The organism is Paramixta manurensis (assembly GCF_013285385.1).
GTDB lineage: Bacteria > Pseudomonadota > Gammaproteobacteria > Enterobacterales > Enterobacteriaceae > Paramixta > Paramixta manurensis.
Genome location: NZ_CP054212.1, coordinates 2,924,121 through 2,981,791 on the forward strand (window position 1 = coordinate 2,924,121; position 57,671 = coordinate 2,981,791).

General features: G+C 48.6%; 53 protein-coding genes and 1 other annotated feature (2 of these 54 cut by a window edge). Of the genes, 14 read left to right on the forward strand and 39 right to left on the reverse strand.

All coding sequences use genetic code 11. From position 1 onward, the window contains the following. The 5 genes from PMPD1_RS14200 to PMPD1_RS22770 form a co-directional block, all read right to left on the reverse strand. Positions 1–94: the 5' end (the start) of a DeoR/GlpR family DNA-binding transcription regulator gene (locus tag PMPD1_RS14200; RefSeq protein WP_173634661.1), read on the reverse strand. 665 nt of this gene lie to the left of the window's left edge; 94 of the gene's 759 nt are visible here — the first part of the coding sequence; its start codon is at positions 92–94; its stop codon lies off the left edge, out of view. Positions 95–107: 13 nt separating this feature from the next. Then, a complete protein-coding gene (locus PMPD1_RS14205) occupies positions 108–1,121 on the reverse strand; it encodes a D-threonate 4-phosphate dehydrogenase (protein WP_173634662.1) in 1,014 nt (337 codons plus the stop codon). Then, positions 1,081–2,355: a D-threonate kinase gene (dtnK, locus tag PMPD1_RS14210; protein ID WP_173634663.1), complete on the reverse strand. Its 1,275-nt coding sequence runs from the start codon at positions 2,353–2,355 to the stop codon at positions 1,081–1,083. Before dtnK ends, PMPD1_RS14205 begins: the two co-directional genes overlap by 41 nt. Continuing rightward, a complete protein-coding gene (locus PMPD1_RS14215) occupies positions 2,352–3,308 on the reverse strand; it encodes a 2-keto-3-deoxygluconate permease (protein ID WP_173634664.1) in 957 nt (318 codons plus the stop codon). Before PMPD1_RS14215 ends, dtnK begins: the two co-directional genes overlap by 4 nt. Positions 3,309–3,465: 157 nt before the next feature. Beyond that, on the reverse strand, positions 3,466–3,714 hold the full coding sequence (locus PMPD1_RS22770) for a hypothetical protein (RefSeq protein ID WP_354292636.1): 249 nt from the start codon (positions 3,712–3,714) through the stop codon (positions 3,466–3,468). A gap of 293 nt (positions 3,715–4,007) precedes the next feature. On the opposite strand from PMPD1_RS22770, the gene sbcB reads away from it, so the two are divergent. Continuing rightward, the gene (gene sbcB / locus PMPD1_RS14220) at positions 4,008–5,432 is read left to right on the forward strand and encodes an exodeoxyribonuclease I (RefSeq protein ID WP_173634665.1); all 1,425 of its coding nucleotides are present in this window, start codon (positions 4,008–4,010) and stop codon (positions 5,430–5,432) included. 41 nt (positions 5,433–5,473) lie between these two features. On the opposite strand, the gene PMPD1_RS14225 is transcribed toward sbcB, so the two are convergent. From PMPD1_RS14225 to PMPD1_RS14240, 4 genes are all read right to left on the reverse strand, one after another. Further along, positions 5,474–6,019 carry a YfaZ family outer membrane protein gene (locus PMPD1_RS14225; protein ID WP_173634666.1) on the reverse strand — a complete coding sequence of 182 codons (546 nt, stop codon included), beginning with the start codon at positions 6,017–6,019 and terminating at the stop codon, positions 5,474–5,476. A gap of 142 nt (positions 6,020–6,161) precedes the next feature. Further along, the gene (locus PMPD1_RS14230; RefSeq protein ID WP_173634667.1) at positions 6,162–7,532 is read right to left on the reverse strand and encodes an APC family permease; all 1,371 of its coding nucleotides are present in this window, start codon (positions 7,530–7,532) and stop codon (positions 6,162–6,164) included. Between the two features lie 322 nt (positions 7,533–7,854). Then, positions 7,855–9,153 (reverse strand): 4-aminobutyrate--2-oxoglutarate transaminase, encoded by a 1,299-nt coding sequence (gene gabT, locus PMPD1_RS14235; RefSeq protein WP_173634668.1) that lies wholly within the window; start codon positions 9,151–9,153, stop codon positions 7,855–7,857. A 66-nt stretch (positions 9,154–9,219) separates the two neighbouring features. Beyond that, positions 9,220–10,638 (reverse strand): glutamine synthetase family protein, encoded by a 1,419-nt coding sequence (locus PMPD1_RS14240; RefSeq protein ID WP_173636231.1) that lies wholly within the window; start codon positions 10,636–10,638, stop codon positions 9,220–9,222. A 210-nt stretch (positions 10,639–10,848) separates the two neighbouring features. On the opposite strand from PMPD1_RS14240, the gene puuD reads away from it, so the two are divergent. Genes puuD through PMPD1_RS14255 form a run of 3 tightly spaced genes read left to right on the forward strand, consistent with a single transcriptional unit; the run spans position 10,849 to position 13,470 of the window. After that, a complete protein-coding gene (puuD, locus tag PMPD1_RS14245) occupies positions 10,849–11,613 on the forward strand; it encodes a gamma-glutamyl-gamma-aminobutyrate hydrolase (protein WP_173634669.1) in 765 nt (254 codons plus the stop codon). Then, entirely contained in the window at positions 11,610–12,167 is a 558-nt protein-coding gene (gene puuR, locus PMPD1_RS14250; RefSeq protein ID WP_173634670.1) for an HTH-type transcriptional regulator PuuR, read from the forward strand. Before puuD ends, puuR begins: the two co-directional genes overlap by 4 nt. Before the next feature lie 25 nt (positions 12,168–12,192). Next, positions 12,193–13,470: an NAD(P)/FAD-dependent oxidoreductase gene (locus PMPD1_RS14255; RefSeq protein WP_173634671.1), complete on the forward strand. Its 1,278-nt coding sequence runs from the start codon at positions 12,193–12,195 to the stop codon at positions 13,468–13,470. Between the two features lie 2 nt (positions 13,471–13,472). Here the strand turns inward: PMPD1_RS14255 and PMPD1_RS14260 are convergent, their stop codons facing one another. After that, positions 13,473–14,297 (reverse strand): SDR family oxidoreductase, encoded by an 825-nt coding sequence (locus PMPD1_RS14260; protein ID WP_173634672.1) that lies wholly within the window; start codon positions 14,295–14,297, stop codon positions 13,473–13,475. A gap of 175 nt (positions 14,298–14,472) precedes the next feature. Between PMPD1_RS14260 and hisL the strand changes: the two genes are divergently transcribed. From hisL to hisIE, 9 genes are all read left to right on the forward strand, one after another. Further along, positions 14,473–14,520: a his operon leader peptide gene (gene hisL, locus PMPD1_RS14265; RefSeq protein WP_100396937.1), complete on the forward strand. Its 48-nt coding sequence runs from the start codon at positions 14,473–14,475 to the stop codon at positions 14,518–14,520. Further along, positions 14,496–14,618, forward strand: a sequence feature (His leader region). Its footprint overlaps the gene before it by 25 nt. 78 nt (positions 14,619–14,696) lie before the next feature. Further along, positions 14,697–15,596, forward strand: coding sequence for an ATP phosphoribosyltransferase (gene hisG / locus PMPD1_RS14270; protein ID WP_173634673.1), 900 nt, complete (start codon positions 14,697–14,699; stop codon positions 15,594–15,596). A 3-nt stretch (positions 15,597–15,599) separates the two neighbouring features. Then, on the forward strand, positions 15,600–16,907 hold the full coding sequence (hisD, locus tag PMPD1_RS14275) for a histidinol dehydrogenase (RefSeq protein ID WP_173634674.1): 1,308 nt from the start codon (positions 15,600–15,602) through the stop codon (positions 16,905–16,907). Then, the gene (gene hisC, locus PMPD1_RS14280; protein WP_173634675.1) at positions 16,904–17,995 is read left to right on the forward strand and encodes a histidinol-phosphate transaminase; all 1,092 of its coding nucleotides are present in this window, start codon (positions 16,904–16,906) and stop codon (positions 17,993–17,995) included. The genes hisD and hisC overlap by 4 nt, the downstream gene beginning before the upstream one ends. Next, a complete protein-coding gene (gene hisB, locus PMPD1_RS14285; RefSeq protein WP_173634676.1) occupies positions 17,992–19,056 on the forward strand; it encodes a bifunctional histidinol-phosphatase/imidazoleglycerol-phosphate dehydratase HisB in 1,065 nt (354 codons plus the stop codon). The genes hisC and hisB overlap by 4 nt, the downstream gene beginning before the upstream one ends. Then, entirely contained in the window at positions 19,056–19,646 is a 591-nt protein-coding gene (gene hisH, locus PMPD1_RS14290; RefSeq protein ID WP_173634677.1) for an imidazole glycerol phosphate synthase subunit HisH, read from the forward strand. Before hisB ends, hisH begins: the two co-directional genes overlap by 1 nt. Positions 19,647–19,651: 5 nt before the next feature. Then, on the forward strand, positions 19,652–20,389 hold the full coding sequence (gene hisA, locus PMPD1_RS14295; RefSeq protein WP_173634678.1) for a 1-(5-phosphoribosyl)-5-[(5-phosphoribosylamino)methylideneamino]imidazole-4-carboxamide isomerase: 738 nt from the start codon (positions 19,652–19,654) through the stop codon (positions 20,387–20,389). Beyond that, positions 20,371–21,147: an imidazole glycerol phosphate synthase subunit HisF gene (gene hisF / locus PMPD1_RS14300; RefSeq protein ID WP_173634679.1), complete on the forward strand. Its 777-nt coding sequence runs from the start codon at positions 20,371–20,373 to the stop codon at positions 21,145–21,147. Before hisA ends, hisF begins: the two co-directional genes overlap by 19 nt. Beyond that, positions 21,141–21,755 carry a bifunctional phosphoribosyl-AMP cyclohydrolase/phosphoribosyl-ATP diphosphatase HisIE gene (hisIE, locus tag PMPD1_RS14305; RefSeq protein WP_173634680.1) on the forward strand — a complete coding sequence of 205 codons (615 nt, stop codon included), beginning with the start codon at positions 21,141–21,143 and terminating at the stop codon, positions 21,753–21,755. The genes hisF and hisIE overlap by 7 nt, the downstream gene beginning before the upstream one ends. 51 nt (positions 21,756–21,806) lie before the next feature. Here hisIE and wzzB read toward each other — a convergent pair whose 3' ends face one another. The 29 genes from wzzB to PMPD1_RS14450 all read right to left on the reverse strand — a co-directional run bounded on the left by wzzB (position 21,807) and on the right by PMPD1_RS14450 (position 56,654). Beyond that, positions 21,807–22,826, reverse strand: coding sequence for an LPS O-antigen chain length determinant protein WzzB (gene wzzB / locus PMPD1_RS14310; RefSeq protein ID WP_173634681.1), 1,020 nt, complete (start codon positions 22,824–22,826; stop codon positions 21,807–21,809). A gap of 113 nt (positions 22,827–22,939) precedes the next feature. Next, positions 22,940–24,346 carry an NADP-dependent phosphogluconate dehydrogenase gene (gene gnd / locus PMPD1_RS14315; RefSeq protein WP_173634682.1) on the reverse strand — a complete coding sequence of 469 codons (1,407 nt, stop codon included), beginning with the start codon at positions 24,344–24,346 and terminating at the stop codon, positions 22,940–22,942. Positions 24,347–24,541: 195 nt separating this feature from the next. Beyond that, the gene (locus tag PMPD1_RS14320; protein WP_173634683.1) at positions 24,542–25,348 is read right to left on the reverse strand and encodes a glycosyltransferase; all 807 of its coding nucleotides are present in this window, start codon (positions 25,346–25,348) and stop codon (positions 24,542–24,544) included. Between the two features lie 86 nt (positions 25,349–25,434). Then, a complete protein-coding gene (locus PMPD1_RS14325; protein ID WP_173634684.1) occupies positions 25,435–26,292 on the reverse strand; it encodes a beta-1,6-N-acetylglucosaminyltransferase in 858 nt (285 codons plus the stop codon). After that, positions 26,289–27,563 carry an EpsG family protein gene (locus PMPD1_RS14330; RefSeq protein WP_173634685.1) on the reverse strand — a complete coding sequence of 425 codons (1,275 nt, stop codon included), beginning with the start codon at positions 27,561–27,563 and terminating at the stop codon, positions 26,289–26,291. The genes PMPD1_RS14325 and PMPD1_RS14330 overlap by 4 nt, the downstream gene beginning before the upstream one ends. Before the next feature lie 74 nt (positions 27,564–27,637). Continuing rightward, positions 27,638–28,582, reverse strand: coding sequence for a glycosyltransferase family 52 (locus PMPD1_RS14335; RefSeq protein ID WP_173634686.1), 945 nt, complete (start codon positions 28,580–28,582; stop codon positions 27,638–27,640). Between the two features lie 103 nt (positions 28,583–28,685). Then, positions 28,686–29,936: a lipopolysaccharide biosynthesis protein gene (locus tag PMPD1_RS14340; protein ID WP_173634687.1), complete on the reverse strand. Its 1,251-nt coding sequence runs from the start codon at positions 29,934–29,936 to the stop codon at positions 28,686–28,688. 20 nt (positions 29,937–29,956) lie between these two features. After that, the gene (neuC, locus tag PMPD1_RS14345) at positions 29,957–31,117 is read right to left on the reverse strand and encodes a UDP-N-acetylglucosamine 2-epimerase (protein ID WP_173634688.1); all 1,161 of its coding nucleotides are present in this window, start codon (positions 31,115–31,117) and stop codon (positions 29,957–29,959) included. Beyond that, positions 31,114–32,379, reverse strand: a complete 1,266-nt coding sequence (locus tag PMPD1_RS14350) for a cytidylyltransferase domain-containing protein (RefSeq protein WP_173634689.1) — start codon at positions 32,377–32,379, stop codon at positions 31,114–31,116. Before PMPD1_RS14350 ends, neuC begins: the two co-directional genes overlap by 4 nt. 2 nt (positions 32,380–32,381) lie before the next feature. After that, complete coding sequence (gene neuB, locus PMPD1_RS14355) at positions 32,382–33,422, reverse strand: N-acetylneuraminate synthase (RefSeq protein WP_173634690.1); 1,041 nt, start codon at positions 33,420–33,422, stop codon at positions 32,382–32,384. Further along, positions 33,415–34,047 carry an acetyltransferase gene (locus PMPD1_RS14360; protein ID WP_173634691.1) on the reverse strand — a complete coding sequence of 211 codons (633 nt, stop codon included), beginning with the start codon at positions 34,045–34,047 and terminating at the stop codon, positions 33,415–33,417. Before PMPD1_RS14360 ends, neuB begins: the two co-directional genes overlap by 8 nt. A 76-nt stretch (positions 34,048–34,123) precedes the next feature. Beyond that, on the reverse strand, positions 34,124–35,119 hold the full coding sequence (locus PMPD1_RS14365) for an NAD-dependent epimerase/dehydratase family protein (protein WP_173634692.1): 996 nt from the start codon (positions 35,117–35,119) through the stop codon (positions 34,124–34,126). 57 nt (positions 35,120–35,176) lie between these two features. Next, positions 35,177–36,223 carry a UDP-N-acetylglucosamine--undecaprenyl-phosphate N-acetylglucosaminephosphotransferase gene (gene wecA, locus PMPD1_RS14370; protein WP_173634693.1) on the reverse strand — a complete coding sequence of 349 codons (1,047 nt, stop codon included), beginning with the start codon at positions 36,221–36,223 and terminating at the stop codon, positions 35,177–35,179. A 551-nt stretch (positions 36,224–36,774) separates the two neighbouring features. Next, positions 36,775–37,788 (reverse strand): UDP-glucose 4-epimerase GalE, encoded by a 1,014-nt coding sequence (gene galE / locus PMPD1_RS14375; RefSeq protein WP_173634694.1) that lies wholly within the window; start codon positions 37,786–37,788, stop codon positions 36,775–36,777. 51 nt (positions 37,789–37,839) lie between these two features. Next, positions 37,840–38,736 carry a UTP--glucose-1-phosphate uridylyltransferase GalF gene (galF, locus tag PMPD1_RS14380; protein ID WP_173634695.1) on the reverse strand — a complete coding sequence of 299 codons (897 nt, stop codon included), beginning with the start codon at positions 38,734–38,736 and terminating at the stop codon, positions 37,840–37,842. 201 nt (positions 38,737–38,937) lie between these two features. Beyond that, on the reverse strand, positions 38,938–39,939 hold the full coding sequence (locus PMPD1_RS14385; protein ID WP_173634696.1) for a glycosyltransferase family 2 protein: 1,002 nt from the start codon (positions 39,937–39,939) through the stop codon (positions 38,938–38,940). Beyond that, positions 39,936–40,883, reverse strand: a complete 948-nt coding sequence (locus PMPD1_RS14390; RefSeq protein WP_173634697.1) for a polysaccharide pyruvyl transferase family protein — start codon at positions 40,881–40,883, stop codon at positions 39,936–39,938. The genes PMPD1_RS14385 and PMPD1_RS14390 overlap by 4 nt, the downstream gene beginning before the upstream one ends. Positions 40,884–40,899: 16 nt before the next feature. Beyond that, a complete protein-coding gene (locus PMPD1_RS14395) occupies positions 40,900–42,375 on the reverse strand; it encodes an MOP flippase family protein (protein ID WP_173634698.1) in 1,476 nt (491 codons plus the stop codon). A 113-nt stretch (positions 42,376–42,488) separates the two neighbouring features. Then, positions 42,489–43,751 carry a beta-galactosidase gene (locus PMPD1_RS14400; protein WP_173634699.1) on the reverse strand — a complete coding sequence of 421 codons (1,263 nt, stop codon included), beginning with the start codon at positions 43,749–43,751 and terminating at the stop codon, positions 42,489–42,491. A gap of 52 nt (positions 43,752–43,803) precedes the next feature. Then, positions 43,804–45,198, reverse strand: coding sequence for an undecaprenyl-phosphate glucose phosphotransferase (gene wcaJ / locus PMPD1_RS14405; RefSeq protein WP_173634700.1), 1,395 nt, complete (start codon positions 45,196–45,198; stop codon positions 43,804–43,806). 68 nt (positions 45,199–45,266) lie between these two features. Beyond that, positions 45,267–46,640: a phosphomannomutase CpsG gene (cpsG, locus tag PMPD1_RS14410; protein ID WP_173634701.1), complete on the reverse strand. Its 1,374-nt coding sequence runs from the start codon at positions 46,638–46,640 to the stop codon at positions 45,267–45,269. A gap of 48 nt (positions 46,641–46,688) precedes the next feature. After that, positions 46,689–48,155 (reverse strand): mannose-1-phosphate guanylyltransferase/mannose-6-phosphate isomerase, encoded by a 1,467-nt coding sequence (locus PMPD1_RS14415; RefSeq protein ID WP_173634702.1) that lies wholly within the window; start codon positions 48,153–48,155, stop codon positions 46,689–46,691. Continuing rightward, on the reverse strand, positions 48,148–49,323 hold the full coding sequence (locus PMPD1_RS14420) for a glycosyltransferase family 4 protein (protein WP_173634703.1): 1,176 nt from the start codon (positions 49,321–49,323) through the stop codon (positions 48,148–48,150). The genes PMPD1_RS14415 and PMPD1_RS14420 overlap by 8 nt, the downstream gene beginning before the upstream one ends. A gap of 1 nt (position 49,324) precedes the next feature. Next, on the reverse strand, positions 49,325–50,500 hold the full coding sequence (locus tag PMPD1_RS14425) for a glycosyltransferase (RefSeq protein WP_173634704.1): 1,176 nt from the start codon (positions 50,498–50,500) through the stop codon (positions 49,325–49,327). A gap of 14 nt (positions 50,501–50,514) precedes the next feature. Beyond that, positions 50,515–51,372 carry a glycosyltransferase gene (locus tag PMPD1_RS14430; protein ID WP_173634705.1) on the reverse strand — a complete coding sequence of 286 codons (858 nt, stop codon included), beginning with the start codon at positions 51,370–51,372 and terminating at the stop codon, positions 50,515–50,517. A gap of 114 nt (positions 51,373–51,486) precedes the next feature. Continuing rightward, positions 51,487–52,776 carry an O-antigen ligase family protein gene (locus tag PMPD1_RS14435; RefSeq protein WP_354292638.1) on the reverse strand — a complete coding sequence of 430 codons (1,290 nt, stop codon included), beginning with the start codon at positions 52,774–52,776 and terminating at the stop codon, positions 51,487–51,489. Between the two features lie 116 nt (positions 52,777–52,892). After that, a complete protein-coding gene (locus PMPD1_RS14440; protein ID WP_173634706.1) occupies positions 52,893–55,073 on the reverse strand; it encodes a polysaccharide biosynthesis tyrosine autokinase in 2,181 nt (726 codons plus the stop codon). Positions 55,074–55,086: 13 nt separating this feature from the next. Beyond that, positions 55,087–55,518 (reverse strand): arsenate reductase/protein-tyrosine-phosphatase family protein, encoded by a 432-nt coding sequence (locus PMPD1_RS14445; RefSeq protein WP_173634707.1) that lies wholly within the window; start codon positions 55,516–55,518, stop codon positions 55,087–55,089. A 5-nt stretch (positions 55,519–55,523) separates the two neighbouring features. Next, positions 55,524–56,654 (reverse strand): polysaccharide export protein, encoded by a 1,131-nt coding sequence (locus PMPD1_RS14450; protein ID WP_173634708.1) that lies wholly within the window; start codon positions 56,652–56,654, stop codon positions 55,524–55,526. 1,001 nt (positions 56,655–57,655) lie between these two features. Here PMPD1_RS14450 and PMPD1_RS14455 point away from each other — a divergent pair. After that, positions 57,656–57,671: the start of a TerC family protein gene (locus PMPD1_RS14455; RefSeq protein WP_173634709.1), read on the forward strand. It continues 1,565 nt past the right edge of the window; 16 of the gene's 1,581 nt are visible here — the first part of the coding sequence; the start codon lies at positions 57,656–57,658; its stop codon lies beyond the right edge, outside the window.

Consider the following 57,671-nt stretch of genomic DNA (forward strand, 5'->3'; position numbering starts at 1 on the left):
ACGCATCAAGCGCATTGACCAATTGGTCGACGGTCACCAAATTGTGGCCTTTTAAAAAAGCCACAATCTGTTCTAAACGAGGCTGTCCCTTCATAGCATCCGTTACATTACGCCAGTTCTAAGGCGAGCTTGATCGAGATTTCCATGCTCTCAGACTTTGCCTGACCTGTCCAGGCGATATCAAAGGCGGTGCCGTGGTCTGCCGAGGTGCGGATAAACGGCAAACCGGCGGTGATATTTACACCATCGTAAAAACCCAGTAGCTTCAGCGGAATATGCCCCTGATCGTGATACATCGCCACCACCATGTCATATTTCCCTTCATAGGCTTGCAAATAGACGGTGTCTGGCGGGCAAGGCCCGTAAGCATCGATGCCCTGGCGTTTCATCTCTTCGATTGCCGGGCCGACGATCTTGATCTCTTCATCGCCAAACAAACCATGCTCACCCGCGTGCGGGTTGACGCCTGCCACCGCAATGCGTGGGGCGCTGTAACCAACACGGCGCAAGAAAGTATCCGCCATGCCGATCACCGTCTCCACCCGCTGGCGGTTCAGCGTATCGAGGAATTTACGCAGCGCGATATGGGTCGTAACGTGAATCACTTTCAGCCGATCGGTGTACAACACCATGGCGTAATCACGGCTGTTGGTCAGCTTCGCCAGCAGTTCGGTGTGCCCGGGATAAAGATGCCCGGCCGCATGCAGCGCTTCTTTATTCAGCGGCGCGGTGGCGATTGCCTGTACCTCATTCGCCATCGCCAGTTCGCAAGCGCGTTCAATGCAGCGGTACGCCAAATCACCGGCCATTGGCTGCACTTCACCGGGTTTCAGCGCGGCCGGATCGGCTAACGGCACGTCAATCACATTCACCACGCCCGGCGCAAAAACCGCCTCCGCTACCTGCTTAATCGCCTTAAGCTCTACCGGCGGTGTAATCGACAAGGCCTGAATGCGGCGTAGCGTTGCCAAACAACCAATCACGACCGCACGGCTTCCCGCCAGCTCCCCTTTCCCCAACGCTTTCAAAATAATTTCCGGGCCAATACCGGCCGGATCGCCCATGGTGATGGCAATAGTTTTATTTGTCACTGTACATCTCCTCAATAAAATAAAGCGCATCGCGCAGCGTGCTTTCGTCGCCAAAACCACCGGCTTTGGTAATAACCGGTAAGTCATCAATATCGCTGTTGATAAACGTGCCGCACGGCACGCACGGCGTCACTTCGTGGGTAATGCGATAGCCCTGAGCGCCTAATGCGCGCGCCACCGCGATAGCAATATCGCCGCCGGTCAGAAACAACCCGCCGACACGCGCCCGGCCAAGAATTTGCCGGGTCATTTCGCCGAGCCGATGTCCAATGGTTTCGCCCAGTTCTTGCCGCGTCATGTGGTAACGCTGGCACAGGCTATCGATGCCTAACCGCGCCTGTTCATCGCGGCAGGTACGTAGCACGCAGTGGCGTTGCTGGTTTAACACCTCAACCGCCATGCCAATATCCTGCATCATGGCGGCAATCCCGGCGGGCTGGAGTAACGCGTCAATATCGACATCAATAATGGTTAGCGACTTTTCACGTGCGGCGAAGGCGATTTGTTTACGCGTTGCCTCGCTCATTGAACCGGCCACCGCCAACACCGGCAGTTGCTGTGGCGCAGCGCGATAAAAGTTGACCGGCAACGCGTTAGCCAGACCGGCGGCACCCACCAAGACATAGGGCAGTTCTAAACGCATTACTGCGCGAGCGATGCGTGCTAAATCGCTGTCACTTTCAGCATCCAGCACCACAATGGCGCGCGCCTCTTCGGCACAGGACGCCAGCCGCGCGGTCAGATCGCCGTGGCGTATGTTTTCCAGGTCAAGCTCATACACCGGCAAATCGGTTTGCTGACCCAGTAGCGTTTTAATTCGCGAGGATAAAATTGGGGTTTTCGGATCGGTAGCAAACTCGGTTTCCGCCAATGCAACACCGTGTACCAGACACTCGCCATTAACCGTGGTACGCCCGGCGGAAGGGATCGCCGCCGCCACAATCGCTAACCGTGCGCCACTGAGGTTCAGCGCGGTTTCAACTTCCGCACCGATATTGCCACGCAAGGTTGAATCAATCTTTTTATAAATTTGCAGCGGCGCAGAATCGCTTTTCCCGCAGGCTTCTACGACCTGCGCAACGCGGGCGCGCGCCGCCTCAGACGACAGTGCGCGGCTTTCGGTATTCACTACCAATACATCGGCGCGCGCCGCAGCCGGAACATGCGTGTCCAGTACCACTTCGGTACGCGCGCCTTTTTTTGCCAATTGGACGCCGGTGTCATTGGCGCCGGTAAAATCATCGGCAATGACCAACATTTTCATGCGTTTTTCTCCACCTGAGTGGCTGCCGCCGCATTGCGCTTCGCGACCCAGGCTGTTAACAAGGGGGTCAGTAACGCAGTAGTAATAACCGAGGTCGCAACCAGCGGGGTCGCTGCCGCTGCCACGGAGGCAAAATGCGGATCGGCCTGCGCAATCGCCAGCGGTGTCGCCACCGCATTACCGGCGGTGCTGGAGGCTGCCGCGCCTGCCACGCCAGAGCCGCCGACCAGGCGATCAACCCGAATATTAAAGAATCCGCCAATAAAGGTGGTAAAAATTCCCAGACAGACACCCACTACGCCGCCAGTCAGCAACATGTCCAGATTGATCCCCGCGCCTAACGCAAAGGCGAATAAGGGAATGAATACCGGTGCGCCTCGGGTCAGAAAATCACGCATTTGTGGGTCAAGATTACCGAGGATCATCCCGACCAAAATAGGCACAATCACCGCGACCAACGCCATTAATGGGATGTTGGCTAAGCCGGCGGCGCCGAGCGCAATCATGGTAAACAGTGGGCCATCGCCCAGTGACAAAATTGAAATCGCCCCAACGTCTCGCTCAGTGCCGTACTCGCCAACCAGCGCGGCATACAGCCCGCCGTTGGCGTTACTGAACGCGGCGATGACCGCCAAGCTGCTCAAACCAAATATTCCTGCCGAGCCAAACAGATGTTCAATACCGAAACCGAGCACTACGCCGATCAATACTTTGGTTACGGTGATGGTGGTACCTTGCAGTAATGCGCGAGGCGCGGCTTTAAAACTGATGCCAGCGCCGGTACAGAGTAGGAACGCGCCAATCAGCGGTAACGCGCCGTGCTTGAAAAGTGCGGAGGTGAAACCGCCAATCTCTAATACACCCGGCGCAAAGGTGTTCAGCAGTGCCGCAATAATCAGCGGCACCAGCATCATGCCTCCCGGTAGCTTTTCTATCGTTGCTTTGATCTTCATGTTTGCCCTCACGATATGATTTAATTTAATCACATGTGATTATATTGAGTCAATTAGCAATAAAATGAGATCCGGATCGCCATTTATGACGAATAGTTGATTAAAAAAAATCAATCATGCGTGAATGTGCGCGATGTGGAAACGAAAGGAGTGCCAGTTAGCGGTCTTTTACTTCAACCAGAATCAGCGGGCATTTTTTAACCCGGCAGGCGCTGCTGTAGGCGAGTGAGCAGACGGAACACAGGTCGCGTACTTCGGACTCATATTCATATTCAATGTAGCAACGGAAAGCAGCGCCATAAGAGCTTAAACGAGAGAAGCGCTGGGGCTCAAGGAGCTCGTCCAGTTGCATGAAGGTCAGTGCTGAAGGGTTATGATACCCAACGCGAACGCGATAAATAGTCATAGCGATAGAATGACGAAGACTTAGCGCGGTCGCTAACTGTTCTTAGTTGTTACTGGAATAGGAAAAGGTAATCAGTGGGTGGTGCTGTAAAGCGGTTCTGCTTTCATCTGCTGATGAAAACGTTGTGGACGATGCGCGCTTATTTCCTGCCGCAAACGTAATAGAGCACGCGGGCAATACCTGGGCTTTATCGCAGCATATGCGGTATATTGGGTGGCGAATAAGATACATGACGACATCTAAGCGACGCCCGGCGCGTATTAGGTATGAAATCCCGACAATAATGGCCTTTCATGAGCAACGATAAACCACGCACCTTCCTGTTCCACGACTATGAAACCTTTGGCAAAAGCCCCTCGCTTGACCGGCCCGCGCAGTTCGCCGGGATCCGAACCGATGAGGATTTCACTATCATTGGCGAACCGGAAGTGTTCTATTGCCAGCCTGCTGATGATTATCTTCCGCAGCCTGAAGCGGTGATGATTACCGGCATCACGCCGCAGCAGGCGATAGCGCGCGGCGTTAACGAAGCCGAGTTCGCCCGCCGCATTCATGCCCTGTTTAGCGAGCCAAATACCTGTGTGGTGGGCTATAACAATGTCCGTTTCGATGATGAAGTGACGCGTAATATTTTTTATCGTAACTTCTACGATCCTTACGCCTGGAGCTGGCAACACGGTAATTCGCGCTGGGATCTGCTTGATGTGATGCGCGCGTGCTATGCACTGCGCCCGGAGGGAATTACCTGGCCGGAAAATGAAGCGGGCCTCCCCTCTTTTCGGCTTGAGCATCTGACCAAGGCTAACGGCGTGGAACATGCCAATGCGCATGATGCGATGTCCGATGTGTACGCCACGCTGGCAATGGCGAAGCTGGTTAAAGAAAAGCAGCCGAAACTGTTCTCTTTTCTGTACAGCCACCGCACCAAACAAAAAATCACCACGCTGATTGATATTCCGCAAATGAAACCGTTGGTGCATATTTCCGGTATGTTTGGCGCATTGAATGGCAACACCAGTTGGATAGCGCCGCTTGCCTGGCATCCGGACAACCGTAACGCGCTGATTACCTGTGATTTAGCCGGCGATATTACGCCGCTACTGGAACTGGATGCCACGACGCTTCGCGAGCGGCTTTATACCCGCCGCGACGCGCTGGGCACCCATTCACCGGTGCCGATTAAACTGGTACATATCAATAAATGTCCGGTACTGGCGCCCGCCAATACACTGCGCCCCGAAGACGCCGAACGTCTCGGTATTGATCGCCAACGTTGCCTCGACAATCTGACGCTGCTACGCCAACATCCTGAGGTGCGTGAAAAAGTGGTCACGCTGTTCGCGGAAGCCGAACCCTTTACTCCGTCAGATGACGTTGATGCACAGCTTTATGACGGGTTCTTTAGCGATGCCGATAAATCCGCGATGGCGATTATTCAACAAACTAACCCAACCAATCTGCCCGCGCTGGATTTAACCTTTAACGATAGACGTATTGAAAAGTTGTTATTTCGTTATCGCGCGCGCAACTTTCCCGGCACGCTGGATGATAGTGAGCAGCAACGTTGGCTTCAGCATCGCCGTGAAGCGCTGCATGAGGGGCGGGTGGAAAGTTATTTACTGGAACTTGACGCGCTGTTTGCCCTACACCAAGGCAACGCAGAGAAAGAGGCGCAGCTTAAAGCGCTATTTGAATACGCTCGCCAGCTGGTTTCCTGAAGTGATGGCGGCAGGCCATTGCTCCCTGCCGCCATTAGCCACTAAAAGCGCACTGACGCGCCAATATACGGGCCATCGGACAGCACGTTATCTTTGTGGCCGTCTTTATTATTCAGCGCCATATATTTATAGCCAACCTGGACGTTAAGCAGAGAGATCGGGCTAAAGCTTACGCCAGCAGACCCTTCCTGATAGCTATCCAGGTGATCGGAAAAAGAGTCCGGCGAATAGTAGTACTCGCCATACAGACCAAACATTTTGGTGACCGGCACCTGAACGCCGCCGCCCACCGCAACGGCGAACCCGTCTTTACCATCTTCAGGGCTGGTATATAGCGCTTTCACACCCGGTGATAAAAAGACCGACCCGACTTCAAGGTTGTAACCCAGTTTCACACCGGACGCGCTACCATCATGGTCGCTACGCATCCAGTTGCCGGACAAGCTTAACCCTGGTGTGGTGGTACCCAGACCGAGATTCAGGTTGGTGTAGTGTTTACCCACATCAACGCTGCCCTCGATCGCCTGCGCGGCGCCTGCCGCGAGTAACATTGCCACGCCACTGCTTAACAGCACTTTTTTGTTCATTGCCAAACTCCCTCGTTAATTGGCTTTATCCTGGACGGCGAAGCATAAACGAAGCTAAAACAGATAAACAATCAGAGAGTGATGACTTTACATTACAGAAGTAAAAAAGGGCGCCGTAGCGCCCTGAATAGCATGCGGTTACTTACAGTAAATCCTCACTGCATTGCGGAACCGGGTTACGGAAGCTGCGAGTGACAAACGCCAGATAAGAGAGGCCAATCGCCGCCCAAATCAGGCCGAGCGTCATAGAACTCTCTTCCAGGTTAAGCCACAGCGCTCCAACGGTTAACGCGCCGCACAGCGGCAGGATCAGGAAGTTAATCGTGTCCTTAAATGACTTATTGCGCCCTTCACGGATCCAGAACTGCGAAATGACCGACAGGTTAACAAAGGTAAACGCCACCAGCGCGCCAAAGTTAATCAGTGCCGTTGCGGTCACCAGATCAAAGGTAATTGCGCCCAGCGCAATGACGCCGACCAACAACACGTTTAACGCTGGCGTATGCCATTTCGGATGGATATAGCCAAACACACGTTCCGGGAACACGCCATCGCGCCCCATCACATACATCAGGCGCGACACGCCTGCGTGCGCCGCCATACCGGAGGCCAGCACCGTGATGCAGGAGAAGATCAGAATGCCGAACTGGAAGGTTTTACCCGCCACGTACAGCATAATCTCCGGCTGCGAGGCATCGGGATCTTTAAAACGTGAGATGTCCGGGAAGTACAACTGTAGAAAGTAGGACACCACGATAAAAATCAACCCGCCGATCAACGCGGTCAGGAAAATCGCTTTCGGAATCACCCGGCCTGCGTCTTTGGTCTCTTCCGATAACGAGCTAATCCCGTCGAAGCCAAGGAACGAGAAGCACAGAATCGTCGCGCCGGTAATCATCGGCACCACGTGTGCATTTTCCGACCAGAAAGGACGGCTACTGACCAGCGTACCGGCGCCTTCACCGTGCGCTACGCCATACACCACCATCCCCATGATGACCGCCATCACCGCGACCTGCAGCACCACGATAACGCTGTTAAAGTTGGCGACCGTTTTGATTCCACGCAGGTTTGACAAGGTCATGAAGCCGACCAGCAGCACCACGAATGACCATGACGGCACCGATGGCACCAGCGCTTCGAAGTAAATTTTCGCCAGCAAAATATTGATCATCGGCATGAACAGATAGTCCAGCAACGATGACCAACCGACCATAAAACCCACGTGCGGGCTAATGGCTTTCTGCGCATACGTGTAAGCGGATCCCGCAGAGGGGAAGCGGCGTACCAGCTTACCGTAGCTTAATGCAGTAAACAGAATCGCGATCAGCGCAAAGGCATAGGCGGTAGCAACGTGACCATCGGTCAAACCTGAAACGATGCCAAAGGTATCAAACAGCGTCATCGGCTGCATATACGCCAGGCCCATCATGACGACCGGCATCAGGGTTAAGGTTTTTTTCAGGTGCGCGCGCGGCTGTGGTACAGCGGAAGAAGCGATATTATGCGACATGGCTCAGTCCTCCCATAGCAACAACCTTTTCGGGCTGAACTACAGGAAAACTTCGCGCAGTGCGATAGAGGGATAACAGGGGCGTAACGGCGGTATAAACAGGCGAGAGAAACCAACCTGCAGCGGCACCGTAGTCATCACGGAGTCGGGTACCAGCATGCGCCGGTGCAAAGTTAATGAACTGCCCCATCTTTTCTTATCCTCAATAAGACACGATTATGCGTGTTTAAAGCGTGTATCTATCCGGCACTGTGACCGGCCTCTTGAAATGAATCCTGGTTTGGTGCAAAAAATAACCGGCGCGTCAGCGTCGGTTATTGCTCTATTTTGCAGGGCGCATATTCTGCACTACTCGAAGGGAGGATGACAAGATGTTGAGGCCTTCAGAAACAACTTCTTTATCTGCGGTCAAAGGAATCAGGAATCGAATAACGTTTCCCCGTACGCCGCAAGCGAGCAAGATCAGCCCCTGGCGCCCGGCTTCCTGTACCAACGCCTGGGTAAGTTCTTTATCGGGCCGTTGACTGTCTCCCTGTTGCACCAACTCCATGGCAATCATGGCGCCCAGCCCACGAATCTCGCCAATACAGTCAAACTCATGCGCCAGCAGCTTGAGGTGATGCAGCACCCATTCGCCTTGCGCCTGCGCTTTTTGATTCAGTTGCTCGCCTTCAATCAAATCCACCACCGCCAGCGCGGCGGCAATCGCGATTGGTGACCCGGCGTAAGTGCCGCCAAGCCCGCCCGGCTGCGCTTTTTCCATCAGCGAGGTTTTCCCCACCAGCGCGGAAAGCGGAAAACCGCCCGCCAGGCTCTTCGCCATTGTCACCATATCCGGCTCAACGCCGCTGTGTTCAATCGCGAAGGTTTTACCGGTTCGACAAAACCCACTCTGAATTTCATCGACAATCAGCACGATGCCATGCTCATCGCATAGCGCACGCAGTTGGGTAAGAAAGGAGGCCGAAGCGACGTAGAACCCGCCTTCTCCCTGTACCGGTTCGATGATGATCGCCGCGACCTCATCCGGCGCAACATCAGCGGCAAAAATACCGCGTAATGCGGCAATCGCCTGCGTGTCACTAATGCCTAAATAGCCGGCGGGATAAGGCGCGTGGAAAATACCGCCGGGAAAGGGGCCGTAGCCTTTTTTATACGGCTGAACTTTGCCGGTTAATGCCATCCCCAATAACGTGCGCCCGTGAAAACCGCCGCGAAAAGCAATCACCGCCGAACGCCCGGTGGCGATGCGCGCCACTTTAATCGCATTCTCGACCGCTTCGGCGCCGGTCGACATTAGCAGCGTTTGCGTCGGTTGTTGAATGGGTACCAAGTGATTGAGTTTTTCTGCCAGTTCGACGTAACAGCCATACGGCGTCACCTGGAAACAGGGATGGGTAAATTTTTCTAGTTGAGCCTGTACCGCCTGGATCACTCTGGGATGATTATGCCCGGTGTTTAGCACCGCAATCCCGGCGGCGAAATCAATATAGCGCCGTCCTTCGACATCCCACAGCTCGGCGTTGCGCGCTTTTTCTACATAGACCGGCAATGCATTGCCGACGCCGCGCGTAATTGCCGCCTCGCGACGAGCCTGCCACTGTTGATTGGTTTCAGTCATGATATGTCCCTTCTGGCAAACACGCGGAGCGGCGATTAAGTTAAACCTCAACCACCGCGACGTGCGTCAGGCATTTTTCAGCATCCAGTCGATTTCCGTGGCGGTAATCAACCGTTCAAAATGCATCAGTTCATGGTGCTTACAGCTATGCCACACAAAACCAAACCGCTCACCCAGCAATTTTTGCAGCGGATAGCTCTGTTCAAACTCACACAGCGCATCGCTTTGGCGAATCGGCAACGGATTACCTTCGGCTTCATGACCATTGCCTGTTACCGGCGGCGGTAACGGAAGCGCATTATCAATACCGTGCAGAATACCGGCCAAAATCGCCGACATCACCAAGTAGGGGTTAGCATCAGCGCCCGCGACACGATACTCCACACGGTGATTGTCAACATCGCCACAGGGAATCCGTAACGCGACAGTGCGATTGTTGTGCCCCCAAGAGGCTTGTAACGGTACGAACGCATCGGGCAGAAACCGCCGATAGGCATTAACGTTCGGTGCCAGTAACGCCATTGAGGCGGGCATCAGATCGATCATTCCAGCTAACGCGCGCTTCAGCAGCGGCGAATCACTACCATCATCACTGGCGAACGCATTATGGTCAGCGGCATCCAACATGCTGATATGCACATGCATTCCGCTACCGGCATACTCTTCATAGGGTTTCGCCATGAAAGTGGCGTTCATTCCGTGACTTTCCGCAACCTGGCGGATCAAACGTTTTAGCTGAATAGCGTGATCGCAGGCATTCAGTACGTTACGCGTATGGTGCAAATTAATTTCGAATTGCCCCGGAGAGGCTTCAGCCAGTGCGCCATCGGCGGGAATGCCTTGCTGCTTCGCCAGGGAATCAATATCACTTAACACCTCGGCGAAATGATCAAGATTATCTACCGAGTAAACCTGACTTTGTCGATTACGCTCTTCGCTGCCCGGCGCGCATGGCGGCTGAATATAGCCTTCCGCATCGCGCTGTTTATCGACCAGATAGAACTCCAGCTCTACCGCTACCACCGGAAAGAGCCCTCGATTGCGCAGTTGTTGCCACAATTGGTTGAGGACATTTCGGGGTTCAACGTCAAAGGGAGTGCCATCTTGATTGCGCATGGTTAACAGAACCTGCGCCAGGTGTTGCGGATCGGCAGCGGAGGGAGCCAGCGAGCCTTCGACCGGCACGCAAATATTGTCCGGCTCGCCGAGCGCTTGCCCTAGACCAGCCTCTTCAACCGTATTGCCAAGGATGTCCATGGCGAAGACCGATGCCGGGAAATAACAGCCTTTTTCGAGTTTTGCCAGACTGGCGAAAGGAATGCGTTTACCGCGAAAGACACCGTTTAAATCTGTCAGAAGGATATCAACATGCTGCGTTTCAGGATAGCGTTCCAGATAGGCTTCCACCTCATTCCGGAACGCGCTGGTTCGCTTCTCTTCACTGTGCCTGGTGAAGTCTTCTACTTCCACGAGATTGGTCATTATCTCACCCACCCTTTACCGTATTAAGCTGTATTGCGTGTTGCTCAAAATAACAGCCACATATCTAACATAGCGCTAACACAAAAAGTGTGCAAATGTTACATTTGCGTTTGAATATTGAACAATCGATTGCTAGATTGAAAATATATTGCACAGTTTTGCCTGATTAACGCCTTCACTGGCGAATATATTTAACAGCGCCACGGAGGAAGCATGGGCATTATTTTTAACAAGCCTTTGATTGGCGTAATAATGTGCCAGGTGGAGACCGGCGGCCACCCCAGCCAACTGGTGCACAATAAATACCTTGATGCGCTACTCCTCTCAGGCGGCGTTCCGCTGGCTTTACCGCATAGCCTAATGCAACATCCCGACACGCTGGAAACCGCCCTTTCCGCTCTCGACGGCATTTTGCTCACCGGTAGCCCCAGTAATATTGAACCCCGGCATTATGGTGAAAGCGGTGATGAACCTCACGCCGATGCCGGGCGCGATACCCTTGCTTTTGCCTTAATCAAACACGCCATCGCCCATCACATGCCCGTCATGGCGATTTGTCGCGGTTTACAGGAACTGGTGGTTGCCACCGGTGGCGCACTACACCGTCAACTGCATCAGCAACCGGGTTTTCAAGAACACCGCGAAGACCACGCCTTAGCGTTAGCCGCGCAATATGCGCCAGCGCATGAGGTGTTTGTCGAACCCGGCGGGCTATTAATTGATTTGATCAACGGCTGCGAAAAATTTTGGGTTAACTCACTGCATCAGCAGGGCGTGCGCGCACTCGGCCCTGGTGTGCGCATTGAGGCGCGCGCGGCAGATGGGTTGGTAGAAGCAATTAGCCTGCGTGATTGTCCATTTATTTTCGGCGTGCAGTGGCACCCCGAATGGCACAGTGGTGAATCGGCGCTTTCGCGCCTGTTATTCGATGGATTTATTAACGCCTGCAACAGGTATCAGAAGGAATCACGGTCATGAATGAAGCCACTCTGGCGCCCGGACGACGTTTATCGCAAATCCGGCAAGAGTTGGGGTTATCACAGCGGCGCGTCGCCGAGCTTTCCGGTTTAACGCACAGCGCCATTAGCACCATTGAGCAGGACAAAGTGAGTCCGGCAGTCAGTACCTTACAGAAGTTGTTGAAAGTTTATGGCCTGTCGTTATCCGAGTTTTTTTCCGAGCCAGTAAAAGATGAAGCGCCCAAAGTGGTGGTCGAAGCCGACGAGCTGATTGATATTGGTAGCCAGGGCGTGTCGCTAAAATTGATTCATAACGGTAACCCCACATGTTCACTGGCCATGTTACTGGAAACCTATGAACCCGGTGCCACCACCGGTGAAAAAATTCGCCACCAGGGCGAAGAGACCGGCACGCTGCTGGAGGGTGAAATTACACTAACCATCGGCGGCCAACATTATGCGCTACATGCCGGACAAAGTTATGTGATTAATACCGGCTGCCCGCACAGCTTTACCAACACGTCGACGCGTTTATGTCGCATTGTCAGCGCGCATACACCAGCAACATTCTGATTAGGCAGCTTTAATGGAGGGATCAATGGAACATGTGGAGAGTTACTACGCGCAAACTGCCAACTACCATGCCCCCTGGCCGCAATTAAATGAGAGCATCCAGTGCGATGTCTGCATCATTGGCGCCGGGTTTACCGGCCTGTCGTCAGCGCTGTTTCTGACCGAGGCCGGTTATGACGTAGTAGTGCTGGAGGCGGCACGGGTTGGCTTTGGCGCTAGCGGGCGCAACGGCGGCCAGGTCGTCAACTCCTGGAGCCGCGATATTGATGTGATTGAACAGCGCTACGGACAGGATAGCGCACGCATGTTCGGCAGCATGATGTTTGAAGGCGCGGAGATCATTCGCGACCGTATCGACCGTTATGCCATTGACTGCGATTATCGACCCGGCGGTATTTTTGCCGCGCTAAACCCACGGCAGATGGGACATTTACGTCAACAACAGGCACTCTGGGAGCGCTATGGCAACCATCAACTGGAACTGCTTGATGAGAGCGGTATTCAGCGCGAAGTGGCAACCACGCGTTACGTTGGCGGGCTGCTGGATAAACGCGGCGGCCATCTTCATCCGCTCAACCTGGCATTGGGAGAAGCGGAAGCGATTCGCCGCCACGGCGGCCGGATTTATGAACACTCTGCCGCCACGCAAATCCGCTACGGTACGCCAAACCAGATTAGCACCGCGCAAGGGAACGTCAGCGCCAAGTGGGTGATCTTTGCCGGTAATGCCTATTTAGCGCCCCAGCTCGAACCACGCCTAAGCGGTAAAAGCATGCCTTGCGGCTCGCAAATTATCACCACTGAGCCGCTAAGCCAGGATCAGGCGCTGTCGCTGATCCCCAACAACCGCTGCGTGGAAGATTGTAACTATCTCCTCGACTATTTCCGTCTCACCGCCGATAACCGGCTACTGTATGGCGGCGGCGTGATTTATGGTGCGCGTGAACCGGCCGATATTGATGCCCTCATTCGTCCCAAATTAGCCAAGACCTTTCCACAATTGCAAAATATCCCTTTTACCACGCGCTGGAGCGGTAACTTCTTGCTCACCTTGTCGCGTATGCCGCAGTTTGGGCGGCTGGAAAATAACGTTTATTACATGCAAGGAGACAGCGGGCATGGCGTTACCAGTACCCATTTGGCCGGTAAGTTAATTGCCGAAACCTTACGCGGCGACGCAGAACGTTTTGACGTCTTTGCCGCCTTACCGCATCTGCCCTTCCCCGGCGGCCGCCGTTTTAAAGTGCCGTTAACCGCCATCGGCGCCGCGTGGTATGCGCTGCGCGACCGCCTCGGGGTTTAAGCTTATGCCAGCGGCATTTTCAGCGGGTCCGGATAACTGTATTCAAACCCAAGCTCGTTGCAAATCTTATTGCCATCAATCACCTTGCCCTGCCCGCCATTATCCGGCGCAAAGGTCGGCGGCGTAAGGCCGAGTTGTTTTGCCACCGTCGGATAAAATTGATTACGCGCCGGATGCTTAGGCGCACTGAGGTTATAAACGTGCCCGCCTTTTGGCGTTTGTAGCAACAGCACAATGGCGTCGACTACATCATCCAGGTGCACCAGATTTACGCCCTGCTCACCTTCGGATAAGTCCATTTTCCCGGCGAGGAAACGTCCCGGATGGCGCCCCGGCCCCACCAGGCCGGATAACCGTAAAATATCCACCGACGTGCCAGGCAAATCATGCAGCCAGTTTTCCAGCGCCACCAGCGTTTTACCGGCGACGGTTTCCGGCGTTAATGGGCTGGACTCTTTCATTACGCCGCCGCCCTTACCGTATACCGAGGTAGAACTGGTGAAGATAACGCGCGGCACTTTCATTGCCAGTGCGCTATCAACAATATTTTGCACCGCCTGAACATAATATTCGCCGCCTTCCACCGTGCGGCTTGCCGGTAACGTCACCACCAGTGCATCAACTGCCAGCAAGGCGTTTAACTCATCCGCCTCGCAAACCAGTTCAGGCGTCAGTTCCAGTTGATAAGCTTCTATCCCACATTTACGCGCAGCAATTACCCCATCCGGCGTGGTTTTGCTACCGGTCACCTGACAGCCACGCGCAGTGAGCGCCATCGCTAACGGCATCCCTAGCCATCCCAGCCCAACAATCGCGACTCTTTTCATGCCCGACTCCTTAATCCTGGATTGATCTTCACAGGCTACGCCAGGCCGGGCGGGCTGACAATCATCCTCAGGCCTGGAATCACCCCGATCGATAAAAAAGGGTTGCCATTCTTTCTCATCTTCGTTAGGTTAATTGGCACACAAAGTGAATACACATTCATTGGCGGAATTTTTTATGACACGCGTTCAGTTCAACCACCATCATCACCATCATCCTGACTAGTCTTTCAGGCGATGTGTGCTGGAAGACGTTTAGGATCTTCCAGTGGTGCAGAACGCAAAGAGAGCCCCCGGAAGATCGCCTTCCGGGGGTTTTTTTATGGGCTTTACGCGCGGCATAGCAAATTGAGACACCTTTATTGCCACCCCGCAGACAGGATTGAAAAGAGGATTTAAGAGATGTTAGATAACACCCGTTTACGCATAGCTATGCAAAAATCCGGCCGTTTAAGCGATGAATCGCGCGAATTACTGGCGCGCTGCGGTATCAAAATCAACCTGCAACAGCAGCGACTGATTGCTTTCGCTGAAAATATGCCGATTGATATTATGCGGGTACGCGATGACGATATTCCTGGCCTGGTTATGGATGGCGTGGTGGACCTGGGGATTGTGGGTGAAAACGTATTGGAAGAGGAGTTGCTGACCCGCCGCGCCCAAGGCGAAGATCCGCGTTACTTCACGTTACGCCGCCTGGATTTCGGCGGTTGCCGCCTTTCGCTGGCGATGCCGGTTGATGAAGAATATAGCGGCCCGCAATGTCTGCAAAATGCCCGTATCGCGACCTCTTATCCGCACTTATTAAAACGTTATCTCGATAAACAAGACATCGCCTTTAAATCCTGCTTACTGAATGGTTCTGTTGAGGTTGCGCCGCGCGCCGGATTGGCCGATGCGATTTGCGACCTGGTTTCTACCGGCGCCACGCTGGAAGCCAACGGGCTGCGTGAAGTGGAAGTGATCTATCGTTCGAAAGCCTGTTTGATCCAGCGCGATGGCGACATGCCCGCCGCTAAACAAGAGTTAATCGACAAACTGCTGACCCGCATTCAAGGCGTGATTAAAGCGCGTGAATCCAAATACATCATGCTACATGCCCCCAGCGAACGCCTGGATGAAGTTATTGCGCTGCTGCCGGGCGCCGAGCGCCCTACCGTGCTGCCATTGGCGGGCGATCAAAGCCGCGTAGCAATGCACATGGTAAGCAGCGAGACGCTGTTCTGGGAAACCATGGAGAAGTTGAAAGCATTGGGCGCCAGCTCGATCCTGGTGTTGCCGATTGAAAAGATGATGGAGTAAATCATGAGCGCGTTTAACACCCTGATTGATTGGCAACAGTGCAGCACCGCGCAACAACAGGCCTTACTTATGCGTCCGGCCCTTTCCGGCTCCGACCAGCTTGCGCAAACGGTCAAAGAGATCCTTGACCGGGTTAAAGTCGAAGGCGATGAGGCGTTGCGCGACTATAGCGCGCGTTTTGATCGCGTGCAGGTTGAAGCGTTACGCATCAGTGAGCAGCAAATTGATGCCGCCATTGGCCGCCTTAGCGACGAGGTTAAACAGGCGATGGCGGTGGCGGTTGGGAATATCGAAACCTTTCATCGTGCGCAGCAACTGGCAACCGTGGATATTGAAACCCAGCCAGGCGTACGTTGCCAACAGGTTACCCGCCCGGTCGCCTCGGTCGGTTTATATATTCCCGGCGGCTCCGCGCCGCTGTTCTCCACCGTACTGATGCTGGCAACGCCCGCGCGGATTGCCGGTTGCTCACGCGTGGTTTTATGCTCGCCGCCGCCGGTAGCCGATGAAATTCTGTATGCCGCACAGCTATGTGGCGTGCAGGAAATTTTCCAGGTGGGCGGCGCGCAGGCGATTGCCGCACTGGCTTTCGGAACCGATTCAGTACCCAAAGTAGACAAAATTTTTGGTCCGGGCAACGCTTGGGTGACGGAAGCTAAACGTCAGGTCAGTCAGCGTTTTGACGGAGCGGCAATTGATATGCCCGCCGGGCCTTCTGAAGTGCTGGTAATTGCCGACGCGCAGGCCACGCCGGACTTTGTCGCCTCCGACCTGTTATCGCAGGCTGAGCACGGCCCGGATTCACAGGTGATTTTACTCACGCCATCGACCGCCCTGGCACAGGCGGTCGCGGTGGCGGTAGAACACCAATTGGCGCAGTTACCCCGCGCGGAAACCGCTCGCCAGGCACTGGAAAGCAGCCGCCTGATCGTGACGAAAGATTTAGCGCAATGCGTGGAAATTTCGAACCGTTATGGGCCGGAACACTTGATTATTCAAACCCGGCAGGCGCGTGATTTAGTCGAAAGCATTACCAATGCGGGCTCGGTATTTCTGGGCGACTGGTCGCCGGAATCTGCCGGAGATTATGCTTCCGGCACCAACCATGTGTTGCCAACTTACGGCTATACCGCCACCTGTTCGAGCCTTGGACTTGCGGATTTTCAAAAGCGCATGACGGTACAAGAACTCACCCCGCAGGGCTTCCTAAACCTCGCGGGCACGATTGAAACCCTTGCCGCCGCCGAACAACTGATCGCCCATAAAAATGCGGTAACCTTGCGCGTCGCCGCCCTGAAGGAGCAAGCATGAGTCAGAACATTGAGAATCTGGCGCGCGCCAACGTCCGCGCCCTGACACCTTATCAGTCTGCGCGCCGCCTTGGCGGCAATGGCGACGTGTGGTTAAACGCCAATGAATATCCGGTGCCAGTGACCTTTAACTTGACGCAACAAACGCTAAATCGCTACCCGGAGTGTCAACCCAAAATGGTGATTGAACGCTACGCGGCTTATGCCGACGTTCCTGCCGAACGGGTGCTGGTCAGCCGCGGCGCCGATGAGGGCATTGAGCTACTGATGCGCGCGTTTTGCGAACCGGGTCAGGACGCCATCCTGTTCTGTCCGCCGACCTATGGCATGTATAGCGTGAGCGCGGAAACCTTCGGCGTGGCTTTCCGCACCGTACCTGCCACGGCAGACTGGCAACTGGACCTGCCGGCGATTGCGCAAAACCTTGCCGACGTTAAATTGGTTTACCTTTGTAGCCCGAATAACCCGACCGGCAATCTGATCAACCCGAACGATATTCGTCAGTTACTGGAAATGACGCGCGGCAAGGCCTTAGTGGTCGCCGACGAAGCCTATATTGATTTCTGCCCAAGCGCGACGCTGGCTGGCTGGATTGATGACTATCCGCATCTGGTCATTTTGCGTACTTTATCAAAAGCCTTTGCGCTGGCCGGGTTGCGTTGTGGTTTTACTCTCGCGCATCCACAGGTGATTCAATTATTGCTCAAAGTGATCGCGCCTTATCCGCTTTCAACGCCGGTGGCGGATATTGCCGCCCAGGCGTTAAGCCCGGAAGGGATTGCGTTGATGCGGCAGCATGTAGAAACGCTGAATGCCACTCGCCGCAAGCTCACTGATGGCCTGCGCCAATGTCATTGCGTTGAGGCGGTGTTTGAAAGCGAGGCCAACTATCTCATTGCCCGCTTCACTGACGCTCCGCACGTCTTTAAAACGTTATGGGATCAGGGCATTATTCTGCGTGATCAAAATAAGCAACCGGGGCTGGCCGGATGCCTGCGCATCTCCATCGGCACCCCTAACGAGTGCGAGCAAGTTATCGCCGCGCTGAAATCGTTATCCGGCGCACCGGAATCCAGGAAGCAAGCATGAGCCAGAAAACCCTGTTTATTGACCGTGACGGTACCCTTATTTCCGAGCCCCCTGAAGATTTTCAGGTGGACCGAATGGATAAACTGGCCTTCGAGCCACAGGTGATTCCGGCACTGCTGGCGCTGCAAAAAGCGGGTTTTCGGCTGGTAATGATCACCAATCAGGACGGTCTCGGCACCAGTAGCTTTCCACAGGCGGATTTCGACGGCCCGCATAACTTAATGATGCAGGTTTTTACCTCACAGGGCATTAGCTTCGACGAGGTATTGATTTGTCCGCATAAACCCGAAGATGGCTGTGCCTGTCGCAAGCCACAAGTAAAAATGGTGGAGCCGTGGTTAGCCGACGGGGTACTGGATACCGCCAATAGCTATGTGATTGGCGATCGGGCAACCGATATTGAGCTGGCTGACAATATGGGGATCCAGGGGTTACGTTATGGCCCTGAGTTAGGTTGGGATGCCATCTGTCAACGTCTTACCCGCCGTGACCGTTACGCATTGGTAAACCGAAATACGAAAGAGACGCAAATCCAGGTGGAAGTGTGGCTGGATCGTGAAGGAAGCAGCAAGATTAATACCGGCGTGGGTTTTTTCGATCATATGCTCGATCAAATCGCCACGCACGGCGGTTTCCGAATGAATATTGAGGTCAAGGGCGATCTGTATATTGACGATCACCATACGGTAGAAGATACCGGCCTCGCCCTCGGCGAGGCGCTGCTTAAGGCGTTGGGCGATAAACGCGGTATTGGCCGGTTTGGGTTTGTGTTACCGATGGATGAGTGTCTGGCACGCTGCGCGCTGGATATTTCCGGTCGCCCTCACCTGGAATTTAAGGCGGAATTTAATTACCAACGCGTTGGCGATCTCAGCACCGAGATGGTGGAGCACTTTTTCCGCTCACTCTCTTACACTATGGCCAGCACGCTGCACCTGAAAACCAAAGGTAAAAACGATCACCACCGGGTTGAAAGCCTGTTTAAGGCCTTTGGTCGCACGCTACGCCAGGCGATCCGCGTTGAGGGAAATACCCTGCCGAGCTCGAAAGGAGTGCTGTAATGAATGTGGTTATCCTTGATACCGGCTGCGCCAACCTCTCTTCAGTGAAGTGGGCGATTCAGCGGTTGGGTTATCAGCCAGAAGTGAGCCGCGATGCCGATGTGGTGTTAAAAGCCGATAAGCTGTTTTTGCCCGGCGTGGGTACCGCTCAGGCCGCCATGGATTTACTGCGTGAGCGTGAACTGATCGCGCTGATTAAAGCATGTACCCAGCCGGTGCTTGGCATTTGCCTCGGAATGCAGCTACTTGGTGCGGGCAGTGATGAAAGCGGCGGCGTAACCACGCTGGGGATTATTGACCAACCGGTGAAAAAGATGAACGCGGCCGAGCGGCCGTTGCCGCATATGGGCTGGAACCAAATCACCCCGTTGGCAGGCAACCATCTTTTCCGCGATATTGATGACGGCGCATATTTCTACTTTGTCCACAGCTATGCCATGCCGGTCAACCCTTACACCATCGCACAATGTACCTATGGCGACCCCTTTACCGCCGCAGTACAAAAAGACAACTTCTTTGGCGTGCAATTTCACCCCGAGCGTTCCGGCGCCGCGGGCGCACAGCTACTGAAAAACTTCCTGGAGATGTAAGCCTGATGATTATCCCGGCGTTAGATTTAATTGATGGCAAGGTGGTACGTTTGCATCAGGGCGATTATGGTCAGCAGCGTGATTACGGTAATGACCCGTTGCCGCGTCTGCAAGCTTATCAGGATCAGGGCGCGCAGTGCCTGCATTTGGTTGATCTCACCGGCGCGAAAGATCCTGCCGCACGCCAGATCCCGCTACTAACCAAACTACTGGCAGGCGTCAGCGTACCGGTACAGGTGGGTGGCGGTATCCGTACCTCACAAGATGTTGACGCCCTGCTCAACGCAGGCGCATCGCGCGTGGTGGTGGGCTCTACCGCAGTAAAAGATCCGGAACGCGTACAACAATGGTTTCAACAATATGGCGCCGAATCGATGGTGCTGGCGTTGGATGTGCGGATTGATGCCCATAATCGTAAAGAGGTCGCCATCAGCGGATGGCAAGAAGCAGGTGGCGTAACGCTCGAAGAGGTTATTGAGCAGTATCAACCGTTTGGCCTGCGCCATGTGCTGTGTACCGACATTTCGCGCGACGGTACCTTAACCGGCTCCAATGTGGCGCTGTATCAGGAAATTTCCGCCGCTTATCCGGCTATCGATTTCCAGTCTTCCGGCGGTATTGGTTCGCTGGACGATATTGCCGCACTACGCGGCAGCGGCGCGCGCGGCGTGATTGTTGGCCGCGCCTTACTGGAAGATAAGTTTACGGTTACGGAGGCGATTGCATGCTGGCAAAACGGATAATTCCCTGTCTCGACGTGCGCGACGGACAAGTGGTTAAGGGGGTGCAATTTCGTAACCATGAGGTGATCGGCGACATTGTGCCATTGGCACAGCGCTACGCCGCAGAAGGGGCCGACGAACTGGTTTTTTACGATATTACCGCCTCTTCCGACGGACGGGTAGTCGACAAAAGTTGGGTGTCACGCGTGGCGGAAGTGATTGATATCCCCTTCTGTGTTGCCGGTGGCATTAAAAGCGCCGACGAAGCCGCGCAAATCCTCTCTTTTGGCGCCGATAAGATTTCGATCAACTCACCAGCGCTGGCCGATCCGCAGTTGATTAGCCGCCTTGCCGATCGCTTTGGCGTGCAGTGTATCGTGGTGGGGATTGATACGTGGTTCGATCAGCAAAGCGGTAAGTACCACGTCAATCAATACACCGGCGATGAAACTCGAACCCGTATCACGCAGTGGGAAACAGAAGCGTGGGTACAAGAGGTTCAGCAGCGAGGAGCGGGCGAAATCGTCCTCAATATGATGAATCAAGACGGCGTGCGGCAGGGTTATGACCTAACGCAGTTGCGCAAAATGCGAGAGATTTGTCATGTTCCGCTGATCGCCTCTGGCGGTGCAGGTAGTATGGAGCACTTCTATGAAGCCTTTAGCGTGGGAGGCGTTGATGGCGCGTTGGCGGCATCGGTGTTTCACAAACAGATAATCAATATTGGTGAACTAAAACAGTTCCTAATCGAAAAAGGTGTGGAGATTCGCCCGTGTTAACACAACAGCAGCAGGAAAAACTCGACTGGGAAAAAACCGACGGGATGATGCCGGTTATCGTACAGCATAGCGTGTCTGGCGAAGTGCTGATGCATGGTTATATGAACCCGGCAGCGCTAGAGAAGACCCTCGCCGAAGGGAAAGTCACCTTCTATTCACGCACCAAACAACGGTTGTGGACTAAAGGCGAAACGTCCGGGCATTTTCTTAACGTGGTGAGTATTACACCGGATTGTGATAACGATACCTTGCTGGTGTTGGCGAACCCGATTGGCCCCACTTGTCATCTCGGCACCTCGAGTTGCTTCTCCCCAGCCGCGCCGGATTGGACCTTTCTATGGCAGTTAGAGCAGTTGCTGGCAGAGCGTAAACATGCCGATCCGGCCACCTCGTATACCGCTAAACTGTATGCCAGCGGCACCAAGCGTATCGCACAGAAGGTTGGCGAAGAAGGCGTAGAAACCGCGCTGGCCGCCACGGTGAACGACCGCCATGAGTTGACAAATGAAGCTTCTGATTTGGTTTATCATCTGCTGGTGTTACTGCAGGATCAGGCGTTGGATATGAGCGCGGTGATTGCTAACTTGCGGGCGCGACACGGTAAGTAAGCCGCGAATTTTAGATGTAAAAAAACCCGGCGCTTGCCGGGTTTTCTTTAATTACGCTTGCTTACGCTGCCGATAGGTTTGCGTCATATTACGACCCAGTACAATACCGGAACCAATAATGCCGCCCAGTAGTACTGCCAAGACTAAAGCTAAGGCCTTTTTCGGACTATCTCGACGAATCGGTAAATCTGGCTTCATGATATAGCGGAATGATTGCAGGTTATCGACCTTGACTTTTAAGTCTGTAATCAATAATAACGCACGTTGTGTATTGTAATAATCATCATCAAATACCAGCGGTTTAGTCGCTTCATTCTCAATCATAGACTGCAACGCCTTGGTGCCGAGCAGATAAAGCGTATCATCTGACAAATACTCAGCCTGACGTAATTGCGATTCAGTAATATTCGATGCCTGTGCGACTTTTAGCGCCTGTTTCATCACATCAATGCGCTGCTGTTTTTTATCCTTCGCCACGCGTTCCTGCGCGGCAAGCGATTCGGTTAACTCACGTGTCTTAACCGCCAGGTTGTGCTTAATATCGGTACCGTAATCATCCACTACATCATCGTTTACCTGTTTGATGTAATGGGTCACCATAGTCTGCGCATCTTTAGCAGTTTGCGCAGTAAATTTAACGCTAAGCGGCTCTGGTTGCCCGGCAACAACCGGGGTAACATTAAGGTCTAATGGTTCTTCCAAGTTTTTTAATTCACCAGAAAGCGCAGAAACTGAGGCACTAAAACGTCTAAAAAGTTGACTCTGCAGGTCAGCAATCGCCAACTTATCCTGCGGATACTGTGAATAAAGCACATTCAATGCCGCATTATAGTTCGCCACCTGCCCGGCGCTCGGCATAGTGATAATGGCCTGAGAAGTCCACTTCTCTTTTGCGGTAAAGACATAAACCACCGCAAGAAGTAACATCACAATTATCGTTGCGATAATAATTTTTTTACCCGCCCACAGTTGAGCAATCACATCCAGCAGATCCAGCTCATCATCACGGTTATAAAAGGTTTGTCGGAGTAGAGATGACTCCTGAGAATTGGCGTTATTATCTTGACTCATAAAATATGTGGGCTCAACGAAAAAGGTCCAAGGAATAAGTACTTGGGTAGAAGGTACGGATTAAAACAGTGAGACAATTAAAAACCCCCTGCCAGGCAGGGGGTTTAAAGGACTTAGTCCAGCCATTCCGTATGGAACACGCCGTCTTTATCCGTACGCTTATAAGTATGCGCGCCAAAGTAGTCACGCTGGGCCTGAATTAAGTTGGCCGGCAGGACTGCGGAGCGATAGCTATCATAGTAAGCGATGGCCGCTGAGAAGGTCGGCGTCGGAATACCGTTCTGAACCGCATAAGCCACCACATCACGCAGCGCTTGCTGATACTCATCGGCAATATTCTTGAAGTACGGTGCCAGCAGCAGGTTAGCGATATCGGCATTATCGGCGTAGGCGTCGGTGATTTTTTGCAAGAACTGCGCGCGAATAATACAACCTGCGCGGAAGATCTTCGCAATCTCACCATATTGCAGATTCCAGCTATATTCGTCAGATGCCGCTTTCAGCTGTGAGAAGCCTTGCGCATAAGAGACGATTTTACCGAGGTACAATGCGCGACGTACTTTCTCAATAAACTCGGCTTTATCACCAGTGAATGCTTTCGCCTGCGGGCCACTTAATACTTTAGATGCGGCCATGCGCTGCGATTTCAGCGAAGAGAGGTAACGTGCAAACACCGATTCGGTGATTAGCGATAGCGGTTCGCCTAGATCAAGGGAACTCTGGCTGGTCCACTTACCGGTTCCTTTGTTGGCAGCCTCATCAAGAATCACGTCAACCAGGTATTTACCGTCTTCATCTTTCTTGGTGAAGATATCTTTGGTGATATCGATGAGGTAGCTGCTAAGCTCACCGTCGTTCCACTCGCTAAAGGTCTTCGCCAGATCTTCATTACTCAGGCCCAGCGCGCCTTTTAGCAGAGAATAGGCTTCAGCGATCAGTTGCATATCGCCGTATTCGATACCGTTGTGTACCATTTTAACGTAGTGACCAGCGCCATCAGGACCGATATAGGTCACACAGGCTTCACCTTCGGCACGTGCGGCGATCTTATCAAGGATTGGCGCAACCAGTTCGTAGGCTTCTTTCTGACCGCCAGGCATAATTGACGGACCTTTCAGCGCGCCCTCTTCACCGCCGGATACGCCGGTACCGATAAAGTTAAAGCCCTGCTCAGAAAGCTCTTTGTTACGACGGATGGTGTCCTTATAGAAAGTATTACCACCATCAATCAGGATATCACCCTTGTCCAGGTGCGGTGTCAGCGACGCGATAGTTTTATCAGTAGCTTCACCCGCCTGCACCATCAGTAGGATACGGCGCGGTTTTTCCAGCGAATCGACAAACTCTTCAATGCTGTAGTAAGGAGCAAGCTTCTTGCCCGGGTTCTCAGCAATGACTTCATCGGTTTTTTCACGCGAGCGGTTGAAGATAGAAACCGTATAGCCGCGGCTCTCAATGTTGAGTGCCAGATTACGGCCCATAACAGCCATACCCACAACGCCGATCTGTTGCTTGGACATTACATACTCCTGTCAGGTTGTATCACCGCGCTCAATAAGCGGGCAGAAATTTGATTTCGATATTAACTCAGGATAAGCGATCTTGAATAGTGTTTGCCGAATACACCCAAAATAAAAGCATTATACGGCAATAAACAGCGCAAAAAACCCACACTATGTGGCCTCAACCGCAATATCGATAACACAGGCTCTGCGTCACTTACGCAATGTTTTGTAAACCGCTTTCAATAAAAATACCGGCAGTAAACGGGGTAAAATTCTAATCAGCGCACAACCGATAACGCCCGGTAAAGAATCAAGTTTCAAGTGATATTTTAGTTTCGCCAGCTTAATTTCACTTGCAATATAATGACGCCCTTTCCTGCGGCCAATCATATTGTTTCCCGCACGGACATGCAGTAGGACATCAGGCAAATTATGCGTAATGTAACCTTGCGCAATTAAACGTAACCATAAATTATAATCTTCCATATATAAATGGTGCTGATAGCCGCCAACTTTATCAATAGCAGATTTTTTAAACACCACGCTCATATGATTAAAGGGATTGCGTTTTCTTGCATATTGAACAATATCAGCATGGTTTTCTGAAGAGAATCTGACTCCTTGAGAATGATGCATGGATTCGTCAAATTCTTCTGCCGCGCTACCCAACAAGGAGACTTCAGGATAATTTCTCATTAGTGTGATTTGCTCCTCAAAACGCGCAGGCAGACATATATCATCAGTATCCATTCGAAAGACTATTTCATTTCGAGTGATCGCCAGTCCATGATTTAACGCGCTGCCTAACCCAACATTAGCAGGAAGTCGAACACGTTCAATTGGCAACTGAGAAGAAAATGTCGTGACCACCGCTTCAAGTTCTTCACCGACAGGACCATCGAAAACGATGACAACTTGATCTGGTTGAAAGCTATTTTTAACAATGCTGTCCAGACACTCACTGAGATGTTGTGTCGATTCTTTGTAATAAAGCGAAAGTAAAACAGTAAATTTCACAATAAAACCTTTTCTACAAAGCCAACATACTGGCGCAACAGAATATCAGCAGGATATTACCTGTTATGATAGAGGTAAACAGAGGACTACCTTTTCTCGCAGAAACTAATATATTGTGACAATACATCACTGGTGACCTTACGGGCAATAAAACAAGCCGGTCTTTCGCGAACCAATAAGAGGTCGTTTAGTGAAAGATAACGAGGACTGCTATGACCATGAGGAAAGTCAATATATCTTAAATTAAACGTTTCTATCTCTTCTTTTTTAATCCATTGAGAAAATAACATCTGGAAAAAATGTTCGTCACTACATGATGTATAAGTGAAATCTTTAATCACTGCATCATCGACTTTCTCGTAAATGATGTCGGCATGGACCCGACTGAGCGTAAACCACTGACTTCCCAAAAAAATCTCTTCGTCTCTAAAATTCTTTCGTTTAAGCCCGACCATAAACTGTAGTTTTATAGCTAAAGCAGAGCATGCTCTAGCCAAGAATGTCTGCGAAAAACGATTGTTTCTGAACAGATTAAAACGATTGATTCGCCAACAATAGGAGGCCCGATCAGAGCGATAATCCAGAAAGGATTTATTATCAGCATAACAAAGGTACTGTTTAAATTTGTCCACATCTAGCACGACGTCTTCGCCGCTTAATAAACAGCAATAATCAAAGTTGATGTCATTGTGGTACAGAGCACGTAACATTTTCAGCGTAGCTTGTAACTGAGAAATACCTGACCAAAAAACAGAAACTGGATCCTCAACGATGTGAATATTACTAGCTAACTGATAAATCTCCTTGAGTTCCTCAGCGATTCTTGGGCTTTTTGCATCGATATGAATCACCACGTAATCGTCTTTAGTCAATATAAGGGAATTAATTAATAGTTCTATCTGCCGACTATTTTTATGACACTGAATTAAGTAGGCTACCTTCATAGCTTATTACCATTGTCGATGGTCACATCCGCTATACCGGGTAGCGAAAGACGCCTGATATAATCCTGTTTTTCCATAAATGCATCAACATAGTAACCCGGATACGACTCTATCAGAGGGTATCGGTAGTAGTATCCCGGTAAAAAAAACTTGTATATCGCCAGAGAAATAGCTAACAGCATAAACATATATAAATGCGTACGGTTCGAAAATAGACTAAAAAAATTGTAGTAATAGAAGCCAAATAAAATGAAAATAATGGGCATCATAATTCTAGTCGGAACGCCCGGAAGAATAGATAGGATTAACATCCCAAACACAAATAATAGCAAGGAGGGAGCCAGTGACCATCTTATTCCTTTCAGGCGAAGCAGAAGATCTAAAACAATCAAAGGAAATATATAAAATATTTGTTTAACAGATTTTATTATTTCATTATTTATAAGATCTTTATTTTTCATAAAAAACAAAACAAAACCTATCTTATCGTTGGGAAATATATTATTAATGATAGTCAGTATAGGATATGCAAACACGACGAAACCCAACAATGCAACACTACTTAGTATCGCTCTTTTGAAAGAACGAGTTTGTAACAGGTACCGGATAACAAAATAGATAACAGGAGTACTGAGATGGAACAGACAGCCAATCGCCAACCAGAATAAACGTTTGCGATTATCGAACAAGGCAAACAGAACAAAAAATGAGGCGATAGCTTGTCGCTCAATAGTCAACATAGCTGTAATTTTAAGAAACAATGCCCCCCATAAAAAAAGCATATACTTATTTTCTTTCCTGCTTACTATGAATAGCGTGTCTATCTTAACCAAGTAATAAAGCATTGCCATAAAAAGTAATATATAAAAAATCTGTATTACGTAAGGTAGAGGCTGGTTAATGATAACCGATAGCAAAAAATTTAACCCAGGCAGACCAATCTCAAAACCTCCACCAAAGTTAAAAAGGGCGATATAATGACCGTTAAGCAAGTCCAGATAGTTATTATAATAGGTAGTAAAATCATCTTCACGAAAGATAAATTTCTGTACACTATTTTCGTTAATGATGAAGGTACTAATTAAAATGATAATAAATGCAAAAAAGAGTAATTTTTTATATTCACCATTTTTAGCATTAGCAATAAAAGCTAGCACCAGAAAAGAGAAGAGATATGCGCCTAAGGGAAAAAAAAGAACTAATAAAACACCAATCGAGAATATTACCGCAAGCGATAGTTTTATAGTTTTTATATTATCTAAGTCGTTCAAGGACATGTACTCCGGTCTATATACATTAAGTATTTCTGTTTTTTACTAGCAGATAATAAGACGCATAATCTGAACTACTCCAGCTTTGCTAAAATTTTAAAAAGATCAATCTGCTTTTGTATTGCATTACAGTATTTTTCTTTTAACTTACCCAGAACAAGAACGTTGTTCTTTACTAAATCGACATCAATAAAGTGATACTGTGTTGAGTTAGCGATACCAAAGAGGTTTACCCTATATCCCTGTATAAGTAATTCGCTAATCTTTTTTTCAGCAAGTACGTCACCCAAAAGCGTGTAATGCTCATTTTCTTTCCAGAGAAATTTGTCTCGAGGATGTGGAATTACGATATCCTGAGCTGAAAGCATTGAAAGAAAATTTTGCCTTACAATATCCGCCTCACAATATACTTCATCAAAATGCGGGCATAAATAAATATTTATCAACGGCCGCCATTCGAAATTACCAGAGTTCCAAGCGTTCACATCTATTAACGGTAAGTATTCAGTTTCCTCAAGTATATTAGGCAAATGATTACTTGAGAAATGTATGTCAATTATACTTTTGACTTCCTGAATATCTTTGATTCGGTTTCCCATGAGCCGATATTTAAGCTTAATAGTCTTTGGCATTACTTCTGGTACGTAAAAGATAGACTTATCTACGTAATTAGCTGTACCATCATCAAATGTATATATTCCATCAAAATGAAAACAAGAAAGTATAGTCTGAATAAAGAGGTCGTCAATACTAGCAAAATAAATATTTTTTTTACCATTATATTTTTTTATTTTCTTTCTTAAAAAGAGAAGCGTTTTCAGTTGACTCCATAACCGGGAGAACTGGGATGCGCCATCAACAATATGACAAGTTACGCTCAAACAACTCAGTACCGACCGTTCTCTTTCAGAAAAACCATCAGCCAGGTAAATAAAAATAATGTCAGATAATTCTTTTCGCTTAATGATGATATCGGCATAGTATGCCTGAAATATTGTCCTACAAACAAAAACATTCATATTTTATATTCAAATAAGACAGGAAAACCGGAATTTTGTTCTTGGTAAGAAGAAACCGGTGTGATAGTGAATAGGGACATAAATAGCTAAAGACAATGCAAATTTAAAAAGATAACTTCCAAGAAAAACCACAACATCTGGAGGCCAGTAACCAAGTTGCTAAAAAGCGGATAAACATAGAGATAGCAAAAGCCATTGCGACCCCGACAATCCCTTTAATATGCATCATATATAACAAGAGTATGATATTAAATATCCCACAGGAAACAGTCACTAATGAGAGTCGTCCCGTTTGTCTTGCATAAAAAAGATAGTTGGTCACCATTAAATACATGCCTGTAAAAGCCTGTCCCAGACATAACCATCCAATAACGCTAGTTGCTCTGAGATAAGCAGGCCCGGCAACTAGTTTTACAACCAGCGGCCCGATCCAGAAAGCCAGTATCCCAAGAAAGCCTACAATGACAAAGTACAAATAGGTAAAACGGACCATACGCATAATTTGTGCGGTATCATTGGCCGCCAGTATCTTGTACAACCACGGGATCAGAGCTTTATTAATTGCATCAAAAACAACAATCATGCCCAAACTTAATTGCACACCCAACATATAGATGCCTGCCTCGCCCACACCCAACTGTTTATTAATCAGGATACGGTCTATAGCGCTAAGGAAAAAAATTCCCACGATATGAGGAATCAGAGGCACACCGAATTTCAGGGCATCTTTAATGTTGTTATAGTGAAAGCGAGTGACACGAATGAGATTACTGTGGTAAAGAGTAATGATGCTAATTAATACATAGATAAAAGTTGCAATACCCAACGCATTTACACGACTAAACGCGCCTTGTTTGAGCCATAACAATAGAAAAATAGTCAGCACGAATAAAAGAATACTTTGGCTGACCTGCATTATTCCATACTTTACTGCCTGTTCGCGTATTTGCCACTGCCCCAATCGTAACTGAATTATAAATGTTCCTGCAGATATCGCAATTGCAAAGTAGATCCAACTTTCGGGGATATGCAGCAGATTACTTAAAGGAGAGGAAAGTATGGCTGCAATAAAAAATAACCCCAGAGAACTTAGCAACAAAATATGAATACAAGCACCATTATATTCAGCTAACGTTTCAGTCGTGAGCTTATCATAAAAACGGCGGTTTGCTGCCCCTACAGTATTTAAGCCTGTCAGCGCGGCCAGTCCACTCACCAACGTCTGAAACATGGCAATCTGGCCATAGTCGTCGGGTGAAAGATGGTGGGTCAATACAGGAAGAAGCAAGAACGGCACCAGCGCATTCAGAATATTCGATGAAAGATATATACTGGAATTTTTAAACAAACTCATAGTTGTGACCAAGAAAAGAGTTAAATATTGAGGTCATAAAAATCTTTATACTCAAATTCCGAAGTACGCATATAATTTTTAATCACGTCTAGCGCCTTTTCCAGAACACCTTGTTTATAATAAGGATTGGTTGCATTTTCTATACGCGCCTTAAAGACTGGCTCCTGACTGGCAACAATAGCATTAAAAATAGCATCGACTTCACAGACACAATCAATGACTGAATCGCCCCGTACTCGCCCTTTTTGTCGGTCTCCGATATTTATTGTTGGAATGTTTAACGAAGGGATTTCAATCAGCCCCGATGAAGAGTTACCAATAAGACCTTGTGAAAATTTATTCAACGCAAGGTACTCTTCGGGTTTCAACGAGGTGAAATAGCGCGAGTTTGTTCGATGACAATATGCTTTTATTTTTTTAGTTATTTCATCAGAGCCGGTATCAGAGTTCGAACCGATAAAAATAAAATCATAAGTGTCATTTAGCCGTGAGAGGGCATTGATCAACTCCTCAATTTGTCTGACTAATGAAACTTTTGTCAGCGTTTCCGGATGAAATACCACCATAAACCACGGACGGTTGAACGGGCCGAACTTCGCTTCAAGTTCCTCCCTAGAGGGCAAGTCCAGCAACAACGCATTTTCAGCACCCAGCGCTCCGATATCATAAACAGTATCAGGATGCTCCCCCATTTGAATAATCCGGTTACGGTATTCATCCGTCGAAGCCAGATGTAGTCGGCTCATTTTAGTGATAGCGTGCCGAATAAATTCGTCATAATTCCCCAGTGTTTTCTCTCCGCCGTGAAGATGGATAATAGGAATATTATGCATTGCCGCAGCTATCGCGACTGAAAATATTTCGTACCGATCGCCTAGCAACATAATTGCATCAAATTTATTTTTTTCCAGATAGATGCCAAACTCAGTCTGACAGACAGCCATGGATTGGAGTACTTTAGCATTGCTATCAGTATTAATATTTATATCAATTAATTTATCGATCGTAAATCCATCATTTTCAATGACTTTATAAGTAAGTCCATAATTACTGTCACAATGCATACCTGTTGCGATGAGCGTCAACTCAATTTCATTATCTTCTTTTAAACGAAGTAAAAGACGTTTCATGATACCGTACTCAGCCCGGGAACCGGTAACATACAATAGCTTCTTAGTCATTTTAGTATTTCCGAAATATCGTTCTCAAGCTGAAGATAAGCAAAAGGAGTAAAGTGTAAACCATCATAGGTAAAGGCATCAGGCAAAGAACCAAAATCATTATAAAATGAGGAGGAAAGAGGAACCCAAGTAACAGAATCATCTTGGCTGAAATGCTGTTGCAATGCCGAATTGAGTCTTAATATAACGTCATTGTGACGTTCCATTCTACCGGTAACAGGAGGAACGGCTAAGAAATAAATATGCACGTTAGGATTCTTTGATTTAAGGCTCTCAATGATTTTTTCTGACCATGTGATGGTATAGCTTTCGTCCCATCCCTCGAGAACAATATCATTAGTGCCGGAAAAGAATAGAACAGTATCACCAACATCTTGGAGTAGTTTCTCATCAAGAATAAACTCGTAGTACTCTTTGCTATTAATCCCGGCTATTCCTAAGTTATTAACATCCTTGCCTTTTATTTTGGCAATATCCCAGTAATCAAAAAGAGAATGACCGATTAACGTTACCGGGCAAACTTTGCTGAACGCATCTTTCTTTTCGAGAATTCTTTTTTTGACAGACTGAAGAAGATTTTCTTTTTTATTCTTTAACGTCTGGATAAAGATAGCCATTTCAAAGTCAAGTTGATCATCAATATCTAATGAATCTCGTTTATTCATAATATAGGCAATACTGTCATGCCCAAAAAAATGTTTTTTAGCCAAGTATTCTTTGCTTTTGCCTATAAATATTGCGCCGTTGGGTGTGTACTCTTTATGATCCTGTCGTCTATAGCAACTAAAATCCAAGTCGAAATTTTTCAGACTCAGACTTCCATCAACCGGTTTAATCAGATCGGCGCTTTTATTACTCTCCGTTACAGAGACAAGAAAGTTTGCCTTAGCAGAGGACTCAAATAATTCTATGGCTTGCAAGATGTGCATTTCATGGCGAAACGGTGAGGTAGGTTGCAGTAAGACAAAATAATTATAACCGACGACCTTGCTTAGCACATCCTCAATAACCATAAAGGATGAAGCTTTGTCAGAAGACAAAGCTTCATTACGCATAATCACTTCTGCGCCATATTTCTCAGCTATAAACTTATATTCAAGGGAATCAGTTGTAACTATAACTCGCTCAAAAATAGCAGCCCTGCATGCAGCCTCAATAGTGTAAGCAATAAGGGGTTTATCGAGGAGACGTAAGATATTTTTATTAGGTAATCCCTTAGAGCCTGAACGTGCAGGAATGATAGCAATCTTCCCCGGAGCCATCCCTACACCTCTTGCTCTTTAAAACCTGCATGAGCAATAAGCTGGTCCGCTTCAAAATCATTCTCAGCCACTTTACCCAACACCTCATACCACGACATTGGACTAATACCATTGCCTGGTCGTTTGGTAGTGATATTTTCAACCGTAAAGACCTCGCCTTTTTGGATATTTCTTTTGGCGACGATAGATTTACGCGCGACGATTTTATTTTTACGCTCAGAATTAGTGACTATTTTTTCAATGCTCCCCAAGGATTTTTCAACCGCCCTTATCCCCTCACAGAGTAACTGTAATTCTTCTGGCGTCACGGAGGCCTTGTGATCCGGCCCCTCAAAATTTTTGTCGAGAGTAAAATGTTTTTCAATAAAGGTTATGCCATAAGGAACGGCAGCAATACCAGCAAAATAACCGGGTGAATGATCAGAAAATCCGATTTTATAGGAACTGAACTGTTTTTTTAATCCAGCAATAGAGTTGAGGTTGACATCCTCAAAGGGAGTAGGATATTCCGTGTTGCAATGCAGGATAGTAATTTTTTCCGACCTCATCCCATTGGTTGTAAGTACGCTCAGCGCCATCTTAATCTCTTCAACTGTTGCCATACCGGTTGATAATACGATTTCTTTATCTTCAATTGGCAAACGGGCAATTTTTTCTAGATAAGGCAAGTTCAATAACTCCCCTGACGGTATTTTCCAAATTTTTTGCTGTCTTGACGCAAGGAAATCAATTGAATCAAAATCAAAAGGTGTTGAAAAAACATCCAGCCCTAACTCTTTAGCATATTCTTCTAATTTAATAAACTCATCATAGGGAAGTTCAAGTTTACGTGTCATTTCTAGCTGTGATTCAGTGTTTCCAGTAACTTTGATTTGATATTCTGCTTTCGGTGCAAATTTGGAAATAAGTTGATCAGCTTTGAAGGTTTGAAATTTAACCGCATTAACACCCGCTTTTTTTGCTTCATTAACCATTTTTTTTGCGAGTTTGAAATCACCGTTATGATTACAACCTATTTCTGCGACAATATAGATTTCAGACATCTTTTTTCCTTTCTTTTAAAAGTCTGGTTGGTGTTCCGGCTACAACGACATAATCAGGAATATTTCTTATAACAACAGAACCAGAACCAATAATACTCGAACAACCAATCTTTAGCTGACCATTGACCACGGTGCAACTGCCGATAAAGGTTTTTTCACCGACAAATACATCCCCGTTTAATACCACGTTAGTTGAAATATTAGAGCAGTATGATACATGATTTCCATGCTCAACAAGGGCTCTGGTATTCACAACGACACAGTCTTCTAAATGAGAATCACAATTTACAATGGCCATCTTGCCGATATAAATGCAGGTTCCCAACGTCGATCGTTTAGATACAATAGCCGTCTTATCAATAACGTTGATGGTTTCTAAATTATATTCTTTTACTTTTTGAAACCAATACGCGCGGTCATCGGGGTCTCCAATCGCGATAAAGAAATAAAAGGCCTCACTAGACGGGACATCATCCAACGTATGTCCCAAGATGGGAAAGTCTTGATGGCGACCAGACTTGAGGCTATCGATAAAACCGATGAGTTCATACTCATCATGATCTAAACTGTCTATAACCGCTTTTGCAAAACCGCCGGCACCAATAATGATTAATTTTTTCCTCATTGAGACACCATCAGTGAAGTGAATTATGAAAGCCCGATATTTAAACAACCGGGTAATGAATAGTTAACGTGCCATTTTATTCAGAAACAAAGGTGATATCGTCCTTTTTTTCATGCACGAATTCATACTTCAGAGTTAGGTCCAGTCCCTGAGATAACGTGTAAGGCGCAGTGAAACCACTGCTGTGTACTTTAGTAGCATCAAACTGCGTGGTGGCACAAAATTTCTTCACACGAACTGCGCTTATAGCATATTTTGTACCTGTTAATTTACTCAGGATATCAAAACAGTATCCGCCCAACATCCCGAGAGGATAAGGCAAATGCACGGAAGGAATTTTCTTTTCAAGGCTTTTTTCAACTTCGGCAACCAACTGATTCATGTTAAGATCAGGTTTATCGACATAGTTAAAGACATCATATCCAGGCTGTATATTCAGAAGCCTAAACTTAATAAATTCGATAATATTACCAACATAGGCCATCGACTTATAATTATTACCGGCTCCAACCATAGCAAATTTCCCCCCAGCGATTTGCCTGAGCAGGTTGTAAACATTGCCACGATTACGTTCGCCAAAAATTACCGTTGGCCGGACAATAGTAAGTGAACGCTGGTCAGGTTCTTTTTTATGCCATTCCCGTAACACCTCTTCGGCCTGCCACTTACTTTTTCCGTAATGATTAAACGGATCTTGGGGATGTGCTTCGTCAGGGTTTTTCTTATTCAGGCCATAAACGGCAACGGAACTGGTAAAAATAATATTTTTAACGTTATTTCTTTCCATTGCAGCAAGAACATTACGTGTTCCCTGAACATTAACATCGTAATATAATGAAGTCGGATTCACATCATCGCGGTGTTCCGCCGCCAGTAAAACAACAGTTTTGAAACCGGACAGGATATTGTCCAGTTGTTCCTGGCTACGAATATCGCCTGATACTGTAATCTCAGGATAAAAATGGCTTTGTTGTTTATCGAAATTGGTGATATCGAAATCATTTTGGGCAACTTCTATAAGTCTTGTACCAACAAACCCTGACGCGCCAATAAACAGAACTTTATCTTTCATAGATTACTCAAAGGGTTATGACTAGTTCTAGCCTCAAATACCATCCCTGAGGCACCACTATTTAATAGCAAGTAATTTTTCAAATGTCATTTTTAACTTTTCTGCGGTATTCGTTATTATGTTCAAGAAAAGGAAGCTGCCAAAGAACAAAACTAACGACCAAAATTCTTCAATATGTAAGCTGCCTAACCAAATACCGATCGTAGCAAATAGCAGCGCGCCTGATAACATTATTGCTAACGTACCACGCCCACTAAACCCCGCCCTTAACAACACATGATGTAAATGTTCTCTATCCGGTTTAAACGGACTGTCGCCGCGGCGGATACGGGCAATCATCACCCGCAACATATCCATTAGCGGCACGGCAATCAGCCATAACGCGGTCACCGGCCGCATCACGGCATCCGGACCCTGCGTGGCGAGAATCAATAACCAAATAACCGTGAAGCCGATAAGCGTGCTACCGGCATCGCCCATAAAGACTTTGAATTTTTTGCCCCACGGAATACCAAGATTGAGCAGAATATAGGGCAGACAGGCAGCCATGAGGCAGAGACACCATAACGCGAGATACTGATTACCGCCCATATAGAAGACCACGCCTAACGCGCCAAAGGTTACGGAAGAGAGCGCGCCTAACAGGCCATCGATGCCATCCACCATATTGAAGGCATTAATCGCCCCAATTACTGCAAATAAGGTGACGACATAACCAAAGGCACCAAGTATCAGTTCGTAACCAAACAGCACCCTACCCAGCGAACCGAGATAGAGACCATCCCACATCATGATCCCGGCAACCAACGCCTGTAATCCAATACGCGGCAGCACCGGCAGATCAAAGCGGTCGTCCAGTACACCAACCATCATCAGCAACGTGGCGCAAATCATATAGATGTCAAAATCGGGCAGCCATGAGGGCTGAAGGGCGTATAGCAGCCACAATGACAGATAAACCGATACCCCGCCAACCAGTGGAATGTGACCGTTATGATGTTTACGCGCATTTGGCTTATCGACCAGCCCTACTTTGCGGGCTGCTTTGCGGGCGATAAAAAGTAATGCCAACGCGCCGAGGAAAACAAGAACGATTTCTTGCATGGTTGCACCAGTAATAAATTGCCTAAAAGTGGTTGAAATACCACGCTACCGCCCCTGGCTTTTCGCTACCAGACGCTTAGGTGATTACCCTAATCAAGCATAGTCAGAGTAAGTTTATTAGCCGCTTTTTTTATCGGGACAACGTCAAAAGCCGCCATCTCCCGTTGATGAATTGGTAACAATTCTCGTACTATCGGCGCGCACAAACAAGCTTAAATTAGGCCGTTTTGGGCTAGCTATCAGAAAAATCCAGGGTGTAAGGTGTTAAACGTTCATTTATTACTCGAAAAGGCGAACATTTGTACCTTAAAAAAGCTTTTGCTTATTGTGCCTTTAAGACTTTTTCCCCTAATGTAAGGGTAAAAAATGTCAATCTGAATACCCATTGTTTTATCTGATTGAGGCACGGTTTAGAAAGGATATGATGGTGAGCGAGCGCCAGAGAACGGACAGGCCATTTTTCAGCCTACAGCGTGGATACCCGGCTTGGCTGCTGTTAAACCTTCACGCCAAATGCCGGGCATCCACAAAAGATTAAATAAATTTAACCATTAACGATAACCTTGCGGATTTTTCGACTGCCAATGCCAGGTATCACGCATCATGTCATCTATACCGCGCGTTACCCGCCAGTTCAGCTCTTTATCCGCCAATGCCGCATCTGCCCAGAAGGCGGCAAGGTCGCCATCACGGCGCGGTAAAATTTGGTAAGGAATCGGCTTACCGCAGGCTTTTTCGAACGCTTTTACCATTTCCAGCACCGAATAGCCTTTTCCGGCGCCAAGGTTATAGGCTTTATAGCCACTGATTGCTGACAAATGATCGAGCGCTTTCAAATGCCCTTCAGCCAGATCAACCACATGGATATAGTCACGCACGCCGGTACCATCTTTGGTGTCATAATCATCACCAAAGATACCCACTTTTTCCAGCCGACCAATTGCAACCTGGGCAATATACGGCAGCAGGTTGTTAGGTATGCCGTTCGGGTCTTCACCAATTTCGCCAGACTCATGTGCGCCAACCGGGTTAAAATAGCGCAGCGCGATAGCCTTAAACTGGTTATCTGCTTTCGCATAGTCCGCCAGCACTTGTTCCACCATCAGTTTTGACGTGCCATACGGGCTGGTGGTGCCGCCAATCGGCGTGGTTTCAACATAGGGAACCGGAGCATTAGCGCCATACACCGTGGCGGAAGAGCTGAAAATAAACTGCTGAATGCCCGCGCTGCGCATCTCCTCCAGTAACACTACCGTTCCGGAGACATTATTTTCATAATATTCGAGCGGCTTACGCGTTGACTCGCCAACCGCTTTTAAACCCGCGAAATGGATAACCGCGTCCACAGTATGCTGAGCAAAGATGCTCCGCAGGCAATCACGGTCAAGGATATCCCCCTCAACAAAAGCCGCTGCTTTCCCTGCCAGCTTCTCAACGCGGCGTAATGACTCACGCGACGCGTTACTCAGGTTATCCAGCACCACAACATCATCGCCACGCTGTAAGAGCGCCAGCACCGTATGAGAGCCGATATACCCTGCCCCGCCAGTTACTAAAATAGCCATCCGGACTCCTTTACCTGCCGCGCAATGCGCGGCGAATAAGAAAAAGAGGGGTTATTTTGCCAGTAATTTCTGGATTTGTTCGCGAAATTCGCGCCCCTGGGTATTACTCCGTAGACCATAAGAGACAAATGCCTGCATATAGCCCAGCTTACGACCACAGTCGAAGCTCCGCCCGGTCATCAGGCAGGCATCAACCGGTTTTTTCTTACCTAAATTGGCAATTGCGTCAGTTAACTGAAAACGGCCCCATGCGCCTGGCTCCAGGGTTTCCAACTCTTGCCAAATATCCGCTGAAAGCACATAGCGCCCAACGGCGAACAAATCGGAACCTAAGGTTTCAGGATGCTCTGGTTTCTCAACATAATCCACAATCTGGCTAACCGCACCTTCATTATCCAGCGGCTCCTGTGTCTTGATCACGGAATATTCAGAAAGGTCGGCATCGGTCATATGCTTCGCCAACACCTGGCTGCGCCCGGTCTCTTCGAAACGCGCCACCATTGCGGCAAGGTTATAGCGCAAGTGATCGGCGGTTGAATCATCCAGCAAAATATCCGGCAGCACCACCACAAAAGGATTATCGCCAATCATCGGGCGTGCGCACAGCACCGAATGACCTAAACCCAACGGCTGTGCCTGGCGGACGTTCATGATGGTGACGCCGGGAGGACAGATCGACTGCACTTCGCTCAGCAATTGGCGTTTAACGCGTGCTTCAAGCAGCGCTTCGAGCTCGTAGGTGGTATCAAAATGGTTTTCCACCGCGTTCTTGGAAGCGTGCGTGACCAGAACGATTTCCTTGATGCCCGCCGCGACGCATTCATCAATGATGTATTGAATCATCGGTTTATCAACGATCGGCAACATCTCTTTAGGAATGGCTTTTGTAGCAGGGAGCATATGCATACCCAGACCCGCAACCGGGATAACTGCTTTAAGCTTGGTCATATTTTTTCCATGTAACGATGTGAAAATGTTGATGAATTATGCATTAAATTAGCTTCATCACAGTATAATCTTTGTCTGAAAATTTGGAAAGTTTAGACTCACCATCTCTTTCTGCTGGAAACTCATGCAATGGAATAAATATGCTACGCAAAAAAAATGCTGATTTAATATCAGCATTTTTATTTTATGTCTTATTACCAGTCAGGATGCCACAAGGCGCATTTTCCGCAATCCGAAGCGCAACACTCGGTAAAGGAAGAAATTAAAACCAGCTATCTTACTCATAATATTGGCGTATTTATCATACACGCGATTATATTTCTGCTGCGTTTCAGGGCTCAACTGCAAACGAGACGCCTTTTTAATTAACATAATATTAATAATATTTAAAATAATCCGCTGTCTGAGATTATTACGGCTTACCTGATTACGGCTATTAACTAATAATGACTCGATTGCATCAATGCTGGAAAGATAGCCGATAATATTCTTTTCACTACGCCCGCTGTTCATTATCGAACCGGGGCGCACGCGACGCTTGAAGAATACACGGTCAGTGACCACCGTTTCCCCCGCCGCAAAGAACATACGCGGCGTAAATTCTTCGTCTTCGTGAATAATAGGCTTAAAAAACAGCCCATTTTCCACCTGAACACGCCGTGAGTACACATATAACCAAGCATTAGGATAAAACACCGCGCGTTGAGAGAGCTGATTAAACGCCTCTTCACCGCTCGAGAATGTCGCCTCCATACCACGGCGATAACGCGGCAGTTTGGTTGCTTCCGCCGCGGCGGCATCGTCGGCCAGCGGGTCAATGAATGACTCCGCAGAGAACGCGTACACCTCTGTATTCGGGTGTTGCGCAACCACCTGATGGAAGCGCTCAACTAAATCGTCAACCAGAATGTCATCGGAATCGAAATAGTAAAGATAATCGCAGGTTGCGGCGCGCGTCCCGACATTCCTCGCCTCACCCAACCCCTGGTTTTCGGTATGGATAATGGTAACGTGCTCTAGCGCCCCATAAAGCGACTCGGCCAGATCGCCAGAACCATCGGTCGAGCCATCATCAACAATGATGATCTCCTCAGGTTGAACCGTCTGGTTCAACACCGAATCGACGGCCAGCGCGAGGTAGCGTTGCACATTATAGACCGGGATCACTACCGATAACGTTGCGCGTGTCTTTGGCTCATTCATAAACTTATCAGCTCGCACTCCGGAACATCTTTAGTCCATGCCTCATAATAGCCTGAGTTCTTACCGTAGGAGTTATCCAGCAATTTGGTTTTAACGCCCAGTAAGCAACAAAGGATATGCCCGTGCATCCGCGAAGTTACTACGGTATCAAATGACATAAAGTAATCATTCACCCGCGCGACCAGGCCATCAGTATAGGTTCCCCAGGAAGACGAGGTACCGATAAGGCCACTGGAAAGCGCTTTGTTCACGCGCTCGGTCCTCTCAAGCAACTTCAGCTTCTTACGATCCTTATCGGTGCAGATATCTTCCCAGTCTTCATATTTATCAGGTGATGGCAATTGGATCTCGGCTGAAACTTTGCCGCCCTCAATATCTTTCCTGATCATCCATAACGTATCCCGCTTGATCTCGGCGCGGTTCTGCTGCGGGAACACGCCCCACAGTGAATGCGCCATATCCGGGCAAAGCTCTACGTCATCGCAAAAATGTTCCTGCAAAATTTTCTGGCTACGTACATCGCGGCAAAAAATCGTTAAATTTTTGTGGCTACGCATAATATTGCCGGACTTCAGCATTTCGTTGTGATCGTTAAAATGCAGTGTCTGCGGCAGGAAGACGATTTTGTGGCGCGGAAATTTTTTCACCACCGCTTCACGCAAGCGTTGGTGCGGCACATACAGGTCGCCAAAATTACCGCCGCCGTGCAGCAGGATAATCACGTCTTCCGGTAAGCTTTTCGTCTCTTCAACATATTTCAGGCTGCTCTTGTCAGTACGACGCGCCAGTACCTGATAATTACGTTCTTTAAAGAACTGCTCGGTTCCTTTATAAATCAGCAAATCACCAACGTTAAGATGAAGCGGTATATCCAGGTACACCACTTTGCTGCCATGAGGTACAACACGATCAATAACAGACAGCTTGTCTTTAAGAATGCTCATTGGATGCATAATAACGTTACGCTCTTAATAATTTACGAAGTTTTGGATTCTTGAAAAGTTGTTGTTTTATCTCAAGAACTAAAGGATCACGACTGATCATCATGGTAATTGCAAAGGCCACGATACCAGCGGAAATCTGTAGAAATAGCATTGCCGCTGCCGGCAGATGCAGCCCCGGAATCATGCCCGCGGCATAGGCCACCACAATGGTGGGAATCGTCAGTTTTAACGGCATCCAGATGCTGTAAATGTAGCTGGAGTAGCTGCTGCCAAGCACCGGTTTGATCAGGATAAAGTAGCTTAACCACGTATTAATTACCTGCACCGCAAGGAAGCCAAGCGCGGCCCCAACGCCGCCCGCCATATGGCCGCCAATCCAGATGCTCGGAATAAATAAAATCAGCTTAAACACATTGAATTTAAAGCTAATGTCAACGCGCGCTTTCGCCATCAGCAAGGAGCCGATCGGGTTACCGATTGAACGCAGTAAACCTACCACACACAGGATTTGCAAAATCGGTGTGATGAAGCGCCATTTCTCGCCAAACATAAACAACACAAAGTTTTGCGAAACCACCATCAGCCCCAGTAATGCCGGGAAATTCAACAGCCCGACCAGCGAAAGCAGCTTATAGAAGTTTTCTCCCAGCTTTTTCTGATCATCCTGGATTTTGGAGAACGCCGGGAACAGAACACGCGTAATAATCGGGTTAAGGCGCGTTGGCGGCATCACTGCCACATTGAACGCCAGGTTATAACCACCGGCGACAATCGCTCCGAGCGTACGCGACAGCACCGCGGTAGCAATATTTGAATTGAGCTGGTTAACCAACGCATCCGCCGTCAGAAACAGGCCAAAACGCAGGTTAGAACGTACCGATTTAAGATTAAAAATAAATTTGGGTGAATACTGTTTTCGCCCAACCCACGATAACAAAATTGTTCTGACCGTCGACATCACCAAATATCCCCACATGGCAGTAATCGCCAGTGGGTAGAACCACGCAGAAATCATCGTGACGCAGAAACCGAGCATAATCGCCGTGGTTTCAATGGCGCCGATTTTGGAAAATTCGAGCTCTTTTTGCAGCAAGGCGCGGAACTGCTGACCGTGTGGAATAACTAAAAACGCAAACGCCAGCGTGCGAATCAGTGGTTCGAGGTCTGGCTGTTTAAGTAACGCAGCAATATCATGGCTTAAAAAGAAAGTGCCGCAAAACACCACAATACCAATGCTAATATTGAGCCAATAGAGCGTAGAGAGCTCAACTTCGGTTAAATCTTTTCGCTGAATAATCGAGTTGGAGATACCAAAATCGGTCAACGTATCGGCGATAAGAATCACCACCATCGCTATGGTCAGCAAGCCGAACTGATGCGGTTCGATCATGCGCGCCAGTAATGTAATCTGTAAAAAGTTAATCCCAATACTGGCGGCGGTAGAGATCGCCGACCATTTTGCGCCTTTTACCGTCTTTTCTCTCAGGCTCATAATCTTCTTCTTTCGTTTTTAATATTGAAGGCGAGCCTTACCCCGCCTCGCCTTCATATTTACCACGGCGGTGAATCCAGACTACATGGACGCCTCGCCGCTCAGACACCGGGTCAGCTCAATACGATATAGAACAGACTACGTTCACACTGCTGACAGCCTTTAACCAACAATTTGCTATCCACACTGATCTGCGCGGCGCCGTCCTTCATGCTGACCGGAACCTGCTGATGAGAACCATCGGCAAACCAGAGCGTGGCGGTCGGATTAGGTTTTAGAGTTTTCAGCGCGTAGTGATACGTCGACTGTTTTTGCGCTGGCTTGTAGGTGGAGGTGATCACCTGACGCTTATCGCCGACATTAATCGCAAAGTTTTTGGTGTAAGCATCACCATTACTCGGCGGAGCAGTCGTCAATGAGGCCAGTTTCAACGGCCCATCGCCATAGAAACTGTTCAATTGTTTCAGTTGCTTACCGTTATCGGTCAACGCAACGCTAGCGGCGGTGGAAGAGATGGTCATGGAGCGATAAGGTTTTTTATTCCCCTGCCAGGCCGGGAACCAAAACGCCTTATACTTCATCGGATCATCCCACTGATGGCTCAACGCGAAGTCCAAAATAAAGGAGTAGGCTAACGCGACCGATTCAGGTTTATTGGTATAACCCAACTCAGTCTGCCAAATACCCTGCACTTTGTTGTTCTCTACGTAACGCTTATACAACCATTGATAGGGATGAACGCTGCCGTAATGAAAATCCAACACGTCGGTGTAGTCGATCGCATTGTGATACTCGATGGTTTTGGCAAATTCATTCAAACTGTTAGAAGCTGGCCAGCCGCCGAATACCACCTTGCCATGGTGTTGACGAATGATTTTCGCCGCCGGCAGATAGATTTTATCGATAAAATCCTGATCTGAGCCGAGCCAGTAAGAGGCTTTGCGCGTCGGTTCGTTCCAAATCTGGAAATATTTCAGGTTATACGGCGCGGCGCTGTAACGCGCCACTGCCGCCTGTACAAAGTTCACCCACGCCTGATAATCCTTCGGCGCTGACCCGGCAGTGCGCGGCGTGGCACGGTTCCACGCCGGGGTATAAGCCAGCAATGGCAGGACTTCCACGCCCTGTGCATGCGCCTGTTGAACTTTCTTATCAATCGGCGCCCAATTATAGGTACCTTTCACCTTCTCCACTTGCGCCCAGCTAAAATTCTCCCTGACCCAGCTAATCCCCAACTCTTTTGCCGTATCTTTACCCGGCGGGAGATAATTAGTTCCAAATAGATCTTTAAAATAAACATCCTGCGCGGCGGCATGGAATGAAGCAAAAAGTAGTACAGCTAAAGCGCAACTTTTTCGGACAGGCATAAACTGCATTGCCATCTCCTCTTAACGTTGGATATGAGAAAGGCGGACAAACACACCCGGATCAGTAAGCCGTTTTGCTGACGAACCCTTTGAACAACGTGAAAAAAACGATGCGCAAATCGAGCCAAATACTCCAGCAGCGGATATATTCCAGATCGTATTCGATGCGTTTTTCCATTTTATCGAGGGTATCGGTTTCTCCACGCCAGCCGTTAACCTGAGCCCAACCGGTAATGCCCGGTTTCACTTTATGGCGCAGCATGTAACCCCGAATTAGATTGCGGTATTGCTCATTATGCGCCACCGCATGAGGACGCGGCCCGACGATGGACATATCGCCAAACAGCACATTGAAGAACTGTGGCAATTCATCGAGCGAAGTACGACGCAGGAAGCCGCCGATTGGCGTCAGGCGCGAGTCGCCACGCGTTGCCTGCACCACCTTGTCGCCATTTTCCATCACGTTCATTGAGCGGAATTTCCACACCTTGATCGGCTTACCGTCCATGCCATACCGTACCTGGCGGAAAATAACCGGCCCTGGCGAGGTCATTTTCACCATACAGGCGATGGTAATCAGCACTGGCGCGATAAAGATCAGAATCATCGTCGATAAGATAATATCTTCCAGGCGCTTGAGAACCATATTCATGCCGTCCAACGGCGTATCGATCAGTGACACCATCGGCACGCCATTCACTTCTTCACTGCGCGACTGCAAGATGTTGAAGGTGAAAATATCCGGAATCAGCATCACGGCGCAGGTGGTATCGGTGAGGAGATCGACCAACTCATGGATTTTCTGCTCTTCACTCATCGACATGGCCAGATAGACCCGGTCAATACGGCCTGAGCGTGCATCTTCCAACATGCTGGTAAAATCACCGCCATACGGAATATCCGTATCATCATAATCCGGCGCATCACCATAGATACCGGCGACTTTGAAGCCTAACCACGGTTGGTCGATAAACGAACGCGCCAACGCTAAGCCTTGCGGCATATTACCGGCAATCGCGACATAACGAATGTTATAACCGCGTTTGCGGAACATACCGGCAATAAAGCGAATGGTGATGCGGGCGGCGACTAAGCCGACCGAAACCAGTAAATACCACGACAGGTAGAAACGAAACGGTAATTCAACCGCCCGGAACAGCGAAATAGTACCGACCGTTAAAAGTAAGCTAAGCGACCAGTTTTGCAGAATTAAAAATAACTCTCTGGAAAGCTTTACGCCGCGCCAAGAACGGTAAAAATCAGTAATTCCGCCCACCATTTGGAAAACAACCAATGCCCCAAGGATTAACAAGGCATGGATATAAATGAATTTTTGATTATGCAGCAGACAAATGAGATAGATGCCGACAACCATGATTAAAATATCGGAAAAACGCTGTGTAATCGATATTAATGATGCGTTGGTCGGAGACCTACCCCGGCTTAGTACTGACATAGAATCACCTGTATTCGATAATTAAGCCTGAGGAAAGCGGCATTGCCCGTATCGAGCAATGCTCAACGTCACGATCTCAATAATTCGAGTATCTCTTTCGTTTTTTCCTGCACTTTAGTTTTGTCTTCTTTGGCTTCAACGTTCAGGCGTACCACAGGTTCCGTATTTGAACTTCGCAAATTGAATCGCCAGGTATCAAACTCCATACTAATGCCATCCGTTTCATCAACGGTTAGCGCCTGTGCGCGATACCGTTGCCAAACGCGTTCAATCGCCGCTTTAGGATCCTGAATGGTGCTATTAATCTCTCCGGACGCCGGGAAAGCCGCGACGCGATCCGCCACCAGTTGCCCCAACGTTTTTCCTTTGCCAGAAACCAATTCAGCGACCAGTAACCAGGGAATCATCCCACTGTCACAGTAGGCGAAGTCACGGAAATAGTGATGCGCACTCATTTCGCCGCCATACACGGCGTCTTCGCTACGCATCCTTTCTTTAATAAACGCATGACCGGTTTTTGACATCACCGGGATACCGCCCTCACGCGTAACAATATCAATCGTGTTCCAGCTTAAACGCGGATCATGAATGATTTTGCTGCCGGCATTTTTCTGTAAAAAGGCTGCCGCCAGCAAACCGACGATATAGTAGCCCTCGATAAATTGGCCGTGCTCGTCAAACAGGAAACAACGATCAAAGTCGCCATCAAAGGCAATCCCCATATCCGCGCCATGCTCAATCACCGCCTGCGCAGTATCGGCACGACACTCCGGCAGGAGTGGATTGGGAATCCCATTCGGGAAATTTCCGTCCGGCTGGTGATGCACTTTAATCAAAGTCAGTGGAACGCCTAACTGAGCAAAACGCTGCTCCAGCGCATCGATCACATGTCCTGCGGCGCCGTTTCCGGAGTTAATCACCAGACGAAGCGGCTTGATGGCCGAGGGAGTGATGTAGCCGAGTAAGTGATCGACATAATTATTCAGCACCGAATGGTGACGATAGGTACCGCGTTTTTCAGCAACAACTGGCGCGAAATTATTGGCTTCAGCCAGTTGCTGGATGGCTTTCAACCCGGTATCGCCGCTGATCGGACGCGCACCTTCGCGTACCAGTTTCATGCCGTTGTAATCCATTGGGTTGTGGCTAGCCGTCACTTCAATACCGCCATCGGTTTCCAAAAAGAAAGTGGCGAAATAGATCTCTTCAGTGCCGCTCAACCCAATGTCGATAACATCGGTACCCGCATCCTGCAAACCGTTGGCTAACGCTAACTTCAGCTCTTCGCTGGTCAAGCGTACATCGCCCCCTACTACCACCGTTTTGGGCTGTAAATACTCGCCGTATGCACGCCCGATGCGATAAGCAATATCGGTATTCAGTTCCTCACCAAGCCGACCGCGAATGTCATAAGCTTTAAAACACGTTAATTTATTGTTCATGTTGTGCACTGCCTTTAATGTGAACCTTAAACGCCCTGGTGCCGGGTATCAGATACGTCCATATTTATCTTCAAAACGAATAATATCGTCCTCCTCCAGGTAAGCCCCTGAGCGCACCTCAATTAAATGAAGCGGAATTTTCCCAGGGTTTTCCAGCGAGTGTTTTTCACCCAGAGGAATATAAAGCGACTGATTTTCAGTCAGTAAAATAGTTTCTTCACCACGGGTAACTTTTGCGGTTCCCGCTACCACAATCCAGTGTTCCGCGCGGTGGTTATGCATTTGCAAAGAGAGACGTTCGCCCGGTTTTACCGTAATCCGTTTAACCTGGTAGCGATGCCCTTCATCAATCGAGTCATATTTCCCCCACGGGCGGTAGACTTCGCGGTGAATATAGTGCTCTTTGCGTCCATCGCGTTTAATTTGCTCAACCACTTTCTTAATGTCCTGAACGCGGTCTTTACGGGCAACCAGCGTGGCATCCTTGGTTTGCACCACCACCAAGTCATCTACGCCAACCAGTGACACCAAGCCTTGTTCCGCAAAAACATAACTGTTGTTGGAGTCATGGCTGATCACGTCGCCGTGCAACACATTCCCTTGCGCAGTTTTTTCGCTGATATCCCACAAGGATGACCATGAACCGACATCGCTCCAGTTGGCATCCAGCGGGACCACGGCCGCGTGGCGCGTTTTTTCCATCACCGCATAGTCAACGGACTCATCCGGGCAGCGAGAAAAAATCGCCTCGTTGACACGAATAAAATCTAAATCCGGGTCAATTTTCTCTACCGCCTCACGGCACGCGTGATAAATATCCGGGCGGAAGGTTTGCAGTTCAGCTAAATAACGGCTGGCCTTAAACAAAAACATGCCGCTATTCCAGTAATACTCACCACTATTCAGATATTTCTCAGCGGTTTCACGATCGGGTTTTTCTACAAACCCATCGACTTTCCAACTGATTTCCCTAACATCAGAATTAGTCTGAGAATATCCCTCATCCTCAATTGCTGCAGCCCGTTTAATATAGCCGTAGCCGGTTTCGGGATACGAGGGAACAATTCCGAAAGTTACCAAATAATCCTTTTCCGCCAACGGGATTGCTTGTTTAATCGCCGTCTGGAAAGCGGAAATGTCTTTAATTACATGGTCTGCCGCTAACACCAGTAACAGCGGATCGTCATCGCTGCCCTGTGCTTCTTGCTTCTGCTTCGCCACTAATGCCGCCAGCGCGATGGCGGGCGCAGTGTTACGTCCGACCGGTTCGAGAATGATGTTATTGCTGAGGCTGTTAATCTGGTTGAGCTGCTCAGCTACCACAAAGCGATGCGCTTCGTTAGAAATGACGACCGGAGCATCACAGGCAAGTCCGTTAAGGCGCTCAATGGTTTCCTGTAGCATGGTGGATTCGCCATTTAGCGCGAGAAACTGCTTCGGATACAGCACGCGCGACAGCGGCCACAAGCGGCTACCATTGCCGCCCGCCATAATAACCGGATGAAGTTTAGACATTTTTCGTCACCTCAGTCGAAGGTAGCAGACCACGCTCGGCCTGGAATTTATCCCAGCGCGTCATCACATATTCGTGTAGCTCTTGATGGAAGCGTTGCGTGGAGAATTTCTCCGCGTTTTCGCGGCACTGCGCCGGCGTAATCTCCCCTTCCAGCGCTTCGAAACGTGCAACTGCATCACAGATAGACTCGGTGGTTTGTTCCGCGAACAGCACCCCGGTAGCGCCAGGTTGGCCGACCGGTTTCACGGTTTCCAGCGCGCCGCCCTTACCAAAAGCAATCACTGGCGTGCCACACGCCTGCGCTTCAACCGGCACAATGCCGAAATCCTCTTCTGCGGCGAAGACAAACGCTTTCGCGCGCGCCATGTTCTCTTTCAATACGGCAAATTTCTGGTAGCCAAGCAGCGTAATATTCTCTTTTGCTACCGCTTTAATTTTTTCAAACTGTGGCCCTTCGCCAATCACCACCAGTTTTTTGTCCGGCATCTTGCCAAATGCTTCCACAATCAGGTCGATTTTCTTATAGGGCACCATGCGCGAGGCAGTAAAATAAAAGTCATCTTTATTTTCTTCCAGCGCAAAATCTTCTACCGCCACGTTAGGATAAATAACGTCCGCATGACGGCCATACACTTTCTTAATACGGCGTGAAATGTATTTTGAGTTAGCGATAAAATAATCTACGCCATTCGCAGTACGGTAATCCCATAACCGGACGCGATGCAGCATCCAACGGGCGATCATGCTTTTTAAGCCTTTGTCGAGATTGGCTTCTTTCAGATATTGATGTTGCAAATCCCACGCATAACGCACCGGTGAATGGCAATAACAAATATGAAGCTGATCGGGGCCGGTAATCACCCCTTTCGCAACCGCGTGGCTACTGCTAATGACAATGTCATAGGCCGACACGTCCAACTGTTCAATTGCATAGGTCATTAACGATAAATAGTTTCTGTATTTCGTTTTGGCCTTCGGCAGGCGTTGGACAAACGTCGTGGTGACTTTTTTATGATGAATAATGTCGCGCTGCTCTTCAGGTAAGAAATCGACTACGCTAAATAAATCTGCATCAGGAAAAACGTTGATTATTTCTGAGAGAACTTTCTCTCCGCCACCAGAGACGACTAACCAATCATGAATAATGGCAACTTTGGGTAATTGCACGTTAACTCTCCTGTGGATTGTTCCCGATAAGGCGCTGATAAATAGTTTTAAGGCGCGCCTGATACGTTTCAAAAGAAAAAAGGGTGGTATCACGCAGCGTGTTTAGCTGGCGGTGACTAAATGCCTGGTCGATTTTTTCGCCAAGATCATTGTGCTGATAATCAAATTCAACCGGATAATGGGTCAGTTCCGCCATCTCCTTCAAACCGCCATAATTCGGCACCAGCACCGGCAAACCGGCGCTTGCTGCTTCAACGATTGAGATAGGCGCATTTTCATACCACACCGAAGGTAGAACAAAAACATCGTAGCGATAGAGATGGGTAATCACCTCTTCGCGTGGGCGGAAGCCATGAAAAATCAGCTTCAGGCCGCTTCTTAGCGCCATGGTTTTTAATTGCTGTTCACTCTCGCCCTGACCGTAAATATTGAAATTAATCGTCTGCTGTGTGTCTTTATTCAACTTCTCAACAAATTCAACCAACCCTTTCTCGCTAGACAAACGGCCAATAAACACCAGTTCAATGGCTCGTTCAGCCGGCCCGGTCTGCTGATTAACCGTCGCGGCGGCCGGTAACAGCTCAACCGGATTACGGACGATTTCAATCGGCTGACGCACTCCCCATGCCTTAAATACGCTTTTCAGGAATTCGCCGGGGGAAATAATCACATCAAAGGTGTTGGTCAATTTTAACAGTCGATAATTAAGGAAATGTTGCGAACACTTCAATAAAGAATGAATTATCGAGCGATGGTCGAAGCGCTTTAAATAGCTAAGATTCTTGCGTACTGGATCGAAATTATTGCGCACGCTACCGGTAAAGTATTGAAAGCCGCTATTAGGGCAAATCAAATGGTAATCATGTGCGGTAAACACCACTTTAAACGCTCGTTTCTTTTTCGCACGACGTAACGCATGTAGTACCGAAGGCGTGAGATAATGGTAGTAATTATGCAGATGAACAATATCGGGCGAAAATTCAGCAATAGCGTTCGCCGTTTGCAGGGCGTATTTTCTTGAATATAAATAGGATAGCGGATTGGTTTTCCCATCGGAATACAGTGCTCTGGTCTCATACCCCAGTGCTTCACTGGCTTTTATGGTATCACGAAATACCGACTCCGCGCCGCCGCCTTCATAGGCATCATTAATATGCAGGACTTTTATTTTTTTCATCTTTTTCTCGCGTATTACGCACGGAACAGTAATGCACGCAGGAATGGCATTTTTTTCCTTACCTTATATTTAACAAACATCGGTAATACCGGCTTAGAAAAGTGCTGGAAAAGATCGCTCAAGCTAACATCCTGCTCACGGTTTATCCGGTCCTGCAGGAAAAGGCTGTCCAAATGGCCTTTTTGCAGCAAATGCGCATACTTCTCGGTAAACATTTGGTACCCCTTCACCGCCTTAGGAGAGTTGGTGATACGGTTTTCTTCATGGTCGATATTCAGTTGGTAGGTGTACTCTTCCAGACGGAAACCCGGGCCGCACTTGAGCGCCATATTCACCCACGCATCATAATCCTGCCAGGCAGGCATACGCTCATCGAATCCGCCCGCTTTCACAAAATCTGCGGTGCGAGTGAAGATTTGGTTGCCAACGATATTACGGTAGAAAAGCTTATCTACCGTGACCTCTTCTTCGCTAATTTTCTGGCGAAACATATGCTTGCTATTTTTAACTACCTGCCCGGCGCACAACCATGGATATTTTTCCCGCATTGGAGAACGGATAAAGGTTTCGACGCGCTGAGGTAAAAACTCATCATCATCATCTAAGCCGGTAATAAACTCGCCCTCGGCGCGATGAATCATTTTATTCCGCGCAACGCAGGCGCCCTGAGGGACTTCATTACGAATAAAGACGAAGTCATCAAACTTATTCTTATATTCCTCGACCACTTCATCATAACTTTGCGAAGAACCATCGTCACAAACCAGTACTTGCAAATGTTTCCAGCTCTGGCGCGTTAAGGAGGATAATGCTCGTCCCAGCATCCCCGGGCGGTTATGAGTTGGAATGTAAATACTTACAGTCTGATTCATCGACATTAATCCTTAATTAAAAATCGAACGGCAGGGGCATTCCCCTGATTCGACGTTAAGAGAAAAGAGAGAAAAAGGTGACGCAGCGCCCGCACGGGTGGCGGGCGGCGTTAATTAGGGCGTGTGCCCTTGTTCAGGAGTAACCGCTGGCTCTGGCGTCGGCGTACCATGGACCGCAGGAATCGAGTGGGCGCTGGCTTTTTCCCGACGCTTGCCAAAATATTTTACGTATCCAATCCCGAAAAGCGTGAAAAAAGGAATCATCTGCGCTGGCGTAGTAATACGATGTTCCGTCGCGGATGAGAATACGCAAGTCCAGAATGACATCTGGAGCGCCAGCGAAAGTCCTGGATCGTATTGGTGCATTTGCCTGATTTTATTTAATATCTGCCCAAAGAGCAGTACAAAGAGCGTGTAGCCTACTAAACCCAGCTCGGCCAAAATCGTAAAGGTCGAGTTGTGCGCATGTGAGTCGGTATGGCGAATAAACTGGTGATCTTTGATGGTAAAAATATGCGGAATTACCGTGGTGTAGCGATACCAGAGATCGTCAAAGCTACCGAACCCCATGCCTAACAACGGCGAATGGATGAAGTTATCAAACGCACGCGGCCATAAGTAGTACAGGCGGTCAATAAAGGTTCCCGCACGGTCAAAATCAACGTCCTGGTTAATGGTGAAGTTTGCACCAACCGACATGATCTTGCCCATTGAGACCCACGTTGGATAAGTATCCAATACAATCAGGAACTGTATCGCCAGAAAGATGATAAACACCGTTCCGGGGCGTTTAAAGCGTAGCGTCAAGCCGTAGCCAATGGCGGCGATAATCGCCAACACGCTACCACGCGAATCGGTTTCATACAGGCACACCACAAACGCCAGACTATACAACAGATAGAGCGGGCGCCGTTTGACCACCCACAACCCCATGCAGGCTGCGGCGACCACCGAATAGAAGCCCCCGGCGGCGTTATGTGAAATAAACAGGAAGCGATAAACGCCCTCTTCATCCAATGGCATGCCGAAAAACGCCACGATGGATGCGACAAAGAAGAAGGCAAAAATAACGTAAAACGCGCGGTCGACATTAATATTGACCGCCAGTGGCAGAAAGATGAAAACAAACAAAACCAGGTAGCTGATAATAAAATTACCGTCACGCCGGTAAAAATCAAAATCTAGAAACGCCGAGCGGTTATACAGCGTTGAAGAGATAATGACGTAGGCAAACAGCAGAATAATATACAGTTCAATCTTTTCAAACCGCAGAAAATCCCGGCGATAGAACAGCCCGATAAGCGCCATCGGCAACAACACAATCATTATGACGCTGATCGGCACCAGGTTGGTTACTGTGCAGACTAACGAAAATAGAATAAGAAACTTAAATATATGCCTCACGCTGTTTTCCTTGCCGTTTTTGCAATTTAGCGTTCCCGAACCGCTAAAGCGATCCGGGAACCCCCGGCCATTTTTATACAGAGGTCAATCGCGCCATTCGGCGTTCTCTGTGAAAACTATTTTTTGGCATTACCATATTGATACTGATAGTAACCATAACCGCCATTACCGTACTGGCTAGCCGCACGCGGAACCACCACGTTGAGGATAACGCCTTTAATATCCACACCGTTCTGCTCAAAGCGGCGGATACTGACTTCCACTTCTTTGGCGGTGGTTTCTTCAAAGCGCGCCACCAGCAGCGACGTGCCACAGCTACGACCACAAATTGCCGCATCGGTAACCGCCAGAATCGGCGGCGTATCCACCAGCACAATGTCATAGTGCTGGTTCGCCCACTCCAACAGATCGCTGAAGCGTTTGTTCATCAGTAACTCTGACGGGTTCGGCGGAATTTGACCGCGGCTAATGACTGACAGGTTTTCCATCTTTTTCACCGGATGAATCGCCTCATTGATTGGCAGGCTCCCGGATAGAATTTGTGACAACCCTTTGTTCCCGTCGGACGAATCTAACAGCGTATGCATATAGCCTTTACGCATATCCGCATCGATCAACAGCACACGCTGCCCGGCTTGCGCCAGAATTGCGGCGAGGTTGGCGCTAATAAACGATTTACCGATTGATGGGCTAACACCGCTAATCATCAGAATATTGTTTTTCGCTTCCATCATCGCAAAATGCAGACTGGTGCGCAGACTTCGTATCGCCTCCAACGCCATATCGGTTGGATTACCCAACGCCAGCAGATTTTCAGAGCGATTTTTCCCACCGCCATTGGCGGCCAAGACCCGATCTTTTTCCTGCTGCCATTTTGATAACGGCACGCTGGCATAAACGTTAATCCCCAGAGACTCAATCTGCTCAGGCGATTCAATCCCTTTATGCATCGCTTTACGCGCCAGTACGAAGGCGGACGCCAGCATTGCGCCAAAAATAGCCGCCAACAGGGTAATGATGATTTTTTTCGGTTTAACCGGCGCCAAACGCGTCATCGCCGGATCAATAATGCGCACATTACCGACGGTACTCGCTTCGGCGATTTTCAGCTCTTGCTGACGGTTAAGCATCTGCATGTAAACCTGTTGCCCAACTTCAACATCACGCGTTAAACGCAGAATCTGCTGCTGAGTTTCAGGAAGCTGCGAAACTTTCTTGTTCAGCTCATCCTTTTCATTTTCCAGCACGCGACGTTTTTCCATCAACGCTTTATAGGCCGGATGCTGTTTGGTGTAGAGCTTAGAAATATCGGACTCTTTAAAGGTTAACTCATTGAGTTGCCCTTCCAACTGAACCAGCGTGTCGAGCGTTGATTTCGCTTCCAGTGACATATCCACTGAGTCATTGGCGCGGCGATAAGCATTCAGCTTATCTTCATCGGCATCCAACTTGCTGCGCACGCTTGGCAATTGCTCAGCCAAGAAGCTCAGGCTTTTCTGCGCTTCTTCAGTTTTGCGATTAACGTTTTGCAACTGGTAATTATCGACGATGCTATTAAGCACATCGGCGGCCTTTTGCGCATTGGTATCGTCATAGCTGAGGTTGATAACGCCGGTATCTTTACCCGCATCGGCAACCTGCAACACACCATAGATGTTGTTATAAACCGAAAGCAGCGGGTGTTTCACCAACGTGAATTCACGCCCTTCTTTTGATTTCAGCTCAGAGATAAGCAGGCTGTAGCCCTTGCCCGTTGCCCGACTGCCGACCGTTCCTTTCAGAACCTCGCCCTGCTCATTGCTCAGCGTATAACTCTTCGCGCCGGTTACCGTCAGGGTAAATGGCATATCAATGCTACTTTTCGGCATTGAGAAATCACTAATGGTCACCACATCGTCGTCATTGCCGGTCAATGCGGCAAACCCGTGACCAAATACCGGGAAGTAATTGCGCTGTACATCATATTCCAGATGCAGATCGTCAATCGCTTTACCTAGCACCATACGTGATTCAATCAGCGCTATCTCCGTCGCGGAGGCGGGCTCTGAATCAGGCAGCATGCTGCTGATAGTTGAGATCAGCGAGGTGCCCGCTGCTTTTTCAACTTGCACCACCGCATCGGCGCGATAAACCGGCGTGGCGAAGAGCGAATAGACGATGGCGATAATGATAAAGAACAGCGTAATGGCCAGAATCAGCCATTTGGCGTCAACCAGGCTTCCCCATACGCGCCCCAAATCAATCTCGTCACGATTTTCGCTGACGCCTGGCAGCGATAATTTATTTTTATCTATCATTGCGGTCCCTGATTTATGAGTTGAGTGCCTGAGCCCACTTTTGTGCGGATTGATCGAGTAGCTGGTAAACAGACTGATAAAACTCTTCGCTCTTTCTGTACGGGTCGGGGATTTCCTTTGAAATCCAGTGTCCGAAAAGCATTATTTTTCCTCTTACAGCTGAAGATACCTGACAAACGGCATCAATATGTTGGCGCTCCATCACCAGGATGAGGTCACTCTCGCGGCAGTGCTCCGGCGCCAGTTGGCGCGCGATATGTCCGGAGAGTGACAACTGGTGTTGTTGTGCGACCTCACTGGCCATGCGGTCGGCGGCGTGCCCTACCAGCGCGCCAACCCCAGCCGAGACGATATGTTTGTCAGGTGCATACTGTCGCAGTAGTCTTTCTGCGGTAGGCGACCGGCAAATATTGCCAACGCACACAACCAATATGGAATTAAACATATCTGTTACCAGTTATGAACATCACGAGTTGTATCAATGCCATAACGCACGCTATTGATGGTTGGCAGTAACTGGCTAATCACACGGTTCCAGCGCGCCAACGGCGTTGCGGTGACATACACAATGTCATACGGCTGAAGCTGGAACTCGGTGCCCATCACCATTGCCGTCGCATCGGAGGTATCCAACTGATAAATGTTGGCAATTTTGCCGCCTTGCTGGCGGTTCGGACGGATAACAAACACCCCGGTGGCATTCGAAACGCTCTGGTTCAACCCTTCCGAGTTACCCAGCGCTTCCGTCAACGTCATGCCGCTGCGATCCATTTTCAACGTCTGCTGTTTATTCACTTCACCCATCACGAAGACTTTCAAATCATCATTACGTGGGACGTAGAGAATATCGCCCGGATAGAGCAAATGGTTCTGCATCAAATCGCCGTTCTGCATCAGCGCTTGCAGCGAAATCCGCTGCTCACGACCGTTATGCGTCAGGATGACATTACGCCAGTCAGCGTTGGCGCTCAGACCGCCAGCACTGTTCACCGCATCCAGCACCGTTAGCGGAATATTGGTGATGGCCTGTTTGCCTGAGGTGCCGACTTCGCCGGTTACGTAGACTTTCTGCGAGCGGAAGCCCGCTACGTTAACATCGACCTGCGGGCTTTCAATATAGGTTGCCAGGCGACGCTGAATCTCTTCACGTACCTGCTGGATGGTTTTACCCGCTACCGTGACCTTGCCAATATAAGGATAGAAAATGGTGCCATCCGAATGAACCCAGTTCCCCGTATCGCTTGCGCTGCGGTACTGCCCGGCAGGCGTGGTCAATTCGGGGTGGTCCCACACGGTGACGCTCAGAACATCGCCGATACCGATACGATATTCGTAACTGGCCAATTCCTTATCTAACTCAGGATTGGGTCGGGCAACCGCTGGCGCTGTGCGTAGCTGCTCAATTAGACCAGGCGTCATTGGGAAGACATTAACCATTTTATCAATGTCATAATCAGCATCTTGCTGTTTGATAACATCCTTACCACTGGTTGAAATGTTCTGCCCTGGGACGATAGTACAGCCACTGATAAGTGTTATCGACACGAGGAGAGGTGCCAATTTACGTTTTGATTTCATCATTGAATTATCATCGCTATTGCTGAATTTATTATCTAATGCGGTTCAAGGCCGCAAAACTGCCCGTGAACCTGATTACGGACAATCTCCATCCCAAAGCCACGCTATTGCCGGTCCGTCATGAGATTTTTGCCTCTTGAGTAGTGCGTGAATTTGTCCCGACCGAGCCGTTTTTCAACCGGGGTGCCAAGGTTTAGCGTTTCGCTCTCGCACGCTAGAAGTGTAGTAAGTCCCCGCAAAGAGGCAAAGTGTAACTACAAGAAGTTACAGCTTTTTCTTGTTTGACCCGCAAATCACTGGCGAGCTTTTTTTAATGTTATTACCGACAATTCGCGACGAATTAATTGGTAATAATCTTAAAAATAATCAAACCGGGGAAAATAGTGTTGACGAATAGATTTTACTCATTCACTTAATTTTAAGCACGCTACCGCCCCTGGCTCTCAGCTACCAACGCTGTTTAAAATTGGACAGTGCTATTTGAGGGATAACCATTGAGTGCGCTTTATTAATCTTTCGATTCGCGAAAAGCTCACAATTGACCCTGATGCTTGACCGCTCGCTAAACATAAGCTGCTTTTTCACGAAGCGATCACAAAACTTACGGATAGATTTTTATACTATTGCTTGGTTGTGACAAGGGTAAGACCATCAATCCAGCTTACTTTCAGAATAAGACTAAGAAAATCAAAATTAAAACTAGAAAATTCAGGTGGTTATACAATTAAACAGAACCAGTTGTTTCCAGATAATTCCGTCTTGATAATAAATAAAACTCTGTTCCTGAATTTTATCCGCTGTTTTATTCACCAATGATAAAATTTCTCTCGCCATTTTTTGCATATACCCATTCAATATTCATGCCCCATAGAATGAAAATATTCTTCTAATGTTATCCATTTTGTCCTTTTAGGAATTATCTCATCCGTTGTTGCGTTTTCGTTATTCCACAGCCATCATCAATCTTATCGGGAAATTGTTTATGTTAAGGTGAATGTCTACATATGGAATGGATTGCTG

Bases quoted from the DNA above. Each gene is read 5' to 3' on its own strand.
- PMPD1_RS14205 (WP_173634662.1), bottom strand. From the start codon at position 1,121: ATGCGCTTTATTTTATTGAGGAGATGTACAGTGACAAATAAAACTATT.
- dtnK (WP_173634663.1), bottom strand. From the start codon at position 2,355: ATGAAAATGTTGGTCATTGCCGATGATTTTACCGGCGCCAATGACACC.
- PMPD1_RS14215 (WP_173634664.1), bottom strand. From the start codon at position 3,308: ATGAAGATCAAAGCAACGATAGAAAAGCTACCGGGAGGCATGATGCTG.
- PMPD1_RS22770 (WP_354292636.1), bottom strand. From the start codon at position 3,714: ATGACTATTTATCGCGTTCGCGTTGGGTATCATAACCCTTCAGCACTG.
- sbcB (WP_173634665.1), top strand. From the start codon at position 4,008: ATGAGCAACGATAAACCACGCACCTTCCTGTTCCACGACTATGAAACC.
- PMPD1_RS14225 (WP_173634666.1), bottom strand. From the start codon at position 6,019: ATGAACAAAAAAGTGCTGTTAAGCAGTGGCGTGGCAATGTTACTCGCG.
- PMPD1_RS14230 (WP_173634667.1), bottom strand. From the start codon at position 7,532: ATGTCGCATAATATCGCTTCTTCCGCTGTACCACAGCCGCGCGCGCAC.
- gabT (WP_173634668.1), bottom strand. From the start codon at position 9,153: ATGACTGAAACCAATCAACAGTGGCAGGCTCGTCGCGAGGCGGCAATT.
- puuD (WP_173634669.1), top strand. From the start codon at position 10,849: ATGGGCATTATTTTTAACAAGCCTTTGATTGGCGTAATAATGTGCCAG.
- puuR (WP_173634670.1), top strand. From the start codon at position 11,610: ATGAATGAAGCCACTCTGGCGCCCGGACGACGTTTATCGCAAATCCGG.
- PMPD1_RS14255 (WP_173634671.1), top strand. From the start codon at position 12,193: ATGGAACATGTGGAGAGTTACTACGCGCAAACTGCCAACTACCATGCC.
- PMPD1_RS14260 (WP_173634672.1), bottom strand. From the start codon at position 14,297: ATGAAAAGAGTCGCGATTGTTGGGCTGGGATGGCTAGGGATGCCGTTA.
- hisG (WP_173634673.1), top strand. From the start codon at position 14,697: ATGTTAGATAACACCCGTTTACGCATAGCTATGCAAAAATCCGGCCGT.
- hisD (WP_173634674.1), top strand. From the start codon at position 15,600: ATGAGCGCGTTTAACACCCTGATTGATTGGCAACAGTGCAGCACCGCG.
- hisC (WP_173634675.1), top strand. From the start codon at position 16,904: ATGAGTCAGAACATTGAGAATCTGGCGCGCGCCAACGTCCGCGCCCTG.
- hisB (WP_173634676.1), top strand. From the start codon at position 17,992: ATGAGCCAGAAAACCCTGTTTATTGACCGTGACGGTACCCTTATTTCC.
- hisH (WP_173634677.1), top strand. From the start codon at position 19,056: ATGAATGTGGTTATCCTTGATACCGGCTGCGCCAACCTCTCTTCAGTG.
- hisA (WP_173634678.1), top strand. From the start codon at position 19,652: ATGATTATCCCGGCGTTAGATTTAATTGATGGCAAGGTGGTACGTTTG.
- hisF (WP_173634679.1), top strand. From the start codon at position 20,371: ATGCTGGCAAAACGGATAATTCCCTGTCTCGACGTGCGCGACGGACAA.
- wzzB (WP_173634681.1), bottom strand. From the start codon at position 22,826: ATGAGTCAAGATAATAACGCCAATTCTCAGGAGTCATCTCTACTCCGA.
- gnd (WP_173634682.1), bottom strand. From the start codon at position 24,346: ATGTCCAAGCAACAGATCGGCGTTGTGGGTATGGCTGTTATGGGCCGT.
- PMPD1_RS14325 (WP_173634684.1), bottom strand. From the start codon at position 26,292: ATGAAGGTAGCCTACTTAATTCAGTGTCATAAAAATAGTCGGCAGATA.
- PMPD1_RS14335 (WP_173634686.1), bottom strand. From the start codon at position 28,582: ATGAATGTTTTTGTTTGTAGGACAATATTTCAGGCATACTATGCCGAT.
- PMPD1_RS14340 (WP_173634687.1), bottom strand. From the start codon at position 29,936: ATGAGTTTGTTTAAAAATTCCAGTATATATCTTTCATCGAATATTCTG.
- neuC (WP_173634688.1), bottom strand. From the start codon at position 31,117: ATGACTAAGAAGCTATTGTATGTTACCGGTTCCCGGGCTGAGTACGGT.
- PMPD1_RS14350 (WP_173634689.1), bottom strand. From the start codon at position 32,379: ATGGCTCCGGGGAAGATTGCTATCATTCCTGCACGTTCAGGCTCTAAG.
- neuB (WP_173634690.1), bottom strand. From the start codon at position 33,422: ATGTCTGAAATCTATATTGTCGCAGAAATAGGTTGTAATCATAACGGT.
- PMPD1_RS14360 (WP_173634691.1), bottom strand. From the start codon at position 34,047: ATGAGGAAAAAATTAATCATTATTGGTGCCGGCGGTTTTGCAAAAGCG.
- PMPD1_RS14365 (WP_173634692.1), bottom strand. From the start codon at position 35,119: ATGAAAGATAAAGTTCTGTTTATTGGCGCGTCAGGGTTTGTTGGTACA.
- wecA (WP_173634693.1), bottom strand. From the start codon at position 36,223: ATGCAAGAAATCGTTCTTGTTTTCCTCGGCGCGTTGGCATTACTTTTT.
- galE (WP_173634694.1), bottom strand. From the start codon at position 37,788: ATGGCTATTTTAGTAACTGGCGGGGCAGGGTATATCGGCTCTCATACG.
- galF (WP_173634695.1), bottom strand. From the start codon at position 38,736: ATGACCAAGCTTAAAGCAGTTATCCCGGTTGCGGGTCTGGGTATGCAT.
- PMPD1_RS14385 (WP_173634696.1), bottom strand. From the start codon at position 39,939: ATGAATGAGCCAAAGACACGCGCAACGTTATCGGTAGTGATCCCGGTC.
- PMPD1_RS14390 (WP_173634697.1), bottom strand. From the start codon at position 40,883: ATGAGCATTCTTAAAGACAAGCTGTCTGTTATTGATCGTGTTGTACCT.
- PMPD1_RS14395 (WP_173634698.1), bottom strand. From the start codon at position 42,375: ATGAGCCTGAGAGAAAAGACGGTAAAAGGCGCAAAATGGTCGGCGATC.
- PMPD1_RS14400 (WP_173634699.1), bottom strand. From the start codon at position 43,751: ATGCAGTTTATGCCTGTCCGAAAAAGTTGCGCTTTAGCTGTACTACTT.
- wcaJ (WP_173634700.1), bottom strand. From the start codon at position 45,198: ATGTCAGTACTAAGCCGGGGTAGGTCTCCGACCAACGCATCATTAATA.
- cpsG (WP_173634701.1), bottom strand. From the start codon at position 46,640: ATGAACAATAAATTAACGTGTTTTAAAGCTTATGACATTCGCGGTCGG.
- PMPD1_RS14415 (WP_173634702.1), bottom strand. From the start codon at position 48,155: ATGTCTAAACTTCATCCGGTTATTATGGCGGGCGGCAATGGTAGCCGC.
- PMPD1_RS14425 (WP_173634704.1), bottom strand. From the start codon at position 50,500: ATGAAAAAAATAAAAGTCCTGCATATTAATGATGCCTATGAAGGCGGC.
- PMPD1_RS14430 (WP_173634705.1), bottom strand. From the start codon at position 51,372: ATGAATCAGACTGTAAGTATTTACATTCCAACTCATAACCGCCCGGGG.
- PMPD1_RS14440 (WP_173634706.1), bottom strand. From the start codon at position 55,073: ATGATAGATAAAAATAAATTATCGCTGCCAGGCGTCAGCGAAAATCGT.
- PMPD1_RS14445 (WP_173634707.1), bottom strand. From the start codon at position 55,518: ATGTTTAATTCCATATTGGTTGTGTGCGTTGGCAATATTTGCCGGTCG.
- PMPD1_RS14450 (WP_173634708.1), bottom strand. From the start codon at position 56,654: ATGATGAAATCAAAACGTAAATTGGCACCTCTCCTCGTGTCGATAACA.